58 protein-coding genes, 1 pseudogene and 1 riboswitch (2 of these 60 running past the window's edge) are annotated in these 55185 nt (G+C 63.6%); of the genes and pseudogenes, 30 read left to right on the top strand and 29 right to left on the bottom strand.

Annotated elements, in window-relative coordinates; genetic code table 11:
- On the bottom strand, positions 1-471 hold the 5' portion of the coding sequence (locus tag AC5I5I_RS21105) for an ArsR/SmtB family transcription factor (protein ID WP_495976295.1). It extends 522 nt beyond the left edge of the window; the window shows 471 of its 993 coding nt (coding positions 1-471); its start codon is at positions 469-471; its stop codon lies beyond the left edge, outside the window.
- Positions 472-690: 219 nt separating this feature from the next.
- On the opposite strand from AC5I5I_RS21105, the gene tsaA reads away from it, so the two are divergent.
- Both tsaA and ilvD read left to right on the top strand, forming a co-directional pair.
- Complete coding sequence (gene tsaA, locus AC5I5I_RS21100) at positions 691-1203, top strand: tRNA (N6-threonylcarbamoyladenosine(37)-N6)-methyltransferase TrmO (RefSeq protein WP_495976293.1); 513 nt, start codon at positions 691-693, stop codon at positions 1201-1203.
- 104 nt (positions 1204-1307) lie between these two features.
- Positions 1308-2996, top strand: coding sequence for a dihydroxy-acid dehydratase (gene ilvD, locus AC5I5I_RS21095; protein ID WP_495976291.1), 1689 nt, complete (start codon positions 1308-1310; stop codon positions 2994-2996).
- 71 nt (positions 2997-3067) lie between these two features.
- Here the strand turns inward: ilvD and AC5I5I_RS21090 are convergent, their stop codons facing one another.
- Positions 3068-4051, bottom strand: coding sequence for an ABC transporter substrate-binding protein (locus tag AC5I5I_RS21090; protein ID WP_495976289.1), 984 nt, complete (start codon positions 4049-4051; stop codon positions 3068-3070).
- 396 nt (positions 4052-4447) lie between these two features.
- Between AC5I5I_RS21090 and AC5I5I_RS21085 the strand changes: the two genes are divergently transcribed.
- From AC5I5I_RS21085 to AC5I5I_RS21070, 4 genes are all read left to right on the top strand, one after another.
- The gene (locus AC5I5I_RS21085; protein WP_495976287.1) at positions 4448-5269 is read left to right on the top strand and encodes a L,D-transpeptidase; all 822 of its coding nucleotides are present in this window, start codon (positions 4448-4450) and stop codon (positions 5267-5269) included.
- Between the two features lie 674 nt (positions 5270-5943).
- Positions 5944-7161 (top strand): TAXI family TRAP transporter solute-binding subunit, encoded by a 1218-nt coding sequence (locus AC5I5I_RS21080; protein ID WP_495976285.1) that lies wholly within the window; start codon positions 5944-5946, stop codon positions 7159-7161.
- A 43-nt stretch (positions 7162-7204) separates the two neighbouring features.
- Positions 7205-8458, top strand: a complete 1254-nt coding sequence (locus AC5I5I_RS21075; protein WP_495976283.1) for a hypothetical protein — start codon at positions 7205-7207, stop codon at positions 8456-8458.
- 186 nt (positions 8459-8644) lie between these two features.
- The gene (locus AC5I5I_RS21070) at positions 8645-10234 is read left to right on the top strand and encodes a DUF4403 family protein (RefSeq protein WP_495976281.1); all 1590 of its coding nucleotides are present in this window, start codon (positions 8645-8647) and stop codon (positions 10232-10234) included.
- Positions 10235-10258: 24 nt separating this feature from the next.
- On the opposite strand, the gene AC5I5I_RS21065 is transcribed toward AC5I5I_RS21070, so the two are convergent.
- Positions 10259-11239: a Bug family tripartite tricarboxylate transporter substrate binding protein gene (locus tag AC5I5I_RS21065; protein WP_495976279.1), complete on the bottom strand. Its 981-nt coding sequence runs from the start codon at positions 11237-11239 to the stop codon at positions 10259-10261.
- Between the two features lie 58 nt (positions 11240-11297).
- On the bottom strand, positions 11298-12944 hold the full coding sequence (locus AC5I5I_RS21060) for an alkaline phosphatase family protein (protein WP_495976278.1): 1647 nt from the start codon (positions 12942-12944) through the stop codon (positions 11298-11300).
- A gap of 118 nt (positions 12945-13062) precedes the next feature.
- A riboswitch (TPP riboswitch) is annotated at positions 13063-13170 on the top strand.
- A 103-nt stretch (positions 13171-13273) separates the two neighbouring features.
- Here AC5I5I_RS21060 and thiC point away from each other — a divergent pair.
- The 4 genes and pseudogenes from thiC to AC5I5I_RS21040 all read left to right on the top strand — a co-directional run bounded on the left by thiC (position 13274) and on the right by AC5I5I_RS21040 (position 16939).
- Positions 13274-15232, top strand: a complete 1959-nt coding sequence (gene thiC, locus AC5I5I_RS21055) for a phosphomethylpyrimidine synthase ThiC (RefSeq protein WP_495976277.1) — start codon at positions 13274-13276, stop codon at positions 15230-15232.
- 113 nt (positions 15233-15345) lie between these two features.
- Positions 15346-15642 (top strand): antibiotic biosynthesis monooxygenase, encoded by a 297-nt coding sequence (locus AC5I5I_RS21050; RefSeq protein WP_495976276.1) that lies wholly within the window; start codon positions 15346-15348, stop codon positions 15640-15642.
- A 66-nt stretch (positions 15643-15708) separates the two neighbouring features.
- Positions 15709-15904: pseudogene (locus AC5I5I_RS21045) on the top strand (DUF2200 family protein); the annotation flags it as partial.
- A 93-nt stretch (positions 15905-15997) separates the two neighbouring features.
- Positions 15998-16939, top strand: coding sequence for a YiiG family protein (locus AC5I5I_RS21040; protein WP_495976275.1), 942 nt, complete (start codon positions 15998-16000; stop codon positions 16937-16939).
- A gap of 395 nt (positions 16940-17334) precedes the next feature.
- Here AC5I5I_RS21040 and AC5I5I_RS21035 read toward each other — a convergent pair whose 3' ends face one another.
- Complete coding sequence (locus tag AC5I5I_RS21035) at positions 17335-17742, bottom strand: NUDIX domain-containing protein (protein WP_495976274.1); 408 nt, start codon at positions 17740-17742, stop codon at positions 17335-17337.
- Positions 17743-17874: 132 nt separating this feature from the next.
- Positions 17875-18321: an RICIN domain-containing protein gene (locus tag AC5I5I_RS21030; protein WP_495976273.1), complete on the bottom strand. Its 447-nt coding sequence runs from the start codon at positions 18319-18321 to the stop codon at positions 17875-17877.
- A 443-nt stretch (positions 18322-18764) separates the two neighbouring features.
- Here AC5I5I_RS21030 and AC5I5I_RS21025 point away from each other — a divergent pair, with 443 nt between their 5' ends.
- On the top strand, positions 18765-19469 hold the full coding sequence (locus AC5I5I_RS21025; RefSeq protein WP_495976271.1) for a glutathione S-transferase family protein: 705 nt from the start codon (positions 18765-18767) through the stop codon (positions 19467-19469).
- Between the two features lie 30 nt (positions 19470-19499).
- The gene (locus tag AC5I5I_RS21020) at positions 19500-20123 is read left to right on the top strand and encodes a class I SAM-dependent methyltransferase (protein ID WP_495976269.1); all 624 of its coding nucleotides are present in this window, start codon (positions 19500-19502) and stop codon (positions 20121-20123) included.
- Between the two features lie 25 nt (positions 20124-20148).
- On the opposite strand, the gene AC5I5I_RS21015 is transcribed toward AC5I5I_RS21020, so the two are convergent.
- Positions 20149-20412: a hypothetical protein gene (locus tag AC5I5I_RS21015; protein ID WP_495976267.1), complete on the bottom strand. Its 264-nt coding sequence runs from the start codon at positions 20410-20412 to the stop codon at positions 20149-20151.
- 119 nt (positions 20413-20531) lie between these two features.
- On the bottom strand, positions 20532-20798 hold the full coding sequence (locus tag AC5I5I_RS21010) for a DUF2277 domain-containing protein (RefSeq protein WP_495976265.1): 267 nt from the start codon (positions 20796-20798) through the stop codon (positions 20532-20534).
- 157 nt (positions 20799-20955) lie between these two features.
- On the opposite strand from AC5I5I_RS21010, the gene AC5I5I_RS21005 reads away from it, so the two are divergent.
- The 4 genes from AC5I5I_RS21005 to AC5I5I_RS20990 all read left to right on the top strand — a co-directional run bounded on the left by AC5I5I_RS21005 (position 20956) and on the right by AC5I5I_RS20990 (position 22908).
- On the top strand, positions 20956-21204 hold the full coding sequence (locus AC5I5I_RS21005; RefSeq protein ID WP_495976263.1) for a DUF2188 domain-containing protein: 249 nt from the start codon (positions 20956-20958) through the stop codon (positions 21202-21204).
- Positions 21197-21724, top strand: coding sequence for a DsrE family protein (locus tag AC5I5I_RS21000; RefSeq protein WP_495976261.1), 528 nt, complete (start codon positions 21197-21199; stop codon positions 21722-21724). The genes AC5I5I_RS21005 and AC5I5I_RS21000 overlap by 8 nt, the downstream gene beginning before the upstream one ends.
- 142 nt (positions 21725-21866) lie before the next feature.
- The gene (locus AC5I5I_RS20995) at positions 21867-22331 is read left to right on the top strand and encodes a cupin domain-containing protein (RefSeq protein ID WP_495976259.1); all 465 of its coding nucleotides are present in this window, start codon (positions 21867-21869) and stop codon (positions 22329-22331) included.
- A 148-nt stretch (positions 22332-22479) separates the two neighbouring features.
- Positions 22480-22908: a cupin domain-containing protein gene (locus AC5I5I_RS20990; RefSeq protein WP_495976257.1), complete on the top strand. Its 429-nt coding sequence runs from the start codon at positions 22480-22482 to the stop codon at positions 22906-22908.
- A gap of 104 nt (positions 22909-23012) precedes the next feature.
- Here AC5I5I_RS20990 and AC5I5I_RS20985 read toward each other — a convergent pair whose 3' ends face one another.
- The gene (locus AC5I5I_RS20985; protein ID WP_495976255.1) at positions 23013-23510 is read right to left on the bottom strand and encodes a hypothetical protein; all 498 of its coding nucleotides are present in this window, start codon (positions 23508-23510) and stop codon (positions 23013-23015) included.
- A 285-nt stretch (positions 23511-23795) separates the two neighbouring features.
- On the opposite strand from AC5I5I_RS20985, the gene ettA reads away from it, so the two are divergent.
- Positions 23796-25451 carry an energy-dependent translational throttle protein EttA gene (ettA, locus tag AC5I5I_RS20980; RefSeq protein WP_495976253.1) on the top strand — a complete coding sequence of 552 codons (1656 nt, stop codon included), beginning with the start codon at positions 23796-23798 and terminating at the stop codon, positions 25449-25451.
- 83 nt (positions 25452-25534) lie between these two features.
- Here ettA and AC5I5I_RS20975 read toward each other — a convergent pair whose 3' ends face one another.
- A complete protein-coding gene (locus tag AC5I5I_RS20975; RefSeq protein ID WP_495976251.1) occupies positions 25535-25810 on the bottom strand; it encodes a hypothetical protein in 276 nt (91 codons plus the stop codon).
- A gap of 196 nt (positions 25811-26006) precedes the next feature.
- On the opposite strand from AC5I5I_RS20975, the gene tam reads away from it, so the two are divergent.
- From tam to AC5I5I_RS20955, 4 genes are all read left to right on the top strand, one after another.
- Positions 26007-26777, top strand: a complete 771-nt coding sequence (gene tam, locus AC5I5I_RS20970; protein WP_495976250.1) for a trans-aconitate 2-methyltransferase — start codon at positions 26007-26009, stop codon at positions 26775-26777.
- 245 nt (positions 26778-27022) lie between these two features.
- The gene (locus AC5I5I_RS20965) at positions 27023-27853 is read left to right on the top strand and encodes an ion transporter (protein WP_495976248.1); all 831 of its coding nucleotides are present in this window, start codon (positions 27023-27025) and stop codon (positions 27851-27853) included.
- Between the two features lie 64 nt (positions 27854-27917).
- The gene (locus AC5I5I_RS20960) at positions 27918-28535 is read left to right on the top strand and encodes an MOSC domain-containing protein (RefSeq protein ID WP_495976246.1); all 618 of its coding nucleotides are present in this window, start codon (positions 27918-27920) and stop codon (positions 28533-28535) included.
- Between the two features lie 192 nt (positions 28536-28727).
- On the top strand, positions 28728-29951 hold the full coding sequence (locus AC5I5I_RS20955; RefSeq protein ID WP_495976244.1) for a lytic murein transglycosylase: 1224 nt from the start codon (positions 28728-28730) through the stop codon (positions 29949-29951).
- Positions 29952-30056: 105 nt separating this feature from the next.
- Here the strand turns inward: AC5I5I_RS20955 and AC5I5I_RS20950 are convergent, their stop codons facing one another.
- From AC5I5I_RS20950 to AC5I5I_RS20915, 8 genes are all read right to left on the bottom strand, one after another.
- Positions 30057-30356: a hypothetical protein gene (locus AC5I5I_RS20950; protein ID WP_495976242.1), complete on the bottom strand. Its 300-nt coding sequence runs from the start codon at positions 30354-30356 to the stop codon at positions 30057-30059.
- Positions 30357-30580: 224 nt separating this feature from the next.
- A complete protein-coding gene (locus AC5I5I_RS20945) occupies positions 30581-30874 on the bottom strand; it encodes a hypothetical protein (RefSeq protein ID WP_495976241.1) in 294 nt (97 codons plus the stop codon).
- Positions 30875-30988: 114 nt separating this feature from the next.
- Entirely contained in the window at positions 30989-31633 is a 645-nt protein-coding gene (locus AC5I5I_RS20940; RefSeq protein ID WP_495976239.1) for an NUDIX hydrolase, read from the bottom strand.
- Positions 31634-31750: 117 nt separating this feature from the next.
- On the bottom strand, positions 31751-32023 hold the full coding sequence (locus AC5I5I_RS20935; RefSeq protein WP_495976237.1) for a hypothetical protein: 273 nt from the start codon (positions 32021-32023) through the stop codon (positions 31751-31753).
- A 156-nt stretch (positions 32024-32179) separates the two neighbouring features.
- On the bottom strand, positions 32180-33148 hold the full coding sequence (locus tag AC5I5I_RS20930; RefSeq protein ID WP_495976235.1) for a Bug family tripartite tricarboxylate transporter substrate binding protein: 969 nt from the start codon (positions 33146-33148) through the stop codon (positions 32180-32182).
- A 127-nt stretch (positions 33149-33275) separates the two neighbouring features.
- Positions 33276-33476 carry a hypothetical protein gene (locus tag AC5I5I_RS20925; protein WP_495976233.1) on the bottom strand — a complete coding sequence of 67 codons (201 nt, stop codon included), beginning with the start codon at positions 33474-33476 and terminating at the stop codon, positions 33276-33278.
- A gap of 87 nt (positions 33477-33563) precedes the next feature.
- Positions 33564-34313, bottom strand: coding sequence for a phosphatase PAP2 family protein (locus AC5I5I_RS20920; protein ID WP_495976231.1), 750 nt, complete (start codon positions 34311-34313; stop codon positions 33564-33566).
- A 155-nt stretch (positions 34314-34468) separates the two neighbouring features.
- Positions 34469-35083, bottom strand: coding sequence for a hypothetical protein (locus AC5I5I_RS20915; protein WP_495976229.1), 615 nt, complete (start codon positions 35081-35083; stop codon positions 34469-34471).
- Between the two features lie 320 nt (positions 35084-35403).
- On the opposite strand from AC5I5I_RS20915, the gene AC5I5I_RS20910 reads away from it, so the two are divergent.
- On the top strand, positions 35404-35754 hold the full coding sequence (locus AC5I5I_RS20910) for a hypothetical protein (RefSeq protein WP_495976227.1): 351 nt from the start codon (positions 35404-35406) through the stop codon (positions 35752-35754).
- Positions 35755-35938: 184 nt separating this feature from the next.
- Here the strand turns inward: AC5I5I_RS20910 and AC5I5I_RS20905 are convergent, their stop codons facing one another.
- The gene (locus AC5I5I_RS20905) at positions 35939-37621 is read right to left on the bottom strand and encodes a caspase family protein (RefSeq protein ID WP_495976225.1); all 1683 of its coding nucleotides are present in this window, start codon (positions 37619-37621) and stop codon (positions 35939-35941) included.
- Positions 37622-37809: 188 nt separating this feature from the next.
- Here AC5I5I_RS20905 and AC5I5I_RS20900 point away from each other — a divergent pair, with 188 nt between their 5' ends.
- The 6 genes from AC5I5I_RS20900 (at position 37810) to AC5I5I_RS20875 (ending at position 42914) form a co-directional block, all read left to right on the top strand.
- A complete protein-coding gene (locus tag AC5I5I_RS20900; protein ID WP_495764928.1) occupies positions 37810-38766 on the top strand; it encodes a D-2-hydroxyacid dehydrogenase family protein in 957 nt (318 codons plus the stop codon).
- A 46-nt stretch (positions 38767-38812) separates the two neighbouring features.
- Positions 38813-39688, top strand: a complete 876-nt coding sequence (locus AC5I5I_RS20895) for a polysaccharide deacetylase family protein (RefSeq protein ID WP_495976223.1) — start codon at positions 38813-38815, stop codon at positions 39686-39688.
- Complete coding sequence (locus AC5I5I_RS20890) at positions 39688-40881, top strand: amidase (RefSeq protein WP_495976221.1); 1194 nt, start codon at positions 39688-39690, stop codon at positions 40879-40881. The genes AC5I5I_RS20895 and AC5I5I_RS20890 overlap by 1 nt, the downstream gene beginning before the upstream one ends.
- Complete coding sequence (locus tag AC5I5I_RS20885; RefSeq protein WP_495976219.1) at positions 40878-42125, top strand: flavin-dependent oxidoreductase; 1248 nt, start codon at positions 40878-40880, stop codon at positions 42123-42125. The genes AC5I5I_RS20890 and AC5I5I_RS20885 overlap by 4 nt, the downstream gene beginning before the upstream one ends.
- A 222-nt stretch (positions 42126-42347) precedes the next feature.
- Positions 42348-42620, top strand: coding sequence for a DUF6894 family protein (locus AC5I5I_RS20880; protein WP_495976217.1), 273 nt, complete (start codon positions 42348-42350; stop codon positions 42618-42620).
- A gap of 84 nt (positions 42621-42704) precedes the next feature.
- Positions 42705-42914, top strand: coding sequence for a DUF1328 domain-containing protein (locus AC5I5I_RS20875; protein WP_495758584.1), 210 nt, complete (start codon positions 42705-42707; stop codon positions 42912-42914).
- A gap of 61 nt (positions 42915-42975) precedes the next feature.
- Here AC5I5I_RS20875 and AC5I5I_RS20870 read toward each other — a convergent pair whose 3' ends face one another.
- The 8 genes from AC5I5I_RS20870 to AC5I5I_RS20835 form a co-directional block, all read right to left on the bottom strand.
- A complete protein-coding gene (locus AC5I5I_RS20870; RefSeq protein ID WP_495758585.1) occupies positions 42976-43227 on the bottom strand; it encodes a hypothetical protein in 252 nt (83 codons plus the stop codon).
- Between the two features lie 458 nt (positions 43228-43685).
- Complete coding sequence (gene atzD / locus AC5I5I_RS20865) at positions 43686-44771, bottom strand: cyanuric acid amidohydrolase (protein ID WP_495976214.1); 1086 nt, start codon at positions 44769-44771, stop codon at positions 43686-43688.
- A 9-nt stretch (positions 44772-44780) separates the two neighbouring features.
- Positions 44781-46214, bottom strand: coding sequence for an amidohydrolase family protein (locus AC5I5I_RS20860; RefSeq protein WP_495976212.1), 1434 nt, complete (start codon positions 46212-46214; stop codon positions 44781-44783).
- Between the two features lie 18 nt (positions 46215-46232).
- Positions 46233-47006: an ABC transporter permease gene (locus AC5I5I_RS20855; protein WP_495976210.1), complete on the bottom strand. Its 774-nt coding sequence runs from the start codon at positions 47004-47006 to the stop codon at positions 46233-46235.
- Positions 47006-47833 carry an ABC transporter ATP-binding protein gene (locus AC5I5I_RS20850; protein ID WP_495976208.1) on the bottom strand — a complete coding sequence of 276 codons (828 nt, stop codon included), beginning with the start codon at positions 47831-47833 and terminating at the stop codon, positions 47006-47008. Before AC5I5I_RS20850 ends, AC5I5I_RS20855 begins: the two co-directional genes overlap by 1 nt.
- Positions 47830-49287, bottom strand: coding sequence for an allantoinase AllB (allB, locus tag AC5I5I_RS20845; RefSeq protein WP_495976206.1), 1458 nt, complete (start codon positions 49285-49287; stop codon positions 47830-47832). Before allB ends, AC5I5I_RS20850 begins: the two co-directional genes overlap by 4 nt.
- A 7-nt stretch (positions 49288-49294) precedes the next feature.
- Positions 49295-50086: an SDR family NAD(P)-dependent oxidoreductase gene (locus AC5I5I_RS20840; protein ID WP_495765111.1), complete on the bottom strand. Its 792-nt coding sequence runs from the start codon at positions 50084-50086 to the stop codon at positions 49295-49297.
- A gap of 73 nt (positions 50087-50159) precedes the next feature.
- Complete coding sequence (locus AC5I5I_RS20835; RefSeq protein WP_495976204.1) at positions 50160-51191, bottom strand: ABC transporter substrate-binding protein; 1032 nt, start codon at positions 51189-51191, stop codon at positions 50160-50162.
- 188 nt (positions 51192-51379) lie between these two features.
- Here AC5I5I_RS20835 and AC5I5I_RS20830 point away from each other — a divergent pair, with 188 nt between their 5' ends.
- Both AC5I5I_RS20830 and AC5I5I_RS20825 read left to right on the top strand, forming a co-directional pair.
- Positions 51380-52300 (top strand): LysR family transcriptional regulator, encoded by a 921-nt coding sequence (locus AC5I5I_RS20830; protein ID WP_495976202.1) that lies wholly within the window; start codon positions 51380-51382, stop codon positions 52298-52300.
- A gap of 37 nt (positions 52301-52337) precedes the next feature.
- Entirely contained in the window at positions 52338-53528 is a 1191-nt protein-coding gene (locus AC5I5I_RS20825; RefSeq protein WP_495976200.1) for a D-alanyl-D-alanine carboxypeptidase/D-alanyl-D-alanine-endopeptidase, read from the top strand.
- A 69-nt stretch (positions 53529-53597) separates the two neighbouring features.
- Here AC5I5I_RS20825 and AC5I5I_RS20820 read toward each other — a convergent pair whose 3' ends face one another.
- A complete protein-coding gene (locus tag AC5I5I_RS20820) occupies positions 53598-54188 on the bottom strand; it encodes a L,D-transpeptidase (RefSeq protein ID WP_495976198.1) in 591 nt (196 codons plus the stop codon).
- Positions 54189-54372: 184 nt separating this feature from the next.
- Positions 54373-55185, bottom strand: partial view of an amidohydrolase family protein gene (locus AC5I5I_RS20815; protein ID WP_495976196.1) — the 3' portion only. 735 nt of this gene lie beyond the right edge of the window; 813 of the gene's 1548 nt are visible here — the last part of the coding sequence; its start codon lies beyond the right edge, outside the window; it ends in the stop codon at positions 54373-54375.

Below are 55185 nucleotides of genomic sequence, written 5' to 3'. Positions count from 1 at the left end.
CGACCGGAACGGCTTGTCGCCCAGCGCCTTCACGATCGCCTGCTCGACCGCCTCATCCGCCGCATGCAGCTTGCGGATGCGATCCCATTCGGCGGCGTGTTCGCGAAAATAATTCTGCGCCGCCACCGCACGCGCCTCGCGCACCGCGGCGAGCCTTTCACGGTCGCGTCCGATCACGGGATCGGCGGGATCGAGCCGCTCCACGATCATCCGTGCGACCCCGGCTGAGTCACCGCTTTCGGCGACCCGGAAAAAAGCCCAGGCGCCCTCGCGATGGCGTTCGATCAGGTTCGCCTCCGACAGCAGCTTGAGATGGCGCGAGATCCGCGGCTGCGACTGGCGCAGGATTTCGGTGAGGTCGGAAACGGTCAGCTCGGCCTCGGCCAGCAGGGCGAGAATCCGCAGCCGGGTGCCCTCGGCCACCGCCCGCAGCGCGTCGTGCATGGTCTCGAAGGCCAGCCGCCCGGTCATTCTGGCATCCCGACGCTCAAAATCGACATAAGGATATCTTTATACGTTAATTCGATGGGCGCAAGCCCACTTTTCGGGCAAGCGTTAACTTTTTGTGTCGGACTGGGCTGGCGCTGCCGCCGGGCGCGTGGTCGTTCGGGCGCCCTCTTCCGCCGGGGTCACCACTCTTGCCTGCGGAGATGCGTGGCACGTACCAGGGATTTCCCCTAAACCCACCGCATGAGCGCCGATCCGAAAACCGAAATCGATCTTTCCATCCGTCCGGGCGAGATCGCGGTTGATCTTCCCGCGACCTTCGATGCCGGGCTGTATTTCATCGGCCGCATCCGCACGCCCTGGACGACGCGCGAGGACTGCCCGAAAAATGCCGGCGAATCCGACGCGGTCTGCACCGTCGAGGTCGATCCGCGTTATGCCAAAGCGCTGGACAAGGTCGAGACTTGCACGCACCTGATCGTGCTGTACTGGATGGACCGCGCGCGCCGCGATCTCGTGGCGCAGGCGCCGCGCCATTACGGTGAGGGCCGCGGCACTTTTTCCCTGCGCTCGCCGGTGAGGCCGAACCCGATCGCGCTCAGCGTGGTGAAGTTGATCAAGGTCGATGGGACGACGCTGTCGATCCAGAACATCGACTGTCTGGACAATACGCCGCTGCTCGACATCAAGCCCTATTTCGCATCGGTCGATTCCAAACCGGACGCCACCGTGGGCTGGCACCGCGACCGCCAATAGCGCGCCACCGTCATGCACCGCGCAGACCGGGCATCCGGTGGACAATTTTGGACATCGTGTTTACTGGATCGCCCGCTTTCGCGGGCGATGACGGAGATTGTGTAATGCGCCTGCGTTCGTCCATCACCCGCGACGGCATCGACCGTACGCCACATCGTGCGTTCATGCGTGGCATGGGCCTCGACGATGCGGCGATCCACAAGCCGATGATCGGTGTCGTGTCGATGAAGGGCGAGAACACGCCCTGCAACATGACACATTATCCGCAGGTGGAATGGGCCAAGCAGGGCGTGGAAGCCGCCGGCGGCACGCCGCGCGAATTCACCACCATCTCGGTGTCGGACGGCATCGGCATGAACCACGAGGGCATGAAGTTTTCGCTGGTCAGCCGCGAGGTCATCGCGGATTCGATCGAAGCCGTGATGCAGGGCCATGCCTATGATGGCCTCGTCGCCTTTGGCGGCTGCGACAAGACGTTGCCGGGCTCAATGATGGGCATGGTCCGCGTCAACGTGCCGTCGGTCTTCGTCTATGGCGGAGCTGCCCTGCCCGGCCGGTTCGGCGGACGCGACGTCACCGTACTCGATTCCTACGAGGCGGTTGGCGCGGTGCAGACCGGCCAGATGAAGGAAGCCGATCTGAAAGTGCTGGAGCGCGTTGCGATTCCGGCGATCGGCGCGTGCGCCGGACAATTCACCGCCAACACCATGGCGATGGTGTCGGAAGTGCTCGGCCTCACCGTCCCCAATTCGGCGATGGTGCCCGGCGTCTATGCCGAGCGCTCGGCGATTGCCCAGCGCGCCGGCGAAATCGTGATGGACATCCTGAAGCGCGGCGGGCCGCTGCCGCGCGATCTGGTCACCCGCAAGTCGATCGAGAATGGCTGCGCGATCGTGGCTGCGACCGGCGGCTCGACCAACGCGGCGCTGCATCTTCCGGCCATCGCCAACGAAGCCGGGATTGCCTTCACCGTCGACGATGTCGAAGCAGTGTTCGCGCGCACGCCGCTGATCGGCGATCTGCGGCCCGGCGGGCGCTTCCTTGCAAAGGACGTGCACGATATCGGCGGCGTCTCGATCATTATTCGCGAACTGATCCGCTCCGGCCATTTGCATGGCGATTGCCTGACCGTGACCGGCCGCACACTGGCGGAAGAGCATGGCGCTGCGCCCGACCCGGATGGCGAAATCGTGCGGCGCGCGGACAGCGCGATCCGTCCCGATGGCGGCCTCGCGGTGCTGAAAGGCAATCTCGCCCCGGACGGCGCTCTCTTGAAGGTGGCAGGCCTCAAGTCATTGGTGTTCGAGGGCATCGCCCGGGTATTCGACGGCGAGGACGCCTGCACCGCCGCGGTTCGCAAGCGCGACTATCAGGCCGGCGAAGTGCTGATCATCCGCTACGAGGGACCGAAGGGCGGCCCCGGCATGCGCGAGATGCTCGGCACGACCGCGATCATCTACGGCCAGCAGATGGGCGAGAAAGTCGCGCTACTCACCGACGGGCGCTTTTCGGGCGCGACGCGCGGCATGTGCATCGGCCATATTGCACCGGAAGCCGCCGTTGGCGGCCCGCTGGCACTGGTGCAGAACGGCGACCGCATCCGCATCGATGGCGGCGCGCGCACGATCGACGTCCTGATCGACGACGCGGAAATGGAGCGGCGGAAGGCGGCCTGGAAGGCGCCTGCGCCGCGTCATGCGGCCGGGTTGCTGGCGAAATATGCGCAGCTGGTCGGCCAGGCCGACAAGGGCGCTGTGACACACGCGGGTAATGCGGAGTGGCCTGAGCGCTGAGGCGCGCACCCAAAAAAATGGCCGGGCGCTGCCCGGCCATTTTCGTATTGCCTACAATCGATCGGACATCGTTACTCCATCGGAGCGACGATCTTCGGATGCTTCAGCGTCGACGCGTCGAGCTTCTTTCCGATTGTCTTGTTCTCGGTATAGACGTCGAACATCGCCTGGATGCCGGCGAAATTCGGGGCTGCACCCGGCTCGCGCGCGAAATCATTCGGCTTGAGCAGGTACGTCTCGAGCGCCGCGACCGGCGCCTTCATCACTTCATGCACGACCTGGATGGTCTCCGGCCGGTTGGCCAGCGCCATCTTCATGCCGAGGGTCAGGTCCTTCACATAGGATGTGACCAACTCCGGGTTCTTCTCCACGAAGTCCTTCCGACAGGCTTCCACGATATGAACAATGTTCGGAAGCGCCTCTTCCAGCGCAAACAGCTTGCGCACGCCACCCTTGGCTTCCGCGCGCGCGGCAAATGGCTGCACCATGTTGACCGCATCGACCCGGCCCGAACGCAGCGCATCTTCCGACAGTGCGAAGCCCACTTCGACCAGCTTGATGTCCTTCTCGGGATCGACACCGTTCTTGCGCAGCATCATGTTGAAGGGGGCGTGGGTGCCGCCGCCGATCACCGAAATGCCGACCGTCTTGCCCTTCAGGTCGGCGGCCGTCTTGATCGGCGAGTCTTCCTTCACCGCCCAGTAGAGCGAGAAACTGCCGGGCTTCTCCCCGACATGCTGGGCGATGACATACATGTCGAGATTGCCGGCGGCCATGCTCTGTGCGATCGGCAACACACCTTGCGTCGCGCAGTCCAGCGCGCCCGCCTGCATCGCCGCGGTCATCGGCGACGTGCCGTTGAACTGCGACCATTCGATCTTGTAGGTCTTGCCCAGATTGGGGAATTTGTCCGGGCGCTTCATCATCCAGTACTTGGCTTCCTCGGCGGGAATGGTCCAGCCAACCCGGATCGTCGGAATGGTCTGGGCGAAGGCGGTCCCGGCGGTGACGACCGCCCCGAGAGCCAGACCGAAAACTGCAACACGGCGAAGCATATTCTGTATCCTTCTCTGCAAAACGCGAGCGGGCCGCAGGGCCCGGCGCCCGGCGATCCCGCCGATCTCAGGGCGGCATGGAACAGCGCCTGATACCACTCCGCAAGCTCAGATCTGCGCCTGCGACAGTATAAAGCTTGGGCGGCCTGCCGTCATGGCGGCGGCCCTCGACCTTCGAGGCAGGGCGTGACTCGCCATTTTTCAGCAAAATCGGCTCAATTTTAGCGGTCCGCCAAAGCTGGCTGAAACACCCATGGTTTAAGCATGGCCTGGACGGGCCGAAATCGTGTGGGAACGCTTCTGCAGTCTCGCACTTAATGAATTCGAGAATCCAAACCAAGTCCGGGTTTCTAGTCGCATCGGGGGGTGCGGGCAGACCGGCAGAAAGTGGATGCCATGACCAGGTCCGCGTATGTATTGGGCGCCCTGTCCCTCGCCCTGCTGATCCCGCAGAATTCCGCCTCCGCGCAGCAGTCCGCATTTGCGGACCCGTCCTACCAGGCGCCTCCGGCGTTTGCCCGCGTGGCCCCGGGCCAGGACGTCGAAGAGTTCGAAGGCGGCGCCGAGATGCCGTCTCGGTTGCGCCGGCAGGTTGTATCCTATTCCACGCGAGAGGCACCCGGCACGATCATTGTCGATACGCCGAACACTTATCTCTATTACGTCCTCGGCGACGGCAAGGCCGTGCGCTACGGCATCGGCGTCGGCCGCGACGGCTTCCGCTGGTCCGGCACCCAGCGCGTCGCCCGCAAGGCCGAATGGCCGGACTGGAATCCGCCTGCCGAGATGATCGCGCGCCAGCCCTATTTGCCGCGCTTCATGGCCGGCGGTCCGAGCAACCCGATGGGCGCACGCGCGCTGTATCTCGGTAACTCCATTTACCGGATCCACGGCACCAACGCGCCGTCGACCATCGGCGGCCGCGTGTCTTCCGGCTGCATCCGCATGCTCAACGACGATGTCGTCGATCTTTACGGCCGCGTGAAGGTCGGCAGCAAGGTCGTGGTATTACCGGATGGTGGACGGCGTCTGCGCGACATCGCGGCCCCGGCTGAACCGCGGGCTCCGCGGGAAGCGAGGAAGCGCGCACCCCAGCCTGTCGCGACGATCGTGCCGGAGGCAGCCGCAACCGTCCAGATCGAGCAGCAAACACCGCGCAATCCGGACCAGGTGTCATCGACGCGCCGGGCTACCGCGACCCCGACGATTCTGTTCTAACCAGCGAAGCGAACCAGACCAGAACACCGCCCGGCGAAAGCCGGGCGGTTTTTTTGCGCACGACGCATTGTCTCGCTGCCAACAGCACCGCAAACGCGGACGGCAAGGCGTCCAAAAGCACGCGACGCAAAAAATATTTTCGAACGACATCAGTTTTAAAATCGCGCTACGTCGCTACCGGCACGCAATACGTCGCTACCGCGCAGCGTTACGTCGCTACCGCATGCTTGCAAGCGCGCAACAATTTCGTTGCGCCGTTACCACGCAAGCCGCGTGTGCATTCCAACAAAGACGACACAACAAAACTGTTCCGCCTCATTCGTGACACTAATCCACTCAACTTTTCGCGACCGCGCCAATGCGGTCGGCTCGAAGCAAACGCAACGAGCTGACGTGATGTCGGAATGCCTGTGAGGTTTTCGTTTCATCAGGCTGCGATCGCTGATCGCGCCAGAGTTGGTGAGGGTAACATGAGAGTGGTGTCGCAAGGGACGGCGACCAGGCACTCGCGTGAATTCGGCGCACTCGCGGCGTCCGGATGTCACGTTCCGCAAAACGTTTCGATCGGCCGGCAATGCGTGCGGGGGTGCGCGTTGCCGGCCGTTTCTGTTTTCACATGGAGATAGCGGGCGCCTGACACCGGCGCCTCAACATCGTAGAAGGGGGAAGTTGTGATGCGTAAACTCTTTGCGGCGCTCGCCGCATGGGCTGTTCTATCGGCGTCCGCGATCATCGCGCCGGCCTTCGCTCAGAAGGTCCCTGAATCGCTGAAACAGGCCGGCAATAACGAAGCTGCCATCAAGGACAAGCGAAATGCCTGGACCGTCGGCGTTGCCGGCGGCCTGATGTCCGGCACCTATATGACCTTCGCCGACGAACTGGCGAAGGCTCTCGACGACGGTGACAATCTGCGCATTCTGCCGATGGTCACCTATGGGGCGGCCTCCAACATCGACGACCTCCTGTATCTGCGTGGCGTCGATGTTGCGGTCACCCAGTCCGATGTGTTCGAGTATTTCAAGACCGAACGCAAAATCTGGAACCTCAATAACCGGATTCACTACATCATCCGGCTGCCGGTTTCGGAGGTCCATATCCTCGCGAGACGCGACATCAAGAGCCTCGAAGATCTGCGCGGCAAGAAGGTGAGCTTCGGTCCTGCGGGTGCCGGATCGAGCCTGACCGGCACGATCATCTTCCAGCGCCTTGGCATTCAGGTTCAGCAGGTCAATGTCGACACGTCGGCAGCGATGCAGCAACTGAAGAGCGGCGAGCTCGCGGCGATGATACGGCTTGTCGGCAAGCCGATCGACTTCTTCTCCCGCATTCCGGCTGAAGCCGGGCTGCATCTGCTGCCGGTGCCGTTCTCGAAGGTGTTCGCCGACTATTACACCATCGGCGAATTCACCGCGGATCAGTATCCGAACCTGATGCCGGAGGGTCAGAGCAAGGTCCACACCATCGCGGTGCCGGCGGTGCTTGCGGCCTTCAACTGGGCGAAGGGCACTGAGCGTCAGAAAAAGATCGAGCGCCTGACCGAGCGCATGTTCGCCAACTGGAGCAAATTCCAGAAGCCCCCGTTCCATCCGAAATGGCGCGACGTCAATCTGGCGGCGACCGTTCCGGGATGGACGCGGCTCGATTCCGCCGAGAGGGAGTTGCAGAAGCTCGAAGCGACCCAGCCGGCCGCCAACGCTTCGTCCAATCTCAACCGCGACTTCCAGAGCTATCTGCAGCGCGCCGACAAGCGGGATGCAGATCGTACGCCGCAAAGCCGCGACGCCTTGTTCGCCGAGTTTCTCGCCTGGCGCGACCGGCAGGAAGCGATGGCGGCCCGGAATGAAAGCACCACCGAGGCGAAGCCCGTTGTGCGCAGCAAGAGCCGGAAATGAACCCGGCCTTCGAAGCGTGATGGATGTTTGAGGGAGTTGCGTCATGAGTACAACGAGCCCGTTCCCGCTCGATCGGTTCGACCCTGTTTCACCCGCCGCGCCAGAACGGACGCGGGACCATAGCCCGGACATGCCGGGCGAACCGGAGCATCCGCCCGGTATCGAGACCGATCACGATGCGCGGATCCTCGACGAGATCGAGATCAGCCTGCGTGCCATGATCGCCAGCAGCCATGGCGGCGACGAGGAGGTGTCACGGCTCGCTGACGTGAGCCGGGCCGCCGCGGAGCGGATCGCGCAACAACAGGAATTGCAGACCGCGGATGAGACGGACCAGGACAGTCCGGCCGTCACCACATCCGCCAGCGAGGCCGGGCGGAGCGATCCGCATCAATTCTCGGTCGATGTGCAGACCGTGCGTGCGGCTTTCCGCGACCCGCGCACGCCGCCCTGGCTCCTGGCGCGCTCGCTGGATCCGGAGCCGATCCCCGAGCCGGTTGGCGAACATTGGCCGCGACCACGCAAACGCAGCCGCAGCAAGGCGAACAGCATCTTTCTGCGCTTCGGCCTGGCCGCAACCGGCGCCGCGATCGTGGCCGCCATCGCGATCAAGGACGTTCCATCCTTTGTGATGGATAAAATTCGCGGGCCGATCGTGGAATTGTCGGCCAATGCGTCAGCGGTGTTCAACGAAGGCCGGGCCTCGACCCTGCAGGCAAGGCTGGATGCGGCCCAGAAGCAGCAGGATCAGTCGCCCGCGCCATCCACGCGCGTGGCGCTAGCGAGCGCAGATCTGCAGGCCAAGGCCATCCCGGTCAAGACCGAAGCCATCGGCCGCGCGCCGCAGCAACGGGAAACGGTGATGGCCGCCTGGCCCGCACCGGAAGCCGTCAAACAGCCGGAGCCGGCGGGATGGCAAGCACCGCCGTCGCGTGAATCCGTTGCGGCGCAGATGCCTGCCGCCGCACCTGCTTCGACCAAGGCCAGTGCGCCACCCACGCGCAATCTCAGCGAGGAAGAGATCGCGATGCTGCGCAAGATGGGCGACGACTATATCTCGAGCGGCGACTTTGTCGGCGCCCGCACGGTGCTTGAACGCGCGGCCGAGGCCGGAGATTCGTCTTCCGCCTTCGCCATCGCATCGACCTACGATCCGGTGGTGCTCGACCGGTTCAAGGTGCGTGGGCTTGAGCCCGACATCGTCAAGGCGTCCTTCTGGTACGAACGGGCGCGCGCGCTGGGTTCGTCAGAGGCGCCGCACCGCCTTCAGGCGATGATGGCGTCACGTAGCAACTGACTTGGTTTCCCTGTCATCCCGGGGGTTAGGCCCCCCGGGATGCCCCCTTCCCCGCCACAAATTCGCGCCGATGCGCCTGCGATAAGCTCCCGGGGACACGGCCGGTCTGGTATCTTTTGGTGGAAGCCTTAGTGTCTTCGCCATCTGGTCCAGCGATCGGATTGGTCCGCCGGGGTCCATCGCAGCATGTTCGGTCTCACAAGGACGCTCAAGATCGCAGCAGCGATCGTGGTTGCGATCGTGTTCTTCTTCGGAACGCTGTGGGCGTTGAATTTCCTGACGCCGACCGTCGAACCGCAACGCCCCGTTCTTGCAGAGACGCCAGCCCTGCCGCCGGCCACACGGCCGAGTGTGATCATTGCGCCCGTCGCCATCGCTATTCCGGCGATCCGCCAGGCGATGGAAAATGCCGCGCCGCGCAGCCTGTCGGGCAAACCGGACAACCCGATCGCGAAAGTGCTGTCCAAGGCCGAGGTCGGCTACACTCTCGAGCGGGCGCCCCTGACGCTCACCGGCCGCGCCGACGGATTGATCGTTGCCGCCGATCTGAATGGCACGTTGCGCGTCACTGGACAGCTTCCGGCACAACTCAACAGCCTGATCGGCGTCCTGACCGGCGAGAAGGCGCAACAGGAGCGCAACGGAACGGATCCCACCAAGGATGCCGCCAAGAATGCGGCCAAGAATGGCCGGCCGATCGACCTTCATGCCGATCTCAAGGGCCGCGTGACGATCACGTCGCGCCCCAAGATCACCACCGGCTGGAGGCTGGAGGCGAATCTTTCCGGCAAGACCGACCTTGCCGAAGCCAATCTCCAGGTCGCCGGCGTGAAGTTCAACGGCGCCCGCGAGATCAGGTCTCTGGTCGATCGTGCGATGTCCGACCAGATGCTGGCGCTGGCCGCGCGCGTGCGGGACGACCTATTCATCGAGAATGCCGCGCGCCGCGAATGGATCAAGATATGCCGCTCAATCCCGCTCGAGTCGACGGCCGCCGGCGTGCCGCCGCTGTGGCTGGAAACGAAGCCCGTCCGCGCATTCGCGTCGCAGCCGCGCGTCGACGCCAACAACGTGACGATCACGCTCGGCATGCAGGCCGAAACCCGCATCGTGCCGCAACAAACCAAACCGGATTGCCCGTTTCCCACGAAGCTCGACCTGGTGCCGCCGATGGATCAGGGCAAGATCGCAATCGGCGTGCCGATCGACGTGCCGTTCGCCGAACTCAACCGGCTGATCGATACGCAACTGACCGGCAAGACCTTTCCTGAGGACGGTTCGGGCGCGGCGCAGATCACGGTGCTGCGGGCGGTCGCGGCCACCGCTGGCGACCGGGTGGTCGTCTCGATGCTGGTGAAAGCGCAGGAACGCAAAAGCTGGTTTGGTTTCGGCAGCGAGGCAACGATCCATGTTTCGGGCAAGCCCGCGCTCGATCAAGAGCGGCAGACGATGCGCCTCGACGACATCGCACTCGCTGTCGAATCGGATGCGGCCTTCGGGTTGCTGGGCGTCGCCGCCAAAGCCGCCATCCCGGCATTGCAGAACGCGCTCGCGCGCTCTTCCGTCATCGATCTGCGGCCGGCGCTCGCCAATGCGCGCAAAAGCATCGACAAGGCGCTGGCGGATTTCCGCCAGCAGGGCGACGGCATCAAGACCGACGCGCAGCTCACCGGGCTGCGCCTGGTCGGCATCGAATTCGACTCTCAGATCGTGCGTGTCACTGCCGAGATCGACGGCATCGCACGAGCTGCGGTGAGCAGGCTGCCGGGGAAGTAGCGACCGGCCGCGACAAGAAGGCCGCTATTTGTCGGGCGTGAAGCCCGACGCTTTCACCGCCGGCGCCCAGAAGGCGGCGTCGCGCTTCATGATCGCGCCGAGCTCGGCGGCGGAGGTGCCGGTCGGCTCGATCGCAAAGGTGAGCATGCGCTCGCTCACGTCCGGCGACTTGATGGCGTTCACGATCGCCCTGTTGAGCCGTTCGATCACATCCGGCGGGGTCCTGGCCGGCGCAAACATCCCGTACCAGCCCGTCGCCTGAAGATCGAAGCCGACCTCGCGGAAAGTTGGGATATCGGGCAGGAATTTCGAGCGCTGCGCGTCGGAGGTCGCTAGCACGCGCAGCTTGCCGCCCTTGTGCATTTCCATCAGGTCGGCCGTCGTGGTTACGACCGCCGCGATCTGCCCGCCGATCAGGTCGGTCAAAGCTCCCGCCGATCCTTTATAGGTCACGTGCCGGAAGTCGATCCCGGCGCGCTCACCGAACAAAGCGGCCAGAAAATGCGGCAAGGTGCCGGCAGCCGGCGTGCCGTAATTGGCTTCGTTCGGATTGGCCTTCGCCCAGGCGACAAGTTCTTTCAGCGACTTCACGGGCACCTTCGGGCCGACCGCGATGCCGAAGTCGAAGGTGCCGAGCTGCGCCAAGGGCACGAGATCGGTGAACGGATTGTATTCCAGATTCTTGTAGACCAGTTGGTACACCGCGACCGGCGCGATCGGCACCATCAGAAGCGTCGTGCCGTCGGGCTCCGCATTCTTCACCGCATTCACACCGATCCGTCCGCCGGCTCCGGTGCGGTTTTCGACGATCACCGGACGGTTAAGCTCGGCGCGCATCTTGTCGGCGACCAGGCGCGCCAGCGCATCACCGGTCCCGCCCCCGGTGAACGGGAAGATGATACGGATCGGCTGGTCGCCGCCGAGTTGAGCAAGCGCCGGACATGGTAGCGTCCCGGCAAGTGCGGCCGCAAACGCAGCGGACAGAACAATTCTGCGAGCAAGCATGCATTCCTCCCGAACACGCGTTTTATTTCCGGAATGCTACCGCCTCGGCGCCGGTGAATCACCCTTCACCGCGATACGCACTCCATAAGTCCTGCGGAATGTCGGTTTCGTCCCAGACCCCGATCAGGATGCCCTTACGCTGCGACCTGCCGCGCCCCTTCAGAATCTGCGCTTCCGAAATCGTCGTGCGCTGCGACATTCGCAATCCCCAGTCCGCCAGCGCGGCGGAAAGCCGCTCGCGCTCCGCTGCATAGGCGGGGTCGGCGCCGAGATCGCGAAACTCTTCGGGATCGGACTGCAGGTCGAACAGCATCGGCCGGAAGCCGATGGCGTGGACATATTTCCACCGCTTGTCGGCCGCCATGAATAGCCGCGCATCGCGCGGCGCCACTCCCAGCCGGACCGCCGCCGGAAACATCGAATAATCGTATTCGCTGAACGCAATCTCGCGCCACACCGCAGGCATCTCGCCACGAAGCCAGGGTAGCAGCGAACGGCCTTCCAGCCGGTGCGACTGTTCGCGCGGATCGCTGCCAAGAATATCAAGGAAGGTCGGCAACAGGTCGATCGATTCAACCGCCGCGTCGCACACGCTGCCGCGGGCGGCATCGGCCGCAGGCGATGGATCGACCACGATCAGCGGAATGTTGACCGACGGCGCGTGAAACAGGTCCTTCTCGCCCAGCCAGTGGTCGCCGAGATAATCGCCGTGGTCAGACGTGAAGACGATCAGCGTATTGTCGAGCAGACCGCGCCCGCGCATGAACGCAAACAACAGGCCAAGCTGGTCGTCGATCTGCTTGATCAGGCCCATATAGACCGGGATCACCTCACGCCGCACCTCGTCGCGCGAGAAATTGCGCGCGACCAGATGGTTCATGAACTCGCGATAGACCGGATGCGGATCGACGCGCTCGCTTTCGCTCTTCACGGCAGAGATCACATCGTCCGGACCGTACATGTCATTGTAGGGCGCGGGCGCGATATAGGGCCAGTGCGGCTTGATGTAGGACAGATGCAGGCACCAGGGACGGTCACCCGCCTCGGTCATGTAGTCCATCGCACGCCGCGTCATGTACGGCGTCTCGGAATCCTCCTCCGCCACCCGGGCCGGCTTGCGCGCATGGCGCATCGCCCAGCCGGAGGCGAGCGCATTGCCCTCGCCCTCCGCTGCATTGGCGTAGTCGTGCCAGGGATTGTCGCCCGCATAGCCCTTCTCATTGAGCCACACGTTGTAACGCGGATTGTTGGGCTCAAAGCGGCCATCCGGCCCTACGCCGTGCAGGCCATCGTCGCGCTCGTACGGATCAAAGCCGCATTCGGAGACCCGCACGCCGATGATCGATTGCGGATCGATGCCGAGCCGCTCCATGCCCTCGCTGTCGGGCTCCATATGGGTCTTGCCGACGAGCACCGTGTCGAGACCGAGCGGACGCAGATAATCGCCCATGGTCATCTCGCCCACCTTGAGCGGAAAGCCGTTCCAGGCGGCGCCGTGCGAGGAGACATATCGGCCGGTATAGAAGCTCATGCGCGAGGCGCCGCAGACCGGCGACTGCACATAGGTGCGGGTGAAGCGTACGCCACGCGCCGCCAGCGCGTCGATATTCGGGGTCTGCAACGTCGGATGGCCCGCGCAGGACAGATAGTCAAAACGCAACTGGTCGCACATGATGAAGAGGATATTCTTGACGTGGCGGCTCACGGTTTTGGCCTCTGATATCTGATCCCGTACGGCTGATCTTATGAACCGGAAGCCCGCACGGAACAATGCGGGCTGGACATCCCGCGCGTTGACACCCGCCCGCAACGGCTTACATTAGCGTCGTTCCGAGGGGAGTCCCTAATGGGGCTGAGATTCCGTGGTCGCACGGTAACCCTTTGAACCTGATCCGGGTCATGCCGGCGAAGGGACAGGACACCATGCTCTTCAGTCCGTTTGCACCTTTTTCGCGCGCGCCCTCCGGCGCGGCCAAATCGCTTGGCTCAAACAATGTCGCACGTGTGATCTTCTGACGAACGGGAACCACAACAATGAACATCCACAATCCGAACATCGAAACGCCGAAGGTCACGACCGGCCCCCTGCCCGCCTCGCGCAAGATCCACGTTGCGCCGGACGCCGCGCCGGACCTGCGCGTGCCGCTGCGCGAGATCAAGCTGTCGGAAGGTTCCGGCGAGCCGCCGCTCCCGGTCTACGACACCTCGGGGCCCTACACCGACGACAGCGTGACCATCGATGTCGAGCGCGGACTGCCCCGCACCCGCATCCAATGGGTCAAGGAACGCGGCGGCGTCGAGGAATACGAAGGCCGGCCTCTGAAGCCGGTCGATAACGGCAACGCGACCGGCAAGTATCTCGCGCGGGCGTTCCCGAATACGCCCAAGCCGCTGCGCGGCGTCGGCGATGCACCGGTCACGCAATACGAATTCGCCAAAGCCGGCATCGTCACCAAGGAAATGATCTACGTTGCCGCCCGCGAAAATCTCGGCCGCAAGCAGATGCTGGAGCGCGCGGAAGCCGCACTCGCCGATGGCGAAAGTTTCGGCGCTTCGGTGCCTGCCTTCATCACGCCGGAATTCGTGCGCGACGAGATTGCCCGCGGCCGCGCGATTATCCCGTGCAACATCAATCACGGTGAACTCGAGCCGATGATCATCGGCCGCAACTTCCTGGTAAAGATCAACGCCAATATCGGCAACTCGGCCGTCACCTCTTCGGTGGAAGAAGAGATCGAAAAGATGGTGTGGGCGATCCGCTGGGGCGCCGACACGGTGATGGACCTCTCCACCGGCCGCAACATCCACAACACCCGCGAATGGATCCTGCGCAACTCGCCGGTGCCTATCGGCACCGTGCCGATCTATCAGGCGCTCGAGAAGGTCGACGGCGATCCGGCCAAGCTCGACTGGGAGGTCTACAAGGACACTCTGATCGAGCAATGCGAACAGGGCGTGGACTATTTCACCATCCATGCCGGCGTGCGGCTCGCCTATGTGCCGTTGACCGCGAACCGCGTCACCGGCATCGTCTCGCGCGGCGGCTCGATCATGGCGAAGTGGTGCCTGTCGAAGCACCGCGAGAGCTTCCTCTACGAGCGCTTCGACGAGATCTGCGATCTGATGCGCAAGTATGACGTGTCATTCTCGCTGGGCGACGGCCTGCGGCCCGGCTCGATCGCCGACGCCAACGACCGCGCGCAATTCGCCGAACTGGAGACGCTCGGCGAACTGACTCAGATCGCCTGGAAGAAGGGCTGCCAGGTCATGATCGAGGGGCCCGGACACGTGCCGATCCACAAGATCAAGATCAACATGGACAAGCAGCTGAAGGAGTGCGGCGAGGCCCCGTTCTATACGCTTGGACCGCTCACCACCGACATCGCGCCGGGCTACGATCACATCACTTCGGGCATCGGCGCCGCCATGATCGGCTGGTTCGGCTGCGCCATGCTCTGCTACGTGACGCCGAAGGAGCATCTCGGCCTGCCCAACCGCGACGACGTGAAAGTGGGCGTGATCACCTACAAGATCGCGGCGCACGCCGCCGACCTCGCCAAGGGCCATCCCGCCGCGCAACTCCGTGACGACGCGGTCTCACGCGCACGCTTCGACTTCCGCTGGGAGGACCAGTTCAATCTCGGCCTCGACCCGGATACCGCGCGCACCTATCACGACGAGACGCTGCCGAAGGAAGCGCACAAGGTCGCGCATTTCTGCTCGATGTGCGGGCCGAAATTCTGCTCGATGAAGATCACGCAGGACGTGCGCGATTATGCGGCGAGCCTCGGCGACAACGAGAAGACCGCGCTCGGGCTCGACGCGGCCCAGACCGGCATGAGGGAAATGTCGGACAAGTTCAACGCCATGGGCGGGCAGGTCTACATCGATGCGGACAAGGTCAAGGCGCCGCACACCACCGCGTTGGATTCGGAAGCCACCCACACGGCGAAGAATGCGGCGCTGGTGAAGGAGAGCAACAGGGCGTTGTGAGGTCGGATTTTCGGCTCGGCCCAAAAGGCGGGTCATGCCTCGGCAGGACCCGCCTTTTCTTTGCACGCACGGAGCATTAGGCTAACGCGATCCGCACCCGTACGGAGGACCCCATGACCGCCTTCAATGCCGTGCGTTTCAAGGTGAAAGCAGGACGAGAGCAGGCTTTCCTCGACGCTCACCGAAACGTCCATAACGAGTGGCCAGGATTGCGCCACGCCAGAATCATCGAGACCGGTGACCGCGGCTACTGCATCATCGCCGAATGGACCGACATGGACGCGCTCGCCGCGGCGCGGCCCAACATGATCAAGACGCTCGATTCATTTCGCGACACACTGGAAGATCTCGGCGGCGGACGTGGCGTCACCGATGCGGTGGCCGGTCCCGTGGTCCTTGCATTGAAATAGTCCATCGCAGGATGCCGACACCGGCATTTGAGCAGACGCATGAAAAACATCGGAAGCGCAGCTGAAAAGCGGACTGACATCGAGACATTCATTGCGGAGGCACCGCAACTGAAACGCATCGCGGTCGCTGATCAAGGGTGTCATTTGCGGCATACGCGTGGAAGACATCAAGCAACCGCCGATGCAGGAAATCCAGTACTCGGACAAACCGATCGACGAACTCGCAAAGGGAAAGCCCATGGAGACGATTCTACGGGCATAGCGATCCGGACGCTCTAATCTTGGGCCTCTGCCGCTACCGCATCATCTTGTTGGGCGGCGAGACAATATCTGGTGACGAAACGGACGATATGTCATGACCTCGTTTCATACTCTCACGCTTGCCAGCGTCGCATTGATCGCGACACTCTCAGTCGATCCGGCCTCTGCCCAAAACCCACCTCCGTCCGACCCACCCTCGCTCACCGAGAAACTCAACGCCTATGTCGGCTGCATCAACCGGCTGTCGGAGCGCTCCTACGATTCACGGCGGCGCTATTTCAGCTGGGTCGGCAAGAACGGGCCGACCGGCAAGGAGCGCATCATCTACGGCACCTACACGATCTACGACACGTCCGATTGCCGCAAGAACGTCGAGACAGCCAATGCGCTGGAACCGCGCGACGCCGAACTCGAAGCCGCAGCGGCGGCCTATGCCGACGCTGTCAGCAAGCTCGAGCCACTGCTGAAGGAGGCCGACGACTATTACAAGCAAGAAGACTACAAGGACGACAGGATGGCCAAGGGCCGCGCCTTGCATCCTCGCCTCGTCGCCGCATGGGATGCGTTTGCCAGTGCCGACAAGGCTTTGCGCGCTGGCGTCGAGAGCATCAACGACAGGCGCGCGGCCGAACGCCTTGCTGCGATCGAGCAGAGCGAGGGCAAGGCCGCACGCTATCACGTCGAGGCGGTGATGATCGCCGCCAAACGCGTCCTGCGCAGCATGGAAACGGACAAGCCCAATCTGGCCGCGATGACGCAGGCCGTGAACGATTACGAGGCGCTGGTGAAGTCGACCGAAAAGCTCGCGGCCGACAGCGACGCCAAGATCGGCTCGTTCTTCATCAACAATGCCAAATCGTATCTGGTCACGGCGAAGCAACTGATGCGCCGCATCCGCGACAAGGTTCCCTACAGCCAGGGCGACAGGATGATGCTCAACGCCGGCAGCGGCTGGATGGTCGAGGGTTCGCCGCAGCGGCTGATGCGCGACTATAATCAACTGGTCGAGAGCTATAATCGCGGCGGTCGGGTGTGAGGCGCGGACACCAGCATCATTTGCGTCATAACGGCACAAGGTTCGCGTTTGTTCGCAAAGAACGAATCGGGACGGCGAATCCGAGCACGCATCAAAGCTGAAGAGAGCGTTACCTCGCTCGCGTTACGTCCGATACGGAAGAGCAAGCGCACCGACTCTCGCAGGTCACGGATGATCTGAACTCGTCCGTTCGCAGGGGCCTGCGCTGTCATGCCTTCACGCGACGCGGGCTGCGCCCACGCATTGCCATCGCAAGGTGGCGTGACCGTTTCACATCGGCACAAGGTTCGCATCTGTTCGCAAAGAACGAATCGGGACAGCGAATCGGGACACGCATCAAAGCTGAAGAGATCGTTACTGCGTCACTAGTGCCCGAAGAATAAGCCAATGCGGCGCTAAGTCGTAAGAAGCTTCACTGCGTCGCCGACAATCTCCTGATGGTCGAAGGCAAGCACGAGTTCGCGCCAATCCGCACGGAACGAGATCTCGGCAGCGTCATCTCCTGCCTGAGCTTCACCGTCGAAGGCCGTCACGAGATATGCGATGCTGATCGTCCAGCCGCGAGGATCGCGGCCGGGTTTCGAATAGACACCGACGAGCCGCAGATCGCGCGCCGTCAACCCGGTCTCCTCCAACAGCTCGCGCCGCGCGGCAGCCTCCGTCGTCTCGCCGGGATCGACGAAGCCGCCGGGCAGTGCGAACTGGCCTTCGAAGGGCGGATGGCGGCGGCTGATCAGCAGCAGCCGGGCAAGCCCGTCGAATACCACGCAATCGGCCGTCACGCTGGGCTTCTCGTAGCTCATGATCGGCAGCGTAATCCGCCCTCCACCGATCGGGCAACATTCCGAGCGAACGAGAATGGCGCGTCGCGCCAGTGGATCCCTGCGGGCGTACGTCAATGCACAGATTGCGCGCGCCCCGAAAGCCCGCCGCCGCTACCGCGCCCGGCGTTCGGTGCGCGTGAGCGTCCAGAACTGGCCCGAGAAGTTGCCGCAAGGGCGCAACTCGGGCTGGTTGCTGTCGGGATCAATATCGAGGCACATGCGCGGCCCGCGGAACGCGGTGGTGAGCCGCACGCCGTCGCGCGACGGCACAACCTGCCAGAATTGGCCGGTGAAATCTCCGCAGGACCTCAACTCCGGGCGATTGGTCGGCGGATTGATATCGAGACACATGCGCGGGCCGCGAAACTCGGTGGTCAGACGGAAGGATCCGTCGCCGGCCGGTACGAAGCGCCAATTCTGGCCGGACACGTCCTGGTCGCGGTCGAGTCGCGCCTGATTGTTCCGTGGCCCGCCGTTGAACACGTCCATCGGCATCTCGGGCCCGCGAAACTGCGTCGTGAGCTTGTAATAGAAGTTCGGATCCGGCGACTGCGACATCGCTGGCGTTGCGAGTGAACAAATCGCCAGACAGGCTGACGCCAAAACGTACCGCATTCGCATCGTCTTTCGTGATTTGGTGAGTTCTGCCCGGCTGCCGGCTTGTTGGCCGCGCGTTGGCTCGTGCCGACCCTGTAGGCTGTTTCGATGCAGATAACAATCGCTGCCGGCCATCGGTCGGAGCAAACAGCCGCAGCGCAATCTCAAACCGCGCAGCCTCGCGGTATGTTCGTCCTTTCGTACGAGTCGCGCGATCTCGCCCCAGTATGACACACAGTTCGCGTCTGTTCGCGGAGAACGAATCGGGGGCTCCGATTCGTCGCCATGAAAGGACGGCTTGGTGCAAGGCGATTTCGCCCGGGAGCCCGTGCGGGCGAGCCGCTTCCGCTGACATGGTTAACAAAGTATGTTGGCGTGGTCCCGCCGCGGCCCGAAAGCGTCCCATGCTCACGCTCTATTCCTATCCGACCCTGTTCGGCGTCGCCGATAACAACGCTTACGGATTGAAGGTCTTCGCCTTTCTCAAGCTTGCGGGCGTGCCGTTTCGGCATGAGCATATCTTCGACGCCTCGGCCGCACCGCGCGCGCAGCTTCCCTATATCGAGGACGACGGCGAAGCGATCGGCGACAGTGAAGCGATCATCGCCCATGTCACCGGGAAATACGGCGTCGCGCTCGACCGCGACCTGACTCAGCCGCGGCTTGATACCAACCTGATGGTCACGCGCATGCTCGACGACCTGTACTGGGTCATGTCCTATTCGCGCTGGAAGGATGAGCGCTACTGGACCTCGTTTCGCGATGCGCTCATCCGCGAGCACCCGGTGCTGACCGAGGACGCACTGCGCAACGCGAAACAGTTCAACGACCAGCGCTATTATTTCCAGGGCATCGGCCGTTATCCGCCCGACGCGGCGATGGCGCGGGGCCTTGCCGATCTCGGCGTGCTGGCGCGGCTCGTACCTGCGAGCGGTTACATGCACGGCGAGAGGCCGACCACCATCGACGCGGCCATCTACGGCTTCATCGCCAATATCTATTTCTATGATATCGACACGCCGCTGAAGCAATTCGTGCTCGCACATGGCAATCTGGTGCGCCATTGCGAGTCAATCCATGCGGCGGTCGCGAAGCCGGTGCAGGGGTAATGTCCGGGAAAGCTAGGGACGAGTACAGCCATGACCCAGTCGCCCGAATACACCCGTTGGGAAACCCGCTTCGCCAAGCCCGAATACGAGTTCGGCAAGGCGCCGAACGATTTCCTTGTCCGCTGCAAGCCGCTGTTGCCGTCATCCGGCAAGGCGCTCGCGGTCGCCGATGGCGAGGGGCGGAACGGCGTCTGGCTCGCCGAACAGGGATTTGCCGTCACCTCGGTGGATTTTTCCCCCTCCGCGCAAAAGAAAGCCGCAGCGCTCGCTGCCGAGCGCGGTGTTTCAATCACCCTGATTGAGGGCGACGCGCATAGATGGGACTATCCCGCGGCCACGTTCGACGTGGTGGCGGAAATCTTCACCCAATTCTCGACGCCGGCCGAACGTCCGCTGAAATGGGCCGGCATGCGCCGCGCACTGAAGCCCGGCGGCTTGCTCATCATCGAGGGCTATGCGCCGAAGCAATTGCAATACGGCACCGGCGGGCCGAAGCAGATCGAGCATCTTTATACGCGCGCGATGCTCGAGGACGCCTTCGGCGATTTCGATGACGTCCAGATCGCTGAAGAAGAGCGCGTAATGCGCGAAGGCGCCGGCCATGCCGGCATGTCGGCGACGGTCAACCTCACCGCGCGGAAGCCGCACGGCTAAAGACGACGCCAGTCTTAAGCTCCGGTCACAGCGGATATTGGTCCGGCGTGACCCCGCATTGTTCGAGGAATTTCTTGAGCTGGATGACTTCCTCCTTGGGCAGGCTGTGCTGCGCATGGGTGAAGGCCGCGGAGTGATCGTTCAGCTTCACCTTCACGCGATTGCCGGCGCTGTTCTCGATTGCGGCGCCAAGCTCTTCGAACACATGCACGACTTTCTTGAAGTCGATATTGGCGCTGACAGGATGCGCGAACAGCGCATGGAGCGTTTTGCGATGATGATGGTTCATGGCAGGTGGGTTCTTCCGGTTGCGGCCATCCGACTAGCCGAGCCGCCCGGCGGCCGACTTGATCCATCGCAAACGCGCGCCCCTCAGGACCGCGCGAGCGGCCGGATGAGGCAACGCGCTCAGCCGAACCGAGCCCTCGACCGCTCCCGCGCCTTCTCCGCCTCGATCTCACGATCGCGGGCCGGCGCATGCGTGTGCAGCGACGTCAGCAGCCTGCGCGCTGCCGCCGCGACGTCCTCAACCGCCGCGTTGAAAGCCGCCGCATTGGCCTGCGAGGGCGCGTTGAAGCCCGACAACTTGCGCACGAATTGCAGCGCCGAGGCACGGATTTCGTCCTCGGTCGCCGGCGGCTCGAAATTGAACAGCGTCTTGATGTTGCGGCACATCGCGGGAACCTCCTCATTCTCCGGGCCTGACTGTAGCGCTCCATCGCCGGCCGCGTAAGCGGCACCCGGCCTCGGTTCCCGCTTTCGCCGGCGCTTCCGATCTGAGATGCTGCGGCCGATTCACATGGCATCGAGTCCCTTGGCAATCGAGGTTTTCATGACGCACGTGACGTATCGCATCGTCCAGCATGACGGCGGCTGGGCCTACAAGGTCGGCGATGTTTTCTCCGAACCGTTCCCGAGCCACGACAAGGCGCTGGCCGCCGCCAAGCTTGCGGCGCGCGAACAGCGCACTCCCGGCAGCACCGAGGTCATCGAGTGGGAGGACGAAAAGGGCGTCTGGCACACCGAAACCGCCTCCGGCAGCGACCGGCCCGAGACCGACGTGGAAGACAGCAATGCCTGACGCCATGCACGCGATGACAAGGATGGCGAAGGCGCTCGTCGCCTGCGCAGTATGGCTCGTCGTTTTTTGCGCTCCCCTGCCCGCCCAGGACAGCGCGCCTCAACTCAAGATCGACATCGAGGTTCGGTTGAAGGAGGCCAAGGTCGTCCTCAATCTCGACCATCTCGCCTATGCGGGCAAAGAGCCGTTCGGTCTGCTCTATGCCCGCATCCTGCAGGAGCAATTCACCGCCGACAAAACGGTCTGGCAGGTGATCGCGATCTTTCACGGAGATGCCGGCCTCTGGTCGCTGAACGACGCGGCCTATAACCGCGTCAGCGGCACCGCAGCTGGCAATCCGTATGCGAAACAGATCGCCGCGCTTCAGGCCGGCGGGGTGCGGTTTGAGGTTTGTGGTCAGACCGCGCGCGACAACAAATGGGTGAATGCCGATTTCCTGCCCGGCATCGCGGTGAATAGCGGCGCAAATTTCCGGATCGTCCAGCTCGTCCAGGACGGCTTCGTGCAGATCCAGCCTTAGGCCTGCGCGCAGGCGCATCACGTTGCTTCGTTCCGGTTTGTTCTCAAAGAACGAATCGCGTCCTGTGTTTTCCGTTCGGCGCGAATCTTAACGGATTACTGTCATGCATGATCCGATCGCCGCGCTTCCCAGGAATTCGCTCATGGTTGATCGTTTGCTAATCGCGGGTTTGATGGCAATGGCATTGGCTCTCCCTTCACATTTCGCTTTCGCGCAGGACGCGACGCCGCAGACAAGACCACAAAGCGTGCCGCCGAAAGGCTATCCCGCGGCACCGCTGCTCTCGACTGGCACGACCGTCGTCGGCGAGCCGATCCGATATCCGACCTCGGGGCCTGCCCATGTAACCGGCTCGATCGTCACGCTCGCGCCCGGCGCCCGCACCGTGGTTCACAAGCACGGGGTGCCGATGTTCGCCTATATCCTCGAAGGCGAGATCACCGTCGATTACGGCGCGAAAGGCAAACGCACTTATCGTGCGGGCGACGCCCTGATGGAAGCGATGGATGTCGCCCATTTCGGCGAGAATACCGGCACGCAGCCGATGCGCCTGATCGCGGTCTATATGGGTGCGAAGGGCGCCAGCGATGTCGTGCCGGTGAAGTAGCCCGCTCACGCACCGGCGACCGCCCCCATTTGAAAATCGCGCAATTCATCGCGACTTTGTTTTTCAGTTTAACGCTCGCGCTGACGGAAACCAAACAGACGGTGCGGAGACTGCGTTGCCGTTTTTGGCTCATACGGGAACGTACATCATGGACATCGTCGTCGCTTCCAACGCATTACCGCGCACCAAGGTGTGGGGAGAGGAAGATCCCTCCGTCAGATGGGCGGGAGCATTCGCCGCCTGCGGCGGGCACGGATCAACCCAGTCCTCGACAATCGTCTACGAGATCGAGCCGGGCGAGCGTCTCGGCTGGCACACCGACGCCACCGAAGAAACGCAGTATATCATCGAGGGCACCGGCGAATTGCATATGGAGGACGGCACCGTTCACAAGGTCGAGCCGGGCAGCGTGTTCGTGCTGCCAACCCCGGTCCGTCACGATCTCGCCAATACCGGCAAGAAAACGCTGCGTGCGGTCGCCTTCTTCGCCGCGCCGATGTTCACCCAGACCTTCGACAACGTGATGATGCCGCCGAAGTCGCATGTACTCGGCAGCCCCAATCGCGACGGGCAATAGCGCGCGGAGTTCGGCAAGTCGCGCCCGGTTGCGGTTTCGTCCCCTCTGTTGCGGGTTCTCTTTCGGCTCTCTCTCCCCGTAAACCGGGGAGAGGGAAGCGCCGGCTACAGCGCGAGCCGCGCCGGATGAAAGCGCCGCGCCGCCATCACGCCCAGAATGACGAAGGCAACCAGCGTCAAACCCTGCGAGATCAGAAACGGCGGCTCCGCACCGGTCGGCGCGTAAGGGTGGACGAAACTCACCTTCTGGAAGCTCTGCGCAATGAAGACAAAGACATTGAGGTAGAGCGACGCAATGGCGCCGGCGACATAGACGGCCCGCCAGCGGCCGGCGAGCCGGTGCCTGTAAAGCGCAACCAGCGCCACGATCAGAATCAGCGACGCGATGACGCCGACCACGATCGCCGGCGTCACGGTCTTGAACGGGAACAGGAACCCGGTCACCGATGTCAGGATCGTCATCAGCAGAAAGAACGCGGTCCAACCCGGCAGCGGCGCACTCGCGAACAGACCGCCCACCACGATAAAGCCGGCAAAGATGGCAAGCATGCTGATGACCACATGCAGTACGGTGAAGGCCTCGATCGACAGCCCAAACGTCATAGCCCCTCCTGGCTCCGGCCAGGCCATCCTCGGTTCGCCCGGTTTTGCCGTCAACGCGCAGAGTCCCCCGATTTCGGCGCAGGCGTATGCTTGGCGCGCATTTCGCGCTCTCCGGCGTCCTCGGGAAACCGCCCGGGGCGTTCGTTCGGGCGACGGGAATCGGAACCCCGCCTTGCCCTTTCCCCGGCGCACCGCTACTTAAGGCCCGCATTTCCATCATATCCCGCCTGTCCGGCGCGTACGCGCAGCCGACGCGGATTTGCCTGAAGGGCTGAGAGACGCGCGATGAACGGCCGCCAATTCGTCTATTTCATGCAGGGGCTGACCAAGGCCTATCCGGGCAACCGCAAGGTCCTCGAAAACATCCACCTGCAATTCTATCCCGATGCCAAGATCGGCGTGCTGGGCGTCAACGGCGCCGGCAAATCGACCCTGCTGCGCATCATGGCCGGCATCGACACGGAGTATTCCGGCGAGGCCTGGGTCGCGCAGGGCGCCCGGGTCGGCTACCTGCCGCAGGAACCGCAGCTCGATCCGGACAAGAGCGTCCGCGAGAATGTGATGGAAGGCGTCGCCAAGCAGAAGGCGATCCTCGACCGTTACAACGAACTGGCGATGAATTATTCCGACGAGACCGCCGACGAGATGACCGCCTTGCAGGATCAGATCGAGGCACAAGGGCTGTGGGATCTTGATTCCAAAGTCGATCAGGCGATGGAAGCTTTGCGCTGCCCGCCCGACGACGCCGATGTGTCGAAGCTGTCCGGCGGTGAACGGCGCCGCGTGGCGCTTTGCAAGCTGCTGCTGGATGCGCCTGAACTGCTGCTGCTCGACGAACCGACCAACCATCTCGATGCGGAATCGGTGGCGTGGCTGGAAGGCCATCTGCGCGATTATCCCGGTGCGATCCTGATCGTGACCCATGATCGCTATTTCCTCGACAACGTGACGAGCTGGATCCTCGAACTCGATCGCGGCAAGGGCATTCCCTATCAGGGCAATTACACCTCCTGGCTCGGCCAGAAGCAGAAGCGGCTGGCGCAGGAAGGCCGCGAGGAAGAATCGCGCCAGCGCACGCTCGCCGCCGAACAGGAGTGGATTTCCGCCTCACCCAAGGCGCGTCAGGCCAAATCCAAGGCTCGCTACCAGCGCTACGAAGACCTGCTCAAGAAGGCCGGCGAAAAGCAGACCCAGACCGCGCAGATCATCATTCCGGTGGCCGAACGGCTCGGCAATAATGTCATCGATTTCGAGGGCCTGACCAAGGGCTTCGGCGACAATCTGCTGATCGACGATCTCACCTTCAAGCTGCCGCCGGGCGGCATCGTCGGCGTGATCGGTCCGAACGGCGCCGGCAAGACCACGCTGTTCCGGATGATCACCGGCCAGGAGCAGCCCGACAAAGGCACGATCAAGGTCGGCGAGTCGGTTCAGCTTGGTTATGTCGATCAGTCACGCGACGCGCTCGACGGCTCCAAGAATGTCTGGGAAGAAATCTCCGGCGGCCTCGATCAGATCCTGCTTGGCAAGAAGGAAGTCAATTCGCGTGCCTATGTGTCCGCGTTCAACTTCAAGGGCGCCGACCAGCAGAAGAAGGTGGGGCAGCTTTCCGGCGGCGAGCGCAATCGCGTGCATCTGGCCAAGATGCTGAAGTCGGGCGCCAACGTGCTGCTGCTCGACGAACCGACCAACGATCTCGACGTCGATACGCTGCGCGCGCTGGAAGAGGCGCTGGAGGATTTCGCCGGATGCGCCGTGATCATCAGCCATGATCGCTGGTTCCTGGACCGCATCGCCACCCACATGCTGGCCTTCGAAGGCGACAGCCATGTCGAATGGTTCGAGGGCAACTTTCAGGAATACGAAGCCGACAAGATGCGGCGGCTGGGCCAGGACAGCATCATTCCGCACCGGCTGAAATACAAGAAGTTCACGCGCTAAAACGCGTTTCATGCAGCGCGCGCGGTAAAGCTCTCGCGCGCTGCAGAGCGACGTGATGACGGGGCAGCTGCCTCGCGAATTGGCTATTGCGGCCTGGGCGCCTTGGCGGCCGTCTTCGCCGGCTTCCTCGCCGGAGCCTTGGCCGCTATAGGCTTACCGTTTCGCAGGGCCTTGTCGCGGTCGGCGCCGTAGAACAGTCCGCAGGTCGCCGCTTCCTTTGCGCTCAATTCACGGTTCTCGGTCGCATGCGCATAGAACGCAGCGATGAAAATCCCGCCAATACAGGCTTGCGCGGAAGCGGGTTTGGCGGAAAACGCCAGTCCGGCGATAACGGCCAAGGCGATTGCGACTGTCTTCATATGCACCCCCCGATGCTGACTGTTGCAATAAGATCATAGTTCCCGAGTCGTGTCGTCATGATTTCGCAGGCTCGCCCGGCTTGTCCCCCGGGTGCGACGGATAGCGGGAGCCTCGTACGCGACAACGACCCGGCGATGACGATATTGGAGGCACGGCGGCGGCATGGCATGGCACGCCTCCGCGAAGGAGTGACGGATGGCCGACTGGAGCGCGCAGCAATATCTGAAGTTCGAGGACGAGCGCACCCGGCCTGCGCGCGATCTGCTGACACAGGTCCCGCTCGAAAGCGCAAACAGGGTCTACGATCTCGGCTGCGGCCCCGGCAATTCGACCGAACTCCTGGTCGCACGTTTTCCCGGCGCTGAAATCGTTGGAATCGATTCTTCCCCCGACATGCTGCGTCAGGCGCGCGAGCGACTGCCGCGATGCGAGTTCAGGCAGGCCGACCTCGCGCATTGGGCCGCGCCGGCCGACGCCAACCTTCTCTATTCCAACGCAACCTTTCAGTGGGTGCCGGATCATCTCCCGGTGCTGAAACGTCTGCTGGGCGAATTGAGCCCGCGAGGCGTGCTCGCTGTGCAGATGCCCGACAACACCGACGAACCCTCGCATGTGTGGATGCGGGAGCTGGCGCGCGAAGGCGAATTTGCGTCCCTGATTCCGCCGTCGGCGTTCGAGCGGGCGGACCTTCCCTCCCCCGGCGATTATTACGACGCGTTGAAACCGCTTTGTGCCCGGCTCGACATCTGGCACACGCATTACCAGCACGCGCTGGCCGGACCGGAAGCGGTCACCGAATGGTTCAAGGGTACGGCGTTGCGGCCGTTCATCGATCCGTTGAGGCCAGTGCAGCGTCAGGCCTTCCTCGCAGCCTATACGGCCCGGATCGCTGCCGCCTATCCGCCGCACTATGACGGCAAGGTGCTGCTGCGCTTCCCGCGCCTGTTCATGGTGGCGGTGCGCTAGGCATCGTCGGCTCAATTTGGTGCCGGATCGTCAGCCTGAACCTGCATTCACGAACTCATCTGTGACGATCCCAAAAAAAGCGAACGCCACGCGCGTATCAGAACAATCTCGGAAAATCTCAGCAGACCGGTTCCGGCGTTTCGGCTAAAAACTGATCCATCTTGCGACCGGCAAACCGCGTCGCGCATCCAACACGACACCGGCAAGACTTTCCTGTCCGGAGTCAAACCGTCGGAGAGATTTCCGTGACCGCCTGGCTGCGATCCATCCTCGACAATCCGCGTACCGAATGGTTCATCACCGGCGTGATCGTTTTCAACGCAATCACGCTGGGCCTGGAAACCAGCAAGACTGCGATGGATGCCTATGGCCCCGTGCTGCTGACGATCGACGCGATCGTGCTGGCGATCTTCGTGGTCGAACTCTCGGCCCGCATCTTCGTGCACCGGCTGGCTTTCTTCAAGGATCCCTGGAGCCTGTTCGATTTCTTCGTGGTCGCAATCGCGCTCATTCCAACGACCGGCAGTCTCTCGGTGTTGCGTGCCCTGCGCATCCTGCGCGTCATGCGCCTGATCACCGTGGTGCCGTCGCTGCGCCGCGTGGTCGGCGGCCTGATCGCCGCCTTGCCTGGCATGGGATCAATCGTCGCGCTGCTGGCGCTGATCTATTACGTGTTCGCGGTCATGGCGACCAAGCTGTTCGCGGCATCCTTTCCGGAATGGTTCGGCAATATTGGCGCCTCCGCCTATTCGCTGTTCCAGATCATGACGCTGGAGAGCTGGTCGATGGGAATCGTACGGCCGGTGATGGAAAAGTATCCCTATGCCTGGGCGTTCTTCGTGCCCTTCATCATCGTCACCACCTTTGCCGTCCTCAATCTGTTTATCGGCGTCGTGGTCAGCGCCATGCAGTCCGAGCACGAGAAGGTCGTTTCCGAAGAACGGGAGGCAGAGCGCGACATGCTGCATCAGGAGGCCGAGCCGATTATCGAGGAGATGAAGCGGCTGCGGGCCGAGATCGGCGAACTCAAGCAGCATCTGCTCGCCCGGAGCGGAAACGCGCAGCCGGCCGGATGACAGAGCGCATGACCCTCCAGCCGATGCAGAGTTTCTCTTTTCAATCAGTCAGTCAGAGGCGGAGATGAGCCAGAAACGCTTCGCCTTTGCCGCATTGCCCTCGCTGCCCGGCTGCGAGGTCAAAGGGCAATGCGAATCTCTGTTCGTCGAAACCGAGCCGCATCCGGAAACGCGAGCCGTATCCGAGATCGCGCTCGATCTTCAGGGAATTGCCGGCTCACGCCATTATGGCTTCACGCGCAAGGCCGGACCGCGCGAGCCCTGGTACAAGCGCGGCATGGAGATGCGCTCCGGCCGGCAAATCACCGCCGTGTCGCGCGAGGAATTGACCGCGATTGCAGCCGCGATGCAGGTCGATCGCATCGAGCCGGAATGGATCGGCGCCAATATCGTGGTCTCGGGTATTCCGCATTTCACCCTGCTGCCGGCCGGTACCCGCGTCGTATTCGCCGAGGCGACGATCGTGGTGGAGGCGCCGAACGCACCGTGCCGGATCGCCGGCCGGGCGATTGCGCAGCATCTCACGCCCGGCGCGGCTCCCGGCGGGCTCGATCTGGCGTTTCCGGCAAAGGCCAAAGGGTTGCGCGGCGTGGTCGCCTCGGTCGAACGGCCAGGCACGATCCGCGCGGGCGAGCCGATCACCGTCAAGGTGCCGCCGCAAACATTGTGGCAGTCTGGCTGACGGACGCGAAACTAGTGGTCCGATTCTAACGTTCGCATCCCTTTTCGGCGGCTTCTTTTGCGAACGTTAGAATCAAAGGACCACCAGCAAATATTGGATTTTAGTGGAGCTTTGGATTTGACATTCGCATTGCAAGCTTGCGGCGGCGGGGTGGGTAGCGAATGTCAAATCCGCTCCACTAGGAGCCGCGGAATGATCCGGACCACCCTCCTCGCCGTGTGGATGGTGTTTGCAGGCCTCGGTGTGTCGCAGGCACAGAGCGAGCCAGAGTTCCAGCGCTTCGTGCAGTCGCTGTGGCCGGAGGCGCAGGCACTCGGTGTCTCGCGCACGACGTTCGACGACGCCACGCGCGGGCTCAAACCTGATCTGTCGCTGCCCGACCTCGTGATCCCCGGCAAGCCGAAAGCTACTCCGAAAGGCCAGCCGGAATTCGAGCGTACGCCGGCGCAATATCTCTCGGAGACGTCTCTCGCCCGCCTGACCGAACAGGGCCGCAAGCTTGCGGCCCAGCACCGCGCCACGCTCGCGTCGATCGAGCAGCGCTTCGGCGTGCCGGCATCGGTCGTGCTCGCGATCTGGGGCCGCGAAACCAATTTCGGCAACTTCAAGCTGCCGCATAACGCGATCGACGTGCTGGCGACGCAGGCCTGGCTCGGCCGGCGCAAGGAGTTGTTCCGCGGCGAATTCTTGCTGGCGCTGAAAATCCTGGAAGAACAGCATGTCACCCGGTCGGCGATGAAGGCGTCCTGGGCCGGGGCCATGGGCCATACCCAGTTCCTGCCGACCGACTTCTTCAAATACGGCGTCGATTTCGACGGCGACGGTCATCGCGACATCTGGAATTCGATCCCCGACGCACTCGCCTCGGCGGCCAGCCAGCTTCTTGCCAAGGGCTGGGACAAGGGCAAGCGCTGGGGCTTCGAAGTCAAATTGCCGGACGGTGTCGATTGCTCGATCGCAGAACCGGAAACCAAGGCGACGGTAGCGGACTGGATCAAGCGCGGCTACGTTCCCCTCACCCACAAGCCAACGCGCGAGGAATTGGCCGAGCAGGCGTCGCTGTTCCTGCCGGCCGGGCTCAACGGTCCGGCTTTCCTGACGCTGAACAATTTCTACGTCTTCAAAGCGTACAACTTCGCCGATCTCTACGCCCTGTTCGTTGGCAATCTGGCCGACCGGATCGCCGGCGGCGGCAATTTCGCGACGCCATGGGGCAAGATCGAGCAGGCGCGGTCGGACCAGATCGAGGCCATCCAGCGTCACCTGACCGAGACCGGGTTCTACCGCGACAAGATCGACGGCAAGGCCGGCATGAAAACACGCGCGGCGCTCGGCGCCTGGCAGAAGGCCAACGGCGCTCCGCTCGATTGCTGGCCGTCGCGTGCGCTTGCGGAGCGTATGGCTGCCCGTCGTTAGCGCGCCGACGAAAAAGCCCGGCGGGGCCATCGCACCGCCGGGCTATTCACGGGTCCTGCCGGATCGGTAGACGACCGATCACACGCTAGATCAGAACACGTTGGATCAGCACACCTGGACGCGGCGAACCCGCCAGACGTAGCCATCCCACCAGCGCTGCTTTACCCAACGGCAGGGCGGGCCGTAATAGACCGGCGCCGGCGCGTAATAGACCGGCGGCGGCGGCGGAGCGTAATAATACGGTGCGGCCGCACCTGCGATGATGGCGCCGGCAGCAAGACCGCCCACAACGCCGGCAGCGACCGCGCCACCGCGCCAATAGCGGGCCTCAGCCTCGCCGGGCACCGCCAGAACCGAACCCGCGATCGTCACGGCAGCGACGAGCGCGATGAATAGCTTCCTCATGCATGTTCTCCTTGAGAGATCGGCTGGGGGAACCAGCGCGAATTGGCTACCCGCGAGTTGAAACTAGCGGCAAAAACTTACGCGAAAGTAGTTTTTCGTGGCATTTTGTCGCAATTTTGATCGCGCCGTGAACGCAGCTTCATCTCGACGCGATCATGCCTAAAGGTCATTGCGAAGACGCCTTTTCTTCACGCAAGCCGGTGGCCACTTCGCTGGAAAAAGCTTTAGTGGCAGATTCGCAGCTTGCGCCAGCGCCACCGATAGCCATCCCACACCCGCTGCTGGCGAATCACGCAGCCGGGCGGCGGGCCGAGCGGCGCGGCGTAGTAAGCCGGCGCCGGATAGTGATCCGGGATCCCCATGACTTCGTTGGCGGACATCCCGCCGATCACATGTCGACGGTCGAGGGCGTTCGCATCCACGGACGCAACCGCCACCGCCGCAACCAAGGTGATCGTGCCCAGGCAGCCAGCGACTAATCGATTCATGAATGGTCGGCTCATGGCGGATCGTTTCATGTCGTGTCCTTTCCGGCAAGCCGACATTCAGGTCAAGCGTCCGGTCAGTCTGTCCGGTTTGGTTGAACCGGCCGTGAACGCCGTGGCGACTGTTTCCGGCTCGGGGACCAATGGCTAGTGGCGCAGCAAGCTCCATATCTTCCGCACGATGGCGGGCGGCTTGCGGCCCGCAGTCAGGCTGTGGAAAACCGGGGTGGCCGGAACCGCTAGCGCCTGCGCCTCCCCCGGCCTCGGGTTGTTCAGCGGTTTGGCGCTGACTGTCACCGCGCGCTTGCGGACGGCCGCCTTCTTGGGACGCACGGACGTGCGGGCCTTGCGTTTCGGCAACGACGCCTGCCGCGCCAGGCTGCGGCCGACCTTCTCCAGAAACACCTTTTCGCGCTCATGCGTCAGCTTTTCCGTCGCCTGCGCCAGCGACAGCCAGCGCACCGCGCGAACGTCGCGCATGAGTTTTGCGACCGGCCGGCCGCTCGCCTGCATGCGCCAGAATCGGACGGTTTTGGGCCGGCCGGCCGATTGATAGACGAGCGAGCCGAGAAACTCGTGCACCTCGACATCGTGGCCGGTCTCCTCGATCGCCTCGCGCCTGGCGGCGGCCAGAGCGGTTTCGTTGCGATTGAGCTTGCCCTTGGGAAGCACCCAACTCTTCTGGCGGCGCAACTGCACGACGGCAAACAGCGGCCGGACCCGCCCCCGCATCACAATCCCGCCGGCCGCTTCGATCGGCGCCCGCCGGGATTTGTTCTTTTTCTGCTTCATGGCCTATCGTGCCGACGAATCTTGACGTGCGCACGACATTATAGGCGTCGCGATGCGGGCGCATACAGACTCACCGCGAGCGCCAGCGACGACGCCCGGACACAATCGCCTGTCGGATTATTTCCAGCCGGCTTGCTTTTCGCACGCCACCCGCGCCTTTGGATTTGCCTTTTCCCACTGCGTGATCGAGCGGGTCTCGTTGTCGTCCATCTTCTCGTTCATGCAAATGCAATAGGCGCGCACGATGGCGGGCGTTCCGCCCTTCTCGCCCTTGTTGTCGGAAATGCACTGATTCACCCACTTGAGATCGTCGGATGTCATCTGCGCCGACGCGGCATGAGGCATCGTCATAATCGCAAGTGCAGCCAAGGCGAGACTTACGGGTTTCATCGTCGTGCTCCAGGGCATTTGGGCGCGGATTGCGTCCCGGCGCGACCTATAGCGTTGCCTGACATCCCGCTCAAATCAACGGTTGCGGCATGGTTTCCGGACGCTCTCGATCGCGTCGGCTGACCTCACCAGACCGCAACCATTTGACCCCTGACGCTATTGCGGCTTGATCCCGGCTTCCTTGATGATCGGCCACCATTTGGCGATCTCGGCCTGGTGGAAAGCAGCCAATGCTTCCGGCGTCTGCTGGTCGCGCGGGAAGATTTCCTGCGCAATCTTGGTCAGCCGCTCGCGCGTGACCGGATCGGCCAGCGCCTTTACCAGCGCATCGTTGAGCTTGGCGACGATATCCTTCGGCGTGTCCTTCGGCACCCAGAAGGCGTGCCAGAATGAAAAATAGAATCCCGGCAGCCCGGCTTCGTCGGTCGTCGGGATATCCGGCGCGACCGGAATGCGCGACTTCGCGGTCACCGCATAGGCCTTGATGTTGCCGCCCTCGATCTGCGGCATCGACACCGCCGGCGTGTCCAGCATGACGTCGAGTTGACCCGACACAAGCCCCTGCATCGACTGACCCGCGCCGCGATACGGCACCATCGTGTACTTCGCCCCGATCGCATTCTGGAACATCAGCCCGCCGACATGGCTCGGCGTCCCGACGCCGGAATTGCCCTGCGAGGCTTTGTCCTGATTGGCTTTCAGCCAGGCGATCAGCTCCTTGAGATTGTTCGCCGGCATGTCCTTGCGGGCCACGATGAGAAACGGCTGGGTCGAGATCAGCCCGACCGGTTCGAAGTCCTTCACCAGATCGAATTGCAGCGGATAGATCGCGCCGCTTGCGACATTCGTCCCCCATTGCCCGATGCCGATCGTGTAGCCGTCCGGCGCGGCGCGTGCGACCCGGCCGACACCGATGCTGCCGCCGGCGCCTGTGGTGTTCTCAACGACAATCGTGGCGCCGAGGATGTTGCGCATGCCTTCGGCCATGATCCGCGCGATCACATCGGTCGAGCCGCCGAGGCCAAGCGGAACCACGAGTGTGATCGGACGTGACGGATAGCTCTGCGCATGCGCGCTCGACACCAGCATCACCGCACCGAGCACGGCGATCAGAAACCTTGTCATGACGTTTGCTCCCGGACTTTTACGGGAGCTTGAGCCCCCGGTTTTTTTGGGAGCCTAGCACGGAACGGCTTTGCCGGGACAAGGATGACAGCGCGCTGCGAACAAGCTACGCAGCGTCAGCAATCTTTCACGATAGCAAATTCGTCCACCAGATCGTCAGCAGTCCAATCGCAGCCGCGATCATCACCGGCACAGTCGTGAGCGTCCACGTGCTGCCGAGCGGATGATGACGGCCGCAATAATAGCAGCGCTGAAACTTGGTGAGGATCGGCTCGTCCGGAGCGATCGGCGAACCGCAGGACCGGCACTCGTTACTCACGCAGGGCATGCAACGTCCCCGGATATGCGCAGCCCATGGCCGCGCAGACACAAACGCAACTGCCGATCATCCTAGACGCGCGGGTTTGACATTGCGTTAACCGACCCCGCCGGATGTTCCGTTGCTGTCCGGCTGTTCGATACGGCCGCGGCTTTGCAGCCACATAGCCAGGAGCCAGCAGCCCATCGCCCAGGCCGCGCCGGCGCTCCAGCCGGCCAGAACATCGGTCGGCCAATGCACGCCGAGATAGACGCGGCTTGCGCCGGTCAGGAGCGTCAGCAGGATCGCCACCGATATCACATAGGCCTTGAGCCGCCTGCGGCTCTGAATCCGCGCCAGCAAGGCGCCGAGCGTCAGATACGTCACCGCCGAGAGCATCGCATGTCCGCTTGGGAAACTCGCGGTCTGCACCTCGACCAGATGCGCGACCAGATCGGGACGCGGCCGCGCAAACAGATGCTTCAGACCTTCGCTGAGCACGACGCCGCCCGCGATCGCGACCACAACCAGCAAAGCCGCGGCCCGCTTGCCGTCGATCGCGAGATAACCGATCGCTACCAGCGTCAGGAGCGCCACCACGGTGAAACTGCCGAGGCTGGTGATGTCGTGCATGGCCAGTTCCAGCCAGGCCGGACCGATCGGATCGGCGAGGTCGGCCGGATTGCGCAGCGCCCGCAGCAATGCTTCATCGAACGCATGCGTCTGGCCATCCATGACCTCGTCGGCGATCTTGCCGAAGATCCCAAGCATGGCCGCGATCAGGGCGAGAATCGCAAACGGCACCAGTTCCGGCAGCGAGCGTGCCCGCAATGACGTGGCAAAGGTCGATAGTGTCCGCAGTGGCATGTCGCTCGCATTCCGGCGTCGCCGACGCCGATATGTGTTGAATGTCGCCGGAAAAAATCAGCTTCGCTGAAGCGGTGCAAGATTCTCTTAAGGCCTGACGATACGCGCGAATCGCGGACGCGATTCGTTCCAAGCGAACAGATGCGAACCTTGTATCAGGTTGATACGGAGCGCCGTGGTCCAGGCGCCGGAGCGTCGGCGGTGCGCGGTTTCAGCCAGTCGACCGGGCAGGCCTGATACGCCGCATCGATCGCAAGCGGCGCGCCCTTGAGCGGAAACTCCACTGTGGTCGTGCCTGCTACGTGCGACATCACGCGGACATAGAGCGTCCCGGCCGCACGCAATTGCTCGAGGAACAGCGCGACTTCTTTCGGGTCTTCGATCACCACCGTTGAAAACGTCTGCAGGAAGCGGACCTGTGCGTCGTGGCCGGGATTGCTGTCGAAGCGGTAGCTCAGCGTCGAGGTGCGGTTCGATCCGACGCGATGGTTGAAGGCAATGCGCACGACCGGCACGTTGTCGAAGCAACCCAGTTGAAGCGAGCCGGTCTGAAGCTGGACCTGAGGATATCGTAGCTGCTGCTGACGCTCGTTGCGGCTGCGGGCATTGACCTGCGCCACGCCGGCCGGCTTGCCGAGGATGCGGTCGTAGCCCCGCTCGATTTTCCAGTCGCCGGCCTCGGGCGCCGTTGCCGTAACGCACCCGGACAAGACTGACAAAGCACCGAGGACCGCAAACACACGCACGACGACGCCCCCCAATACCGTCACTATGACTCGCCTTCAGGTTGCAGGCAACGCCCGCCGGCTCGACCGCCCGGGGGAGGTAGCAGAATCCGGCAATCGTGGCGTTTGAGCCTCGCGGCGCGCCAAACGCGTGCAGTGCAGCATTTTTGGCAAGAAGCTTGCTTGTCACAAGCACGCCGGGCTCTGAACCCGAAAGAAGAAAAGCAATGTCACACACGATGACCAACTGTAATGCGTCGCCGACGTTGTCTGATCCGATGCAAACCGAGCGGTCCCAGGAGTCGCGTGAAAGGGCCGCAACCACGCCGCGCCGCCGGCATGCCCTCTGGGCATTGGCGCTTGCGGTGACTACGGCGTTCGCGATTGCGAGCGTCGCGCTGGCCGGGGAATACCATTCCAATCCATGGCTTCTGTCCTGGATCCCGGCGACCTGCTGCGTCACCAACGATTGCTGCTGGGAAGTCTCGGAGCGCGAATTGCGCGCGCTTCCGGACGACGAGTGGGAAGTGAAGTCGACCGGACAGGTGCGCAAGCGCACCGCCTGGTCACCCGATGGCAAGTTCTACCGGTGTGCCTGCGATTACGACAATGTCGACAAGCATTGGGTCAAGCATCAAGGCGCCAATACGCGCTGCCTGTTTGTCCCGATGCGGTCTGCCGCGGCGTCCTTCCCGAGGCAACGCCCGGCGCATTGACGGGGTCGAAGGAAAGACCGCTGTCCACGTCCACCGGGACGGGGATCCGGTTCCGGTGCTGAATTCGGGTGCCGTTCGCGAGCAACGCGGCGGACGCGGTGGTGTTGCGCGCTTTCGCGTCCCCACACCGGGGCCGATGCGAGTGGCTCGCGTCGCATCGCTCACGAATGCTCGCGTCGTATCGCTACAGACAGAAGATGCGCGTCGCGCCGCGCTCCGGCGTGATTTCGCAGCACATCCGGCCACCCTGCGGCATCGGTGACGAGCCGGCGGGACAGGCCGCGCGGCTGGCTGCCGGGCGGCGGCTGACATTGTCCTCCCGGCTGCGCGCGCGCAACCGTTCTCGGTTCTGCTCGGCCCGTTCCCGCGCGCGCTCCCGTGCCCGTTCGCGCGCGCTCGGCTCTGGCGGACGCACCGCTTCTTTCTTGAGCTGCGGCTTCGCCGGGATGGCGACACAGCGTCCGCCCTGCTCCTGCTGATTGGCGCCGCAAACCAGCGGACAGATGCGTCCGCGCTGCGCCTTGACCGCATCGAGGGCGCCGATAGTGGCCGCCTCTGTGTCGAGATTCACGCCGGCATGGCGATTGAACAGCCCGAGCGCCTCGCGCGATTTCGGCGACCAGATCCCGTCGGTCGAGCCCGGATCGCATCCGACCCGTCGCAATTCGGTCTGCAGGGTGCGCGTCACGACACGCAGTTCACCCTTCGGATCGGGCTTGGCTTCGATCTCGCGTTTCGAGTCGGCCGCTGGCGGCAACACCGCAACAACGGATTTCGATTCAGTCGGCGGCTGCTTGATCGCTTCGGACGGCGGCGCACTGATCTGCGGCTGAGCCAACGGCCTTGCCGGCTGAGCCGGAGCAACCTGAGGCGCCGGCGGCACCTGCGGGACGATCGTCGTTTCGTCACGCGCCACCTTCTCGCGCTGGGAGCGCGCAAGATTGGCGTAGAATCCCGACTTGTGAACGGCCAGGAACGAGTCCCAGGCCTCTTTGGTGCCGACTCGCTCGGCGAATTCGTAATCCCGGCGCGGGTCGGCGCCAGCCTGTGCCGGTGCGGACGGTGCGACCGGCTGCGCAGCGATCTCGCGCTTGGCCTCGGGGACCAGCGCCACCGTGGCGCCGCCCAGAGAACCATAAACGAACGGCTCCTGCTTGTTGCCGGTCGCCCGCACCACCTCGTCGCGCACGTAACCGAGCGCGATCCGGATATCGCGGCCGGGCACTGCGAGATTTTTCACCAATGCCGCGGTGAACGGCGAATTCGAACCGCGTCCGTCTTCGGCGGTCGAGCCGGCCTTGGCCGCAAACGCAATCAGCGTGTCGCTGGTCGTGGGCTCGATCTTGGCAAGCCCCGAGGTGACCTGACGCGTCGTCACCCCGCGCTGCATGGTCCGCACGAACGGATTGTCGCGACAGGCGTCGAGAATGATCAGCCGCAGCCGCTTCGCAGGCTCGAGCGCGCGCGCCAGGCGATCCAGCGACAACGCCTCGTCCTCGACGTCGAAATCGGTTGCGAGCTTGGCATCGACCGGCAGCAGATAATTCGTGCCGTTCACCTCGATGCCGTGACCGGCGAAATACATGACGGCGATGTCGGCATCCCGGGCGATTGCGGTGAAGTCTCGCGCCACCCGCTTGAATTCAAGGTTCCCGAGATCGGTCCTGGCCTCGACCACCTCGAAACCCGAACGGCGGAACATCTCCGCCATCGCATTGGCATCGTTGACCGGATTGGCGAGCTTGGAGGCATTCTGGTAGGCGGAATTTCCGATCACCAGCGCAACGCGTTTTTCAGCCTGGGCCGGCCCCAGACACAGCACGAAGGCGGCGCAGAGGCCGCACAGGATCGTGGTCAGACGCTTCATCGCCCAGCCTCCGCAAGCCAAACCCGCCGAACTCGCTGATGGCGCACATTATCAGCGCAGGGGGATCGATCCAACTAGGTCGCGGGACCAGATCGAACGGTTCAACCGCTCGTGAACGGGCCGGTTGCGCCAGGTTCCCGGATCGGTATGTGTTGGCTCTGTCCGCGCTCAAACCGAAGGCATTTCCGATGCGTTACCGCTGCGCCATGCTCGACGACTACCAGAACGTGGCCCTGAAAATGGCCGACTGGTCCAGGGTGACCGGCGATGCGGATGTCACGGTGTTCAACGAGCGGCTGGGCGACGAGGCGGCCGTCGCCCGGGCGCTGCAGGGCTTTGGCATCGTCTGCCTGATGCGCGAGCGGACCCCGTTTCCCCGCAGCCTGATCGAAAAACTGCCGGACCTGAAGCTGATCGTGACCACCGGCCTGAAGAATGCCTCTATCGATGTCGCAGCGGCGAAGGAGCGAGGCATCCTGGTCTGCGGTACGGAAGGGGCCAAGCACCCGACGGCGGAACTCGCGGTCGGCCTGATGATCGACCTGGCCCGCCATATCAGTGAGGAGAATGCCCGCATGAAGGTGGGCGAGGCCTGGCAGGCCACCATCGGCGCCGATCTGTTCGGCCATACGCTCGGTATTGTCGGGCTCGGCAATCTCGGCCAGCGGGTCGCGAAGGTGGGTCAGGCATTCGGCATGAAGGTGATCGCCTGGAGCCAGAATCTCACCCCGGAGCGGTGCGCGGAACACGGCGTCAGCTACGCGACCAAGGCCGACCTGTTCCAGCAATCGGACTTCATCTCGATCCACATGGTGCTGTCCGACCGCAGCCGCGGGCTGATCAGCGCAACCGATCTCGGCATGATGAAACCCACCGCGTACATCATCAACACGTCGCGCGGACCGATCATCGACGAGACCGCGCTGATCGCGGCATTGCAGAACAAAACGATCGCGGGCGCCGGCCTCGACGTCTTCGATACCGAGCCGCTGCCGCGCGACCATGCCTTGCGCACGCTGCCGAATGTCGTCATCACGCCGCATCTCGGCTATGTGACGCAGGACGGCTACCGCGCCTTTTACGGCGGGACCGTGGAGGCGATCCGCGCCTTCCTCGACGGCAAGCCGATCCGGGTGATCGGTTGACCCCGCCGCTGCAACGCCCATAACAAGCCAAATCTGGAGGAATGCCATGCAGCCGCGTGAACGGATCGCCTTTTCACCAATCGAAACCCGCCCCAAGCTGACATTCCCCGACGGCGTGCGCATGGTGATCTGGCCAGTGCTGGCCCTGGAGGACTGGGATATCTCGCGGGCGATGGCGCGCATGGTGATCGTGCCGCCGCAATTACAACCGCTGTTGCCCGACCATCCGAACTGGAGCTGGCACGAATACGGCATGCGGGTCGGCTTCTGGCGGATGAAGAAAATGCTGGAGCGCGTCGGCGCAACCCCGACGGTGACGCTCAATGCGAAAGTTTGCGAAAGCTATCCGGAGGTGGTCGAAGCCTGCCTGAAAGCCGGCTGGGAGTTGAACGCCCATGGCTACGAGCAGATCCCGATGCACAAGCTCGACGACCAGCGCGCGACCATCAACAAGGCGATGGACGTGATCGAAAAGTTTGCAGGCTACCGCCCGCGCGGCTGGTTCGGCCCCGGCCTGACCCAGACCTTCGACACGCTCGACTACCTGAGCGAGGCCGGCGTCGAATATATCGGCGACTGGGTGCTGGACGACGAGCCGGTGACCCTGAAGACCACGCACAAGCCGGTGGTCGCCCTGCCCTACAATTTCGAGATCCACGACATCGTGCTTTTCACCGCGCAATACCATCCGTCGGGCATGTTCTACGACCGCGCGATGGACCAGTTCGACATCCTGTATGAAGAATCCGCTGAGAGGCCGAAGATCATGGCGATGGCCTGCCACCCGTATCTCTCCGGCGTGCCGCACCGGATCGGGCATGTCGAGCGGGCCTTCGCAGACATTCTCGCCAAACCTGGCGTCGTGTCCTGGACCGGCGAGCAAATCCTCGACTGGTATCTCGGCCAGCAGAAAGCTTCGTAATGTCCGCACGCATCCGCTCGGCTTTCGTGCCGCATGATCTGAAGGCTCCGATCAAGGGCGCCGACGACGGCCCGCTCGCCGGCCTCTCGGTCACGATCAAGGACATGTTCGATATCGTCGGTGAGCGCACCGGCGGCGGCAATCCCGACTGGCTCGCGGCGCAGAAGCCCGCAACGAAAAATGCGGCCGTGGTGCAGAAGCTGCTCGATGCCGGCGCCACCATCACCGGCAAGACCGTGTGCGACGAATTTTTCTACTCGATCGCCGGGGTCAACGCGCATTACGGCACGCCGGTCAATCCGCGCGCGCCTGGCCGCCTGCCCGGCGGCTCGTCGAGCGGATCCGCATCGGCCGCCGCGTCGGATGCCTGCGACTTTGCGATCGGCAGCGACACAGGCGGCTCGGTGCGCATTCCCTCGTCGTTCTGCGGCCTCTACGGCATCCGCACCACGCATGGCCGCGTCGATGTTGCCGGCGCGATGGCGATGGCGGACTCCTTCGATGCCGTAGGCTGGTTTTCGAATGCGCCCGGCATCTTCCGCAAGGTCGGGCCGGTGCTGCTGGGCGGCACGTCGACCGCGGCGAACATCACCAGGCTCGTCGTGCTCGACGATGCGTTCGCGGAGGCCGATCCGGAAGTCGCCGCGCTGATGAAGGACGCACTCGCAGCGATAGCAGCCGACGTGCCGTCGCCGTCGCATCAGCGGATCGCACCCGATGGGCTCGACACCTGGCGCGAGGCGTTCCGGATCATCCAGTCGCGCGAAATCTGGTCGGTCTATGGCGACTTCGTCACGCGCACGAAACCGCAATTCGGCCCCGGCGTGGCCGAGCGCTTCGCCGCGGCGGCGACAGTCACCGAAGAGATGGCGGCGCAGGCCCGGGTGATGCAGGAGCGCGCCCGCGACCGCATCCGCGGCATTGCGCAGCCCGGCACGCTGCTGGTGTTGCCGACCTCGCCGGCAATCGCACCGCTCGCCGATGCGCCCCATGCGGAACATGAATCTTTCCGCCTGCGCGCCATGCGCATGACCTGCATTGCCGGCCTGTCCGGTTTGCCGCAAGTCTCGATCCCGATCGGCACGATCGGAGGATGCCCGGTGGGGCTGTCCTTCATTGGCTGGGCGGGTGGCGACGAAGCGCTGCTCGACCTTGCGGTGCGGCTCGCGCGCTATTGCGGAATGACGGCATGACGAACACGAACGAGATCGCGATCATCGGCGGCGGCATCTGCGGGCTGGCGCTCGCGCTCAACCTGCACCGCCTCGGCATCCCCTGCCGGGTCTACGAGCGCGCGCCGGAGATTAAAGAACTTGGTGTCGGCATCACCGTGCTGCCGCATGCGATGCGCGAGTTCAGCGCGCTCGGCGTCGGCGACGAGGTGCTGAAGACCGGCATCGAGAATGTCGAAAGCTGCTTCTTCAACCGCTTCGGCCAGCTCATCTACAAGGAGCCCCGCGGCAAGCTGGCCGGCTACGAATATCCGGAGGTCGGCATCCATCGCGGACGCCTGCATCTGATCCTGTATCGCGCCGTGCTCGACCGGCTCGGCCCGGATGCCGTGGTCACCGGGCGCGAGTGCGTCGGTGTCGAGCAGGACGGCGTTGGCGTGACGATCGCGTTCCGGGACTTTCCGGGTGGCGCGGCGCTGCCGCCGGTGCGGGCCGGCGCCGCCATTGCCTGCGACGGGATCAATTCCGCGATCCGCAAGATTTTCTATCCGGACGATGAGATCAAATTCGCCGGCATCAATACCTGGCGCGGTGTCACACGGCGGAAGCCGATCCTGACCGGCAAGAGCTATATGCGGGTCGGCTCGATCCTGACCGGCAAGATCGTGATCTATCCGATCATCGACAACGTCGACGGCGAGGGAAACCAGCTGATCAACTGGATGGCGGAGATCAAGCAGGATACCCGCGCCAAGAATGACTGGAACCAGCCGGGAAATCTCGATTCGTTTTTCCACATCTACAAGGACTGGACCTTCGACTGGCTCGACGTCGCCGGCATGATCCGCAATGCCGACCAGATCCTGGAATATCCGATGGTCGACAAGGATCCGGTCTCGCAATGGAGCTTCGGCCGCGTCACGCTCGCGGGCGACGCCGCCCACCCGATGTATCCGCGCGGCTCGAACGGCTCCGCACAGGCTATGATCGACGCACGCACGCTCGCCGACTGCCTGACGCGGGAGCCCGATGTCGCGGCAGCGCTCAAGGCCTACGAGACAGCGCGCTGCGAAACGACAGGCAGGATCGTCCGCACCAATCGCGAATTCCCGCCGGACTTCATCAACATCAAGGTGGAAGAGTTGGTCGGCGACCGGCCGTTCGAGAAGCTCGACGATTACATCACGCAGGACGAATTGCGGGCGCTGTCGGAGAACTACAAGAAGATCGCGGGCTTTTCAGTCGCCGACGTGACGCGGCGTTGAGAAGCTTCTCGCACGAGAGCCGAATAGCACCTCTCCCGCCCGGCACGAGCGCCGCTCTCGTGTAACGTCATACCTGTGCGAAGAACAAGCGAAGCTGAAAAAGCGAACGCGCGCTCGAGACAATTTTACATGTTAAGCACGCCGGCCGGCTCTGTCGCGCTCGCCAAATTTTGGACCCAACATTTCCCTTCGGTGCGGCTCGCACGAACCGAGGGGGACGACATGCCGCGATACTTCTTTCACATCGAAACGCAGGATTTCCGTTTCAGTGATCCGGACGGGCAGGATCTGGTGTCGCTCAACGCAGCGCATGAATACGCTCTCCGCCTGATCGACAAGACGACACAACTCGTGGGACTGCCCAAGGACGTCCGCTGGACCGTCAACATCTGCGATCCCGTCGGCGAATCCGTCCTGGTGGTCATGTTTCCGGTGTACAGCCCCGGATGGTTTGGCGGCCCGTTGAGCGGACACAGCTCCGTCGCACTGACCTGACGCACGCCATCGCGGCCCGCCGCGACATGGAACCCAAACAGCGGCTTGGCGTTCTGTTCAGATTGCGCGAGTCACGAGGCAATCATGTTCAAATGGGCTGTTCTTTTCCTGATCATTTCGCTGATCGCAGGCGGTATCGGCCTGACCGGCATTTCAACTTTCGCGAAACGCATAGCAATGGTCCTTTTTGCCCTGTTCTTCCTGGGCTTCCTGGCCTTGCTGGGCTTTGCCTACCTGCTCGGCAGTGCTTTTGAGGCCGGACGCACGGCCGCTCTTCTTCCATTCCTGGCATAAGGCATTCGAACTGAAAGCGGCGGGGCGCACCCCGCCGCTTTCAATGTGCGACCTAATCCGGTCAGCGGCTACGACGCGGCTGCACCGGCCGATAGGCCCGGTCGGAATTCCAGGCGCGCGACGGTGCAACGTAGCGGCCATAGGCGCCCCTCGCATCGTCGTAAATCTCGTCCCTCGAGCCATAGGGCGAACTGTAGGCCGGCGTGTTGCCATGGTAGCCAGAGTTGAGGTCTTCGCGGCTCTGCGACGCCTGCGCGGTTGCTGCGAAAGCCACCAGCGAGGCGGCAACGAGTGCGGTCCTGATGATCGTCATAGTCAGTCTCCTTCCAATCGAGCGGCGGACCTTCGCGACCGAAGCATCCGCAACTCAGTGGGTCGGCAGCTAAGTGCTGATGGCGCTCGCGCCAATCAACGCGCCGTGACCGAAAGCATGACCGCGGATGACATCGGTGTGTGTCGCTGGAATAGATGAGACTTTGTGCATCGTGCCGCGAAATGTTCGCGCGACCAAAGTCGGAAGAACATTCAATGGCTTCTTTGCGGGGCCCGCGACCGCGAACGATTCATTCGCGTCTCGCGGCCAACAATGGTGCGCATTTTCTTCCGAAAGCGGACAAGGCGAAACAATGGCCTCCAGCCGGAGCCGCATCACAAGCCGCCATCATCGCGATCTTTGCCTGGAATGATTCTGATCGAGGCTGGCTGAGCGCGATGCATGGCATCTGCACCGGCCATTCGCCGACAGCATGGCAGCAGCAATGTTCGGAAAATTCAGCGCGTCGCGATCACCGCGACCGGGCCGCCCCCATCGGGGCCCTGATGCTCTGCGCCACCGGACACATAAATCTCCGCATGCCCGACCAGGCCAGCCAGCGCGCCGCAGACGAAGGCGCGGGCATGCCGCGTGGGTGAAATATCGGAATCGTCCAGCATGGTGTGGCGAAAACCACGGAGCATCGCGTTCTGGCTGGGCTCGGCCTTGGCAAGAACCGCCACCAGCCGTTCGCGTTCGTCGCGCGAAAGCTGGCCGTCGGCGGCAAATCCAAGCCGCCGCAGCGCGGCCCGCACCGGTTCGACATCGATCGCGTCCGCCATCACCGCATGATCGACGACCAGCGCCCCGCTCCAATGCTCCGACATGCCGAGCACAACGATTTCGTGACCCAACAACTCGATCCCGGCCGAACAACTGGCACGGCCGGAATGCAGCGACCAGTTCTCGCCGATATCCTTGTCCGCAATCGTTTCCGCCTTCAGTTCGCCGAGCGCGACCGCAACGCCGAGCGCGCTGGCGGCGCGCGACAGCCCCATGGACTTCAGCGTCGACGAGGTGGCAACGCTCTTGCCGCGCGCTGTAGCGTCACCGATCCGCTGTGCTGTCAGCAGCGGACACTTGATCTGTACGAAATGCACGTCGGCCGGGTCGGTGATGCCGGCATCGCGCATCGCCGCGCGCACGCCATCGGCGACGGACGCAATCTGCCCGGCGCGGCCGAGATGCTCGGGCGGCAGCGCCGCGGTGTGCGCCCGCCCGATCGCGAGCGCCGGACCACTTCCGTCGCCGTCGCTTCGCTCGAACACCGTCCAGTGCGGCGCCATCGCGCCTTCGGTGCCGCCCGACATCACGAAGCAGATCTTCTCCGCCTGCTCGCGCGGCATGAATTGCGCGAAGAACTGAGTCAGCGTCATGGTGGCAAAACCGCGGCTGAAATCGTTGACACAGCCATTGCCTTCGGTCTTGCCGAACACCGCGATCACGCCGCGCGGATCAATCCGCCCGTCCTCGATCGCACGCGCGATGCCGCTCGCGTCATCGGGACCGTTCGCGGAAATGCGATGAACCTTGGCGACTGGCACATGCCCTCCTCAGCAGCAGGGGATGCCGGAGGCGTTCGCGGCGACCGCCTGTTCCAGCGCCGGCAGCGCCGCCGCAAGCGCGGCATTGCCGGACATGCCGGCGCGGAACCGCGCCAGCAGATCCTGGCGCATCGCAGGATAATCGATGCCGGTCACATGTCCTTCCTTGACGATGGTGCGGCCGCCGACGATCACCTCGGCGATATGCCGCGCGGTGACGCGGGCGAACAACAAATCGCGCGGATCAAGACTGGACGTGAGACGGTCGTCGTCGATCTGCGACCAATCGAGCAGAATGAGGTCCGCAGGTCCGCCCTCGGCAAGCGAACCGCCATCGTCACGGTTCAGCACCGAGAAGCGGCCATTGCGCCAGGCCGACGTCAGAATATCGGCACGGCTGACATCGACCTCGAAGCCCCATCCGCCATGCAGCAGATGGGTCAGCCGCATCTCGCGCAATGAATCGTCATCCTCATCCAGCGCGAGCCCATCGATGCCGAAGGCGATGCGGCAGCCGCGTCGCTTCATTTCCGCTAGCGGGGCGATACCGGAACGAATCCCGAGATTGGAGGAGGTGTTGACTGAAATCGTCACGCCGCGTTCGGCCAGCAATTCCAGTTCATCGGGCCGCGCCCAGGTGCAATGCGCCAGCGTCAGCCGCGGCGACAGGAAGCCGATGGAATCCAGATAACGGATGATGCCATCGGGAATTTCCCGGTCCGCCCACTCGCGCTGATAGCGCGTCTCGAGGCAATGCATGTGGATGCGGCGACCGGTGCGGGTCGACGCTTCGGCGATCGCGCGCAGCAAGCCATCCGAGCACCATTGCACGCCGGTCGGTCCGAACTGCACGTTGAAGTCCGGATGATCCACCGCCGCGACTGCTGCGTCCACCAGCGCAAGTTGTTCGCTGACCGGCAGCATCGGCCGCAGAAACCGCGCGCGGATTTCAGCAGCCGCCTCGGGCGGCAACGCATCGACAATCGGTTCGGACGGTCCATAGACCAGCGGATTGCGATCCCGCAGACCGACAGCGAATCCGACGCGGACGCCGACATCGCGCGCGGCCTTCGCCACCGCCCTGGCTTCGGTGACGTAATCGGTCAGACCCTGGACGCGGTTATAATGCACCATGACCACGCCCTGCCCGCCCAGCGCCGAACGCGACAGCGACACCGCCGCTGCGAGATACGGGTCGACCGCCGGGAACATCGCGAGATAATGCAGCCAGATCTCCAGCGGCTTGCCGCCGGCCCCGATCGAACTCGACCGCGCCGCGCGGGCGTGATCGTGCGCATTGCACATCACGGGCATGGCCAGGAGCGAGGGCGCGCTGCCGCCATGCGGCGCAACCTTGGCGATGCGATCGCCGTCGAAGGCAATGCCGACCGAACCAATGGCGACCGCATCCGGCGCCGTCAACGCATGTTCAACTTCGATCACCCGCACCGCAATCCCCACTCAGCCGATCGCGAACTCGTCCTTGCGGTGCGCCCAGCCGGTCACCCGCATTTCGATCAGCGAGAAGATGACGTAAAGCGACACGCCCATCACTGCAAGGATCAGCAGGCCGGCGAAGACCAACGGCACGTCGAACGAGGACGATGCGATCATCATCACGTTTCCGATGCCGCGGTTGGAGGCCACCGTCTCCGACAGCACCACGCCGACAAAGGCGAGTGTCACCGCGACCTTGAGCGAGGCGAAGAAATAGGGCATCGCGCGCGGCAGGCCGACATTCCAGAGGATGTCGAGCTTGCTGGCACGGAGCGTCTTCATCACGTCCTCTAGTTCGGGCTCGGTGGTCGCAAGACCGGTCGCGACATTCACCACGATCGGGAACATCGACATGATCATGGCGGTGAGAATGGCCGGCACCGCGCCGGCGCCGAACCACAGGACGAAGATCGGCACTACTGCGACCTTGGGGATCGAGGCAAAGCCGATCAGCAGCGGATAGGCCACGTCGTAGGCGATCTTCGACACGCCCACCAGCATGCCGAGCAGCACCCCGATCAGGATGCCGAAGCCGAAGCCGACCAGCGTCGTGTACAGCGTCTGCATCGTATGCGGCCACAGCGCCGGTGCGCGCTCCCACAACGTGACGAGGATCTGGCTCGGCTTCGGCACCACCAGATCGCTGATGTTGAAGGCGCGGCACAGGAATTCCCACAACAGGAAAAAGCCGATGATCAGGGCGGCGGAGGCGATCCGCCGGCGCACTTGCGCGTCCATCACGCGGCCTCCTTCTGTGGGCGATTGGCGATGATCAATTCGCGCAGCCGCTGCGTCATCGTCACAAAGTCCGGCGCATACGACATCTCGATGCTGCGCGGGCGCGCGAACGGCACCGTCGTATCGTCGATGATCCGGCCAGGCCGCGCCTGCATCACGCAGATGCGGTTGGCGAGAAAGCCCGCCTCCTTCAGGTCGTGGGTGACCAGCAGCACCGTCGGCTTCCGCGAGATCCAGAGATCCTGCATGATCGTCCACAATTCCTCGCGGGTGAATTGATCGAGCGCGCCGAAGGGCTCGTCCAGCATCAGCAATTGCGGATCGTGGATCAGCGCCCGGCACAGCGAAGCGCGCTGCATCATGCCGCCGGACAATTGCCACGGATATTTGTCGCCGAAACCGTCAAGCCCGACCTGCTTGAGCAACGCGTCGACACGATCGCGGAACTCGGTCTTGCGCTTCGAGCGATATTCCTGCCGGAACGGCGGCACGATCTTCAGCGGCAGCATCACGTTGTCGCGGATCGTCTTCCACGGCAGCAGCGTCGGATTCTGGAACGCCATGCCGACCCGCATCGGCTCGGCGCCGACCTCGCGGCCCGACACATACACATAGCCGCTCGACGCCTTCAGCAAGCCGGTGACGAGCTTCAGGATCGTGGACTTGCCGCAGCCCGACGGCCCGACCAGCGCAACGAAATCGCCGCGTCCAATCTTGAGGCTGGTCTCGGTCAGCGCCTGCACCTTCTTGTCGCCGCGCCCATAGGTCAGCGTGACATTCTCGAGTTCGACAAAGGCGTTGTCGGTGGCGACTTGCCGGTTGCTCATGCTGCATTCTCTGTGGTGGGCGAGGAGCGGACGCCGCCGGTGACGGCGCGCATGGTCTTGCCGGCGTTGCGCACATCGGGCGCCGGCATCTGCTGGAGGGCATGGACCGAGCGGCCCCAGCCCTTGGTGCCGGCAACAAGCGTGCGGTCACGCATCACGAAGCGGCCGCGCACGATGGTGTGGACCGGCAGGCCTCTCACCTTGCGGCCATGCCAGGGCGAAATTTTCGAGCGCGACTGAATCTTCGCATCGTCGATGGTCCATTCGCGGGACAGATCGACCAGCGCGAGGTCGGCGTCTGCACCGGGCTGGATCGCTCCTTTCCGCGGATAGAGCCCCCAGATCCGCGCCGGGTTGAAAGCGCTCCAGCGCACATAATCCGAAATCGACATGCGGCCGGCATTCACCTCGGTCAGCATCGCCGGCATCTGGGTCTCGACGCCGGGAAAGCCGCAATCCACCGCCCAGATGTCGTTGCGCGTTTTCTCTTCCGGACTATGCGGCGCATGGTCTGTGGCGATCATGTCGATCGTGCCGTCCTTCAGGGCCGCGAAGATCGGCTCCTGGTTGTCCTTCTCGCGCACCGGCGGGTTGACGCGGATGACGCCGCCGAAGCGCGCATAATCGTCCGCCGAGAGGAAAAGATATTGCGGGCAGGTCTCGCCGGTGACGTCGACGCCGCGCGCTTTCGCCTCGCGCAGCGGCCGCAACTCATCGGCGGAGGAGATATGCAGGATGTGGATGCGCGCGCCGGTCCATTCCGAGAGAATGCAGGCGCGGCTCACGGCCTCGACCGCAACCACCGCGGGGCGCGACGCGAGATGCGCCAGCGGATCGTGCCGGCCGGCCTGCGTTAGCCGGGTCTGTCGCCGCTCCATGATCGAGTTGGTCTCGGCATGCAGCGAGATACGCTTGCCGGTCTCGGCCACCACCTCGAACGCTTCGAGCATCGCGCCGGTGGACGGAGACGGAATCTTGCCGAACGTATTGCCCATGTAGAGCTTGAACCCGATCACGCCGCCCGCGATCAGCTCCGGCACATTGTCGATGGTGTCCTCTCCGAGAAGCCCGTAGAGGCCGAAATCGACATGCGCTTTTGAAGCCGCGATCGCGTGTTTCTCAGCAAGGATCGTGCCGTTGCCGGTGGCCGGAATGGTATTCGGCATGTCGAACACCGTGGTCACGCCGCCGAATGCGGCCGCGGCGGTTCCGCTCTCCCAGTCTTCCTTGTGCGGATAGCCGGGATCGCGGAAATGCACATGCACGTCGATCGCGCCGGGGAGGATATGCAGGCCGGCGGCGTCGAGGGTTTCGCGCGCTGCGGGCATGGCATCGGGCGCACCGACGCTCAGGATTCTTCCGTCCTTGATCGCAACGCTGGCCGGGAACGCCGCGTCCGGCGTCACGACGATGCCGTTGTTGACGACGAGATCGGCGGTCATGGCTTTGGTCATGGCATCCTCACAGCATCGCCCAGCCGCCATCGACCGGCAGGTCGGCGCCGGTGATCTGCCGCGAGACATCGCTGGCCAGGAACAGGCAGGCATTAGCGACGTCCTGATCGAGCGTCACCCGCTTCAGCGCGTAATCGGCGGCGTGACGTTCCATAGCCTCTTTCAGCGAAATGTTGAGCCGCTTCGCCATGTCGGCGCAGACCTTCTCGCGGAAGCGCGGGCCGTCGACCATGCCGGGCGCGACGCAATTGACGTTGATATTGTGCTGGCCGACTTCGAGCGCGAAGCTCTTGGTGATGCCGCGCAGGCCCCATTTCGAGGCCGAATAGGCCATGCGGCCGGCGCGCCCGCGCATCCCGAAGGTGCCGCCGACATTGACGATCTTGCCGTATTTCTGCGCGATCATCGTCGGCACCACGCTGCGCATGGTGTGGAAGCAGCCATTCATGTTCAGGGTGACGATATCGTCGAATTCTTCCGGCGTCGTCTCAGCGCCGGTCTTGCCGACCGGACCGGAGCCACCCGCGACATTGACCAGGATGTCGATGCGACCGAACGCCTTTCGCGTTTCGTCGGCCGCAATGTCGCATTGCTCAGGCCTGGTCAGATCGCACGCAACGACGATCGCTTCGGCACCGGCCGCCCTCACCTCCCGCGCCACCGGCTCGATGGCCGACACATCGCGGCCGATCAGCGCCAGCTTCGCGCCCTCTTCCGCGAACGAGGTGGTGATCGCGGCGCCCATGCCCTTGGCCGGACCGGTGATGATCGCCACCCGGCCTGTCAGTCCCAATTCCATTGTCGATTCCCCGGCTTTCGATACGCGCGGCTCATCCCTCCCCCGCGTCGCGAGGGAGGGATGAAAAGATGGATCAGAACAGCTTCTTCGGCAGGTCGGCGGCCGCCGGCATGAATTCCGCGGTGAACACCTCGTCGACCGTCGGGGTCCGCGGCAGCTTGTTGGCCTGGACCAGAATGTCGATCGACTTCTTCAGCCGCTCCTTGTCGACATTGCCAAGCCCGATCTTGGCAATCTCCGGATGGTTCATCTCGTCCTTCAGCGTTGCGTCGAAGCGCTCGCGCTCCACCGGAGTCTTGATCAGCGGCTCGCGCTTGGCGACCGCAGCGACGGCCGCATCCGGATCCTTCAGCGCATCCTGGATGCCCTTGTTCATCGCGCGCAGGAAGCCCGCGACCGCCTTCGGATTCTCCTTCACCAGCTTCTTCGAGACGATGATGGCGTTGGAATAGAGGTCCATGCCGTAATCGCCGAAATTGATGTAGCGCAGCTTCTCGTCCGGCACGCCGATCAGCTTGGCGGAGAAGCGGATGGTGTTGACATAGCCGAACACCCCGTCAACCTGACCCTGCATCAACATCTGCTCGCGCAGGTTCGGCTGCATATTGGTGATCTCGACCTTGCTGCAATCGAGCTTGGTCATCTGGCAGAGCGCCGGGAACAGCTTCAGCGCGCCGTCATTGGCGGCGCCGCCGAGCTTCTTGCCGATGAAATCCTTCGGCTCCTTGATCGCCGAGTCGGACTTCACCGCGACGGTGAAGGGCGGCCGGTTGTACATGACATAAACCGCGATCGGGGCCTCGTCGGGCTTTTTCGCCGCCAGCTCGATCAGCGCATTGATATCGCCGAAGCCGATATCGTAGGTGCCGTTCGCCACCAGCGGCACAGCCGCGCCCGACCCGTTGCCCTGGTCCATGGTGACATCGAGGCCTTCGGCTTTGAAATAGCCGCGATCGTCGGCGAGGAAGAACCAGCCCTGCGGGCCCTGATATTTCCAGTTCAGGACCATCTTCAGTTTGGTCTGTGCCGAGGCTGGCGCAGCAAATGCCAGGGTGCCGCCGATCGCGGCCGCAAGGGCAAGGCCTAAGGTTCGAAATCGCTTCATGACGCGCTCCTGTTGTCGGGGCTCCCGGGCCAGGCCCCTGCTTAGGCGGGTGCAATCCCCGTGCCCCACCACATGGAGGCAGACGCTAGGCGCGATCAGTGATACGATCTGCCGCTGATTTCTTTCTGGAGCGCTGCTGTTTCGGCATCGCTCATAATGTGGCTGACGCCGTCACCGGGCTTAAGTGCATGAGACACTTGCGATTTCTGCACTATTTCGATGCCGTGGCGCGGGCCGGATCGATCCGGAAAGCCGCCGAACGGCTGAATGTGACGTCCTCCGCCGTCAACAGGCGGATCATGGACCTGGAAGCCGAACTGGAAACGCCGCTGTTCGAGCGGCGTCCCCGCGGCGTTCGGCTGACCGCAGCCGGCGAATTATTCATCCATCACGTGCGCGGCCAAACCGCCGATCTCGACCGCGTGCGCTCGCAGATCGAGGACCTGAAAGGGCTGCGTCGTGGTACGGTCCGCATTTCCGCCAGCCAGGCACTGGTGCTGGAATTCCTGCCGCGCGAGATCGCCATTCACCGCGCGCGATTTCCGCTCGTGCATTTCGACGTGCGCGTGCAGGACCATAACCGCGCCATGCAAAGCCTCGCCGATTACGAAGTCGATCTCGCGCTGGTGTTCCGCCCGCCCTATCTGCCGAATTTCCGTCCGCTGATGTCGTTCGAGCAGCGGCTGGTTGCGGTGATGCCGGCCGGCCATCCGCTGGCAGCCAGGCCGTCGCTGCGCTTGCGCGACTGCGCGCGCTATCCGGTGGCGCTGGCGGAGCCCGGGATCGGCGGACGCCAGTTGCTGGACGAGGCGCTGGCGAGGCGCAACCTGCGCTTCGATATCGTCGCGCAATCCAACTCATTCGAATTCCTGCGCCATCTTGTGATGCGCGACAATGTCATCTCGTTCCAGATCCGGATCGGCGTCGCTTCGGACGAGCACCGCGGCATCGTGATGCGCGAACTGGACGAGCGCGACACGCCCCGCGCTGACCTCGTGCTCGGCCAGTTGAACGACCGCAATTTGCCGGTGGCCTCCGCCAAGTTCGCCGAACAGTTGACGCAATCGCTGCTGGCCATGCGCGGCGAGGCGCTGCGCGCAAGCGCGTGATTTTTTTCACACCCATTCCCGATCGATGGAAATCGCCATGCTGTCCCGCCTGCTGGTCTTCGCCTTGCTGCTCCTCCCCGCCTCCGCCTTGGCCGACGTCAAGGACGTCCAGAACAGGATCGCGGCCCTCGCGCCGAACGCGCTGGTGCTGGTAATGAACGCCAAGGGCGAGACGCTGCTGGCGCAGAATGCCGACGAGCCATTCGTCCCCGCTTCGGTCACCAAGATCGTGACGGCCTGGCTGGCGATGCAGGTGCTCGGTGGCGAATACCGCTTCGAGACCCGCTTCTATCTCGACGACAAGCGCGTGCTCTATGTGCGCGGCGGCGGCGATCCGTTCCTGATTTCGGAGGAGCTGGCGCCGCTCGCAAAAAATCTGGTCGCGGCGATCGGCAAGAAACCGATCACCGGCCTCGTGCTGGACGCGAGCTATTTTCCGCCCGACCTTCGCATCCCCGGCATCGAGAATGACGACGAGGCCTATAACGCCCTGAACACCGCGCTGGCGGTGAACTTCAACACCGTGAATGCCATCCGCAAAGGCGACAGCGTGCGCTCGGCCGAGAAGCAGACGCCGATCACCCCGCTCGCCATCAGCGAGTTCAAGGCGCGGGGCCCGAAGGGCCGCGGGCGGATCAGCCTGAGCCAGGACCCCAAGGTGAGCCTGCAATATGCCGGCGAACTGATCGCCGCCTTCATCGACAAGGCCGGCGGCAGCGTGAAAGGCGACATCTCCACCGGACCCGTGCCTGCCGGATTGAAGCCGGTCTATGTTCACCGCCAGTCGCGACCACTCTCAAGCGTCCTGTTCGAACTCCTGAAGGCCTCCAACAATTACATCGCCAACCAGGTGTTTCTGGAAATCGGTGCGCAGCGTTTCGGTCCGCCCGCCAGCCTCGAGAAATCGCTAAAGGTCCTCAACGAGACGCTGGCGGCGCAGGGGCTTACCGGTGACATCAGGATCGAGGAAGGCTCTGGCATCAGCCGCGACAACCGCCTGACGGCGCGCGGGCTCGCCAAGGTGCTGGCGCTGTTCGCACCGCATGCCGACCTCATGACCGGGCCGGACAACAGTCTCACCAAGACCGGCACCATGGACGGCGTCCGCACGCTCGCGGGTTACACCGACACCAAGGATAACGGACGTGTGCGGCTGGTGATCTCGCTCAGGAGCAACGATACTGCGATGCGCACGCGGCTGCTGCGGACGATCGAGGCAGGCCTGTAGGTCGATTCTGCCTGCACCCGCGGGCGACGGGCGACCGAACGTCTGCGTCGGCCCCTCGCGGTCCCGGCGCTAGCGCTGCACGATCACCTTGGCGCCAACCCGCACGCGATTGTAGAGATCGACGACGTCGGCATTGGTCATGCGAAAGCATCCGGACGACACCGCCTGGCCGATGGTGTGCGGCTCGTTCGAACCATGAATGCGATAGAGCGACGAGCCGAGATAGAGGGCGCGGGCACCGAGCGGATTGTCCGGGCCGCCGGGCATATAGCGCGGCAGGTCGGGGCGGCGCCGCAACATGGCCGCAGGCGGTGTCCAGCCCGGCCATTCGCGCTTGGCTGTGACGGTTTTCACACCGCTCCAGGCGAAGCCATCGCGTCCAACGCCGATGCCATAGCTGATCGCCCGTCCGTTCCCGAGGATGTAATAGAGCCGCCGCTCGCGCGTGGAGATGACGATCGAGCCGGGCTGCTCGCCGCTCGGATAGGAGACCATGCCGCGCGTCGTCGGAGAGCCGCCATACATGTTCGGCCGCGAGACAGGCGCCCCGCCCGAGAACAATCCGAATGGATCGAAGACCGGATTGGCGTGCGCTGCCGTCAGCATCGCGGCCGCAATCGCGGGGATCAGGAGGATGTGAGTGAGGATACGCATCGGCATGGAAACCCCCTGAATTCCCGCGCAGGCAGCGGAACGGACACGATGTCTGTGAAGGGTTGATAAAACTTGAAAATGCGGCAGCGAGGCGTCAGCCGAGGTGCGACAAACGGTCGGTATCACCGGTTTCGGCGTCGCACCCCTCTACCTGTCATGCCCAATCGAGAAACGTGCGACGAAAGGTCTCTCAATCGCGGTCTGTCACCCCGCCACCGGCATACCGGTTGAGCCCCAGCGGCGCGCGGTTCACATTGCGCGCCGCCTCCAGGAGGTACGGCACCGCAGGTGCGTTGCGCTTCGCGAGCACGGCGTAATCGGCTTCGGCCTTGGCCATGATGTCGGTGAGCTCGCCGCGGAAGCTGTCCCAGTTCACTTTCGCGGGCTTGCCGCCGGACAGAACGATCTCGCCATCGACGATCACCGTGTCGACGCCGCGGCCGGTCTCGCTATAGACCATCTGGCGCGCGGCGGAATTGAACGGCTGATAGGCATAGTCCGACAGGTCGATCAGCGCCAGATCGGCCTTCATGCCGGCTTTCAGTTCGCCGACCTGTCCCGCAAGCCCGACCGCGCGCGCACTGCCGACGGTGGCGGCGTCGATCGCATCGCAGGCGAAGACGTTGGACGCCTCGCCGTCCATGCCCTGCGCCAAGAGCGCATACATCTTCATCGCCTGGAACAGGTTCTGGCAGTCGCTGCAGCTGCAATTGTCGCAGCCGAGCGCGAGATTGACGCCGGCGCGCTTGAAGTCGATCAGCGGCGCGGTGCCGTTCTTCAGCTTCAGATTGGCCAGCGGGTTGTGCACCACGCCGGCCCCCGCCCTGGCGAGCTCGTCGATTTCCGGCCGCGACAGGTAGACCCCATGCGCGAGCGTGGTGCGATGCGTGAGCAAACCGATTTCGCGCATGTAGCGCACATAGGATCCGCCGAACTTGTCATAAGCCGTGCGCGCCTTGGCGAGCTGGGCGCGGGTCTCGTAGGTGTGCGTCAGCACCGGCAG

The organism is Pseudorhodoplanes sp. (genome assembly GCF_059499825.1).
This window is presented reverse-complemented; position numbering and strand designations above follow the sequence as displayed.

What these genes read in the sequence shown, in the direction of transcription:
- AC5I5I_RS20880 (WP_495976217.1), top strand. Translation starts at nt 42,348, where the DNA reads ATGCCGCGATACTTCTTTCACATCGAAACGCAGGATTTCCGTTTCAGT.
- AC5I5I_RS21015 (WP_495976267.1), bottom strand. Translation starts at nt 20,412, where the DNA reads ATGAACCATCATCATCGCAAAACGCTCCATGCGCTGTTCGCGCATCCT.
- ilvD (WP_495976291.1), top strand. Translation starts at nt 1,308, where the DNA reads ATGCGCCTGCGTTCGTCCATCACCCGCGACGGCATCGACCGTACGCCA.
- AC5I5I_RS20930 (WP_495976235.1), bottom strand. Translation starts at nt 33,148, where the DNA reads ATGACAAGGTTTCTGATCGCCGTGCTCGGTGCGGTGATGCTGGTGTCG.
- AC5I5I_RS20920 (WP_495976231.1), bottom strand. Translation starts at nt 34,313, where the DNA reads ATGCCACTGCGGACACTATCGACCTTTGCCACGTCATTGCGGGCACGC.
- AC5I5I_RS21025 (WP_495976271.1), top strand. Translation starts at nt 18,765, where the DNA reads ATGCTCACGCTCTATTCCTATCCGACCCTGTTCGGCGTCGCCGATAAC.
- AC5I5I_RS20990 (WP_495976257.1), top strand. Translation starts at nt 22,480, where the DNA reads ATGGACATCGTCGTCGCTTCCAACGCATTACCGCGCACCAAGGTGTGG.
- AC5I5I_RS21010 (WP_495976265.1), bottom strand. Translation starts at nt 20,798, where the DNA reads ATGTGCCGCAACATCAAGACGCTGTTCAATTTCGAGCCGCCGGCGACC.
- AC5I5I_RS20885 (WP_495976219.1), top strand. Translation starts at nt 40,878, where the DNA reads ATGACGAACACGAACGAGATCGCGATCATCGGCGGCGGCATCTGCGGG.
- AC5I5I_RS20890 (WP_495976221.1), top strand. Translation starts at nt 39,688, where the DNA reads ATGTCCGCACGCATCCGCTCGGCTTTCGTGCCGCATGATCTGAAGGCT.
- AC5I5I_RS21085 (WP_495976287.1), top strand. Translation starts at nt 4,448, where the DNA reads ATGACCAGGTCCGCGTATGTATTGGGCGCCCTGTCCCTCGCCCTGCTG.
- AC5I5I_RS21035 (WP_495976274.1), bottom strand. Translation starts at nt 17,742, where the DNA reads ATGAGCTACGAGAAGCCCAGCGTGACGGCCGATTGCGTGGTATTCGAC.
- allB (WP_495976206.1), bottom strand. Translation starts at nt 49,287, where the DNA reads ATGACCAAAGCCATGACCGCCGATCTCGTCGTCAACAACGGCATCGTC.
- AC5I5I_RS20820 (WP_495976198.1), bottom strand. Translation starts at nt 54,188, where the DNA reads ATGCCGATGCGTATCCTCACTCACATCCTCCTGATCCCCGCGATTGCG.
- tam (WP_495976250.1), top strand. Translation starts at nt 26,007, where the DNA reads ATGGCCGACTGGAGCGCGCAGCAATATCTGAAGTTCGAGGACGAGCGC.
- AC5I5I_RS20835 (WP_495976204.1), bottom strand. Translation starts at nt 51,191, where the DNA reads ATGAAGCGATTTCGAACCTTAGGCCTTGCCCTTGCGGCCGCGATCGGC.
- AC5I5I_RS21075 (WP_495976283.1), top strand. Translation starts at nt 7,205, where the DNA reads ATGAGTACAACGAGCCCGTTCCCGCTCGATCGGTTCGACCCTGTTTCA.
- AC5I5I_RS20830 (WP_495976202.1), top strand. Translation starts at nt 51,380, where the DNA reads ATGAGACACTTGCGATTTCTGCACTATTTCGATGCCGTGGCGCGGGCC.
- AC5I5I_RS21005 (WP_495976263.1), top strand. Translation starts at nt 20,956, where the DNA reads ATGACGCACGTGACGTATCGCATCGTCCAGCATGACGGCGGCTGGGCC.
- AC5I5I_RS21040 (WP_495976275.1), top strand. Translation starts at nt 15,998, where the DNA reads ATGACCTCGTTTCATACTCTCACGCTTGCCAGCGTCGCATTGATCGCG.
- AC5I5I_RS20945 (WP_495976241.1), bottom strand. Translation starts at nt 30,874, where the DNA reads ATGAAACGATCCGCCATGAGCCGACCATTCATGAATCGATTAGTCGCT.
- AC5I5I_RS20875 (WP_495758584.1), top strand. Translation starts at nt 42,705, where the DNA reads ATGTTCAAATGGGCTGTTCTTTTCCTGATCATTTCGCTGATCGCAGGC.
- thiC (WP_495976277.1), top strand. Translation starts at nt 13,274, where the DNA reads ATGAACATCCACAATCCGAACATCGAAACGCCGAAGGTCACGACCGGC.
- AC5I5I_RS20905 (WP_495976225.1), bottom strand. Translation starts at nt 37,621, where the DNA reads ATGAAGCGTCTGACCACGATCCTGTGCGGCCTCTGCGCCGCCTTCGTG.
- AC5I5I_RS20840 (WP_495765111.1), bottom strand. Translation starts at nt 50,086, where the DNA reads ATGGAATTGGGACTGACAGGCCGGGTGGCGATCATCACCGGTCCGGCC.
- tsaA (WP_495976293.1), top strand. Translation starts at nt 691, where the DNA reads ATGAGCGCCGATCCGAAAACCGAAATCGATCTTTCCATCCGTCCGGGC.
- AC5I5I_RS21030 (WP_495976273.1), bottom strand. Translation starts at nt 18,321, where the DNA reads ATGTCGCAGTCGCCGGATCCGAACTTCTATTACAAGCTCACGACGCAG.
- AC5I5I_RS20955 (WP_495976244.1), top strand. Translation starts at nt 28,728, where the DNA reads ATGATCCGGACCACCCTCCTCGCCGTGTGGATGGTGTTTGCAGGCCTC.
- AC5I5I_RS21090 (WP_495976289.1), bottom strand. Translation starts at nt 4,051, where the DNA reads ATGCTTCGCCGTGTTGCAGTTTTCGGTCTGGCTCTCGGGGCGGTCGTC.
- AC5I5I_RS20870 (WP_495758585.1), bottom strand. Translation starts at nt 43,227, where the DNA reads ATGACGATCATCAGGACCGCACTCGTTGCCGCCTCGCTGGTGGCTTTC.
- AC5I5I_RS20935 (WP_495976237.1), bottom strand. Translation starts at nt 32,023, where the DNA reads ATGAAACCCGTAAGTCTCGCCTTGGCTGCACTTGCGATTATGACGATG.
- AC5I5I_RS20825 (WP_495976200.1), top strand. Translation starts at nt 52,338, where the DNA reads ATGCTGTCCCGCCTGCTGGTCTTCGCCTTGCTGCTCCTCCCCGCCTCC.
- AC5I5I_RS20895 (WP_495976223.1), top strand. Translation starts at nt 38,813, where the DNA reads ATGCAGCCGCGTGAACGGATCGCCTTTTCACCAATCGAAACCCGCCCC.
- AC5I5I_RS20900 (WP_495764928.1), top strand. Translation starts at nt 37,810, where the DNA reads ATGCGTTACCGCTGCGCCATGCTCGACGACTACCAGAACGTGGCCCTG.
- AC5I5I_RS20925 (WP_495976233.1), bottom strand. Translation starts at nt 33,476, where the DNA reads ATGCCCTGCGTGAGTAACGAGTGCCGGTCCTGCGGTTCGCCGATCGCT.
- AC5I5I_RS21050 (WP_495976276.1), top strand. Translation starts at nt 15,346, where the DNA reads ATGACCGCCTTCAATGCCGTGCGTTTCAAGGTGAAAGCAGGACGAGAG.
- AC5I5I_RS20940 (WP_495976239.1), bottom strand. Translation starts at nt 31,633, where the DNA reads ATGAAGCAGAAAAAGAACAAATCCCGGCGGGCGCCGATCGAAGCGGCC.
- AC5I5I_RS20850 (WP_495976208.1), bottom strand. Translation starts at nt 47,833, where the DNA reads ATGAGCAACCGGCAAGTCGCCACCGACAACGCCTTTGTCGAACTCGAG.
- AC5I5I_RS21020 (WP_495976269.1), top strand. Translation starts at nt 19,500, where the DNA reads ATGACCCAGTCGCCCGAATACACCCGTTGGGAAACCCGCTTCGCCAAG.
- AC5I5I_RS21065 (WP_495976279.1), bottom strand. Translation starts at nt 11,239, where the DNA reads ATGCTTGCTCGCAGAATTGTTCTGTCCGCTGCGTTTGCGGCCGCACTT.
- AC5I5I_RS20960 (WP_495976246.1), top strand. Translation starts at nt 27,918, where the DNA reads ATGAGCCAGAAACGCTTCGCCTTTGCCGCATTGCCCTCGCTGCCCGGC.
- ettA (WP_495976253.1), top strand. Translation starts at nt 23,796, where the DNA reads ATGAACGGCCGCCAATTCGTCTATTTCATGCAGGGGCTGACCAAGGCC.
- AC5I5I_RS21070 (WP_495976281.1), top strand. Translation starts at nt 8,645, where the DNA reads ATGTTCGGTCTCACAAGGACGCTCAAGATCGCAGCAGCGATCGTGGTT.
- AC5I5I_RS20855 (WP_495976210.1), bottom strand. Translation starts at nt 47,006, where the DNA reads ATGGACGCGCAAGTGCGCCGGCGGATCGCCTCCGCCGCCCTGATCATC.
- AC5I5I_RS20950 (WP_495976242.1), bottom strand. Translation starts at nt 30,356, where the DNA reads ATGAGGAAGCTATTCATCGCGCTCGTCGCTGCCGTGACGATCGCGGGT.
- AC5I5I_RS20975 (WP_495976251.1), bottom strand. Translation starts at nt 25,810, where the DNA reads ATGAAGACAGTCGCAATCGCCTTGGCCGTTATCGCCGGACTGGCGTTT.
- AC5I5I_RS21080 (WP_495976285.1), top strand. Translation starts at nt 5,944, where the DNA reads ATGCGTAAACTCTTTGCGGCGCTCGCCGCATGGGCTGTTCTATCGGCG.
- AC5I5I_RS20985 (WP_495976255.1), bottom strand. Translation starts at nt 23,510, where the DNA reads ATGACGTTTGGGCTGTCGATCGAGGCCTTCACCGTACTGCATGTGGTC.
- AC5I5I_RS20995 (WP_495976259.1), top strand. Translation starts at nt 21,867, where the DNA reads ATGGTTGATCGTTTGCTAATCGCGGGTTTGATGGCAATGGCATTGGCT.
- AC5I5I_RS21000 (WP_495976261.1), top strand. Translation starts at nt 21,197, where the DNA reads ATGCCTGACGCCATGCACGCGATGACAAGGATGGCGAAGGCGCTCGTC.